The sequence below is a fragment of the Bradyrhizobium sp. Unk1 genome (genome assembly GCF_059512345.1).
Genome location: NZ_JCAMOP010000053.1, coordinates 1 through 51,575 on the forward strand (window position 1 = coordinate 1; position 51,575 = coordinate 51,575).

54 protein-coding genes are annotated in these 51,575 nt (G+C 65.1%); 14 read left to right on the forward strand and 40 right to left on the reverse strand.

The annotated features are described in order from the left end of the window. Positions 1–64: 64 nt before the first annotated feature. The 5 genes from AC5ZFO_RS41065 to AC5ZFO_RS41085 form a co-directional block, all read right to left on the reverse strand. On the reverse strand, positions 65–559 hold the full coding sequence (locus AC5ZFO_RS41065) for a DUF2852 domain-containing protein (protein WP_282523796.1): 495 nt from the start codon (positions 557–559) through the stop codon (positions 65–67). Positions 560–679: 120 nt separating this feature from the next. Next, positions 680–1,420 (reverse strand): TetR/AcrR family transcriptional regulator, encoded by a 741-nt coding sequence (locus AC5ZFO_RS41070; RefSeq protein WP_496123635.1) that lies wholly within the window; start codon positions 1,418–1,420, stop codon positions 680–682. A 173-nt stretch (positions 1,421–1,593) separates the two neighbouring features. Next, positions 1,594–1,956, reverse strand: a complete 363-nt coding sequence (locus tag AC5ZFO_RS41075; RefSeq protein WP_028152209.1) for a YciI family protein — start codon at positions 1,954–1,956, stop codon at positions 1,594–1,596. 66 nt (positions 1,957–2,022) lie between these two features. Beyond that, the gene (locus AC5ZFO_RS41080; RefSeq protein ID WP_282523794.1) at positions 2,023–2,427 is read right to left on the reverse strand and encodes a YciI family protein; all 405 of its coding nucleotides are present in this window, start codon (positions 2,425–2,427) and stop codon (positions 2,023–2,025) included. Between the two features lie 166 nt (positions 2,428–2,593). Beyond that, positions 2,594–2,959, reverse strand: a complete 366-nt coding sequence (locus AC5ZFO_RS41085; protein WP_282523793.1) for a nuclear transport factor 2 family protein — start codon at positions 2,957–2,959, stop codon at positions 2,594–2,596. A gap of 307 nt (positions 2,960–3,266) precedes the next feature. On the opposite strand from AC5ZFO_RS41085, the gene AC5ZFO_RS41090 reads away from it, so the two are divergent. Beyond that, the gene (locus tag AC5ZFO_RS41090) at positions 3,267–4,934 is read left to right on the forward strand and encodes a methyl-accepting chemotaxis protein (protein WP_282523792.1); all 1,668 of its coding nucleotides are present in this window, start codon (positions 3,267–3,269) and stop codon (positions 4,932–4,934) included. A gap of 93 nt (positions 4,935–5,027) precedes the next feature. Here the strand turns inward: AC5ZFO_RS41090 and AC5ZFO_RS41095 are convergent, their stop codons facing one another. Further along, positions 5,028–5,405 carry a cupin domain-containing protein gene (locus tag AC5ZFO_RS41095; protein WP_282523791.1) on the reverse strand — a complete coding sequence of 126 codons (378 nt, stop codon included), beginning with the start codon at positions 5,403–5,405 and terminating at the stop codon, positions 5,028–5,030. An 89-nt stretch (positions 5,406–5,494) separates the two neighbouring features. On the opposite strand from AC5ZFO_RS41095, the gene AC5ZFO_RS41100 reads away from it, so the two are divergent. The 4 genes from AC5ZFO_RS41100 (at position 5,495) to AC5ZFO_RS41115 (ending at position 8,260) form a co-directional block, all read left to right on the forward strand. Then, complete coding sequence (locus tag AC5ZFO_RS41100; RefSeq protein WP_282523790.1) at positions 5,495–6,283, forward strand: SDR family NAD(P)-dependent oxidoreductase; 789 nt, start codon at positions 5,495–5,497, stop codon at positions 6,281–6,283. Positions 6,284–6,414: 131 nt separating this feature from the next. Continuing rightward, complete coding sequence (locus tag AC5ZFO_RS41105) at positions 6,415–6,843, forward strand: hypothetical protein (RefSeq protein ID WP_404979850.1); 429 nt, start codon at positions 6,415–6,417, stop codon at positions 6,841–6,843. A 288-nt stretch (positions 6,844–7,131) separates the two neighbouring features. After that, a complete protein-coding gene (locus tag AC5ZFO_RS41110; RefSeq protein WP_282523788.1) occupies positions 7,132–7,470 on the forward strand; it encodes a hypothetical protein in 339 nt (112 codons plus the stop codon). Positions 7,471–7,897: 427 nt separating this feature from the next. After that, positions 7,898–8,260: a hypothetical protein gene (locus tag AC5ZFO_RS41115; RefSeq protein WP_282523787.1), complete on the forward strand. Its 363-nt coding sequence runs from the start codon at positions 7,898–7,900 to the stop codon at positions 8,258–8,260. A 104-nt stretch (positions 8,261–8,364) separates the two neighbouring features. Here the strand turns inward: AC5ZFO_RS41115 and AC5ZFO_RS41120 are convergent, their stop codons facing one another. From AC5ZFO_RS41120 to AC5ZFO_RS41135, 4 genes are all read right to left on the reverse strand, one after another. Then, a complete protein-coding gene (locus tag AC5ZFO_RS41120; RefSeq protein ID WP_282523786.1) occupies positions 8,365–8,778 on the reverse strand; it encodes a VOC family protein in 414 nt (137 codons plus the stop codon). 114 nt (positions 8,779–8,892) lie between these two features. Beyond that, on the reverse strand, positions 8,893–9,429 hold the full coding sequence (locus tag AC5ZFO_RS41125; RefSeq protein ID WP_282523785.1) for an SRPBCC family protein: 537 nt from the start codon (positions 9,427–9,429) through the stop codon (positions 8,893–8,895). A 79-nt stretch (positions 9,430–9,508) separates the two neighbouring features. After that, positions 9,509–10,810 carry an RNA polymerase sigma factor gene (locus AC5ZFO_RS41130; protein WP_282523784.1) on the reverse strand — a complete coding sequence of 434 codons (1,302 nt, stop codon included), beginning with the start codon at positions 10,808–10,810 and terminating at the stop codon, positions 9,509–9,511. Beyond that, complete coding sequence (locus AC5ZFO_RS41135) at positions 10,807–11,175, reverse strand: YciI family protein (protein ID WP_282523783.1); 369 nt, start codon at positions 11,173–11,175, stop codon at positions 10,807–10,809. Before AC5ZFO_RS41135 ends, AC5ZFO_RS41130 begins: the two co-directional genes overlap by 4 nt. 141 nt (positions 11,176–11,316) lie before the next feature. Between AC5ZFO_RS41135 and AC5ZFO_RS41140 the strand changes: the two genes are divergently transcribed. Further along, entirely contained in the window at positions 11,317–12,282 is a 966-nt protein-coding gene (locus tag AC5ZFO_RS41140; protein ID WP_282523782.1) for a 2-hydroxyacid dehydrogenase, read from the forward strand. Positions 12,283–12,383: 101 nt separating this feature from the next. Further along, positions 12,384–14,351, forward strand: a complete 1,968-nt coding sequence (locus AC5ZFO_RS41145) for a methyl-accepting chemotaxis protein (RefSeq protein ID WP_496123636.1) — start codon at positions 12,384–12,386, stop codon at positions 14,349–14,351. Positions 14,352–14,531: 180 nt separating this feature from the next. Here AC5ZFO_RS41145 and AC5ZFO_RS41150 read toward each other — a convergent pair whose 3' ends face one another. Continuing rightward, complete coding sequence (locus AC5ZFO_RS41150; RefSeq protein WP_282523779.1) at positions 14,532–15,176, reverse strand: TetR/AcrR family transcriptional regulator; 645 nt, start codon at positions 15,174–15,176, stop codon at positions 14,532–14,534. Between the two features lie 108 nt (positions 15,177–15,284). Here AC5ZFO_RS41150 and AC5ZFO_RS41155 point away from each other — a divergent pair, with 108 nt between their 5' ends. After that, positions 15,285–15,929, forward strand: coding sequence for a glutathione binding-like protein (locus AC5ZFO_RS41155; RefSeq protein ID WP_282523778.1), 645 nt, complete (start codon positions 15,285–15,287; stop codon positions 15,927–15,929). A 72-nt stretch (positions 15,930–16,001) separates the two neighbouring features. On the opposite strand, the gene AC5ZFO_RS41160 is transcribed toward AC5ZFO_RS41155, so the two are convergent. The 9 genes from AC5ZFO_RS41160 to AC5ZFO_RS41200 form a co-directional block, all read right to left on the reverse strand. Beyond that, positions 16,002–16,769, reverse strand: a complete 768-nt coding sequence (locus AC5ZFO_RS41160) for a substrate-binding periplasmic protein (RefSeq protein WP_282523777.1) — start codon at positions 16,767–16,769, stop codon at positions 16,002–16,004. A gap of 37 nt (positions 16,770–16,806) precedes the next feature. After that, positions 16,807–17,148, reverse strand: a complete 342-nt coding sequence (locus AC5ZFO_RS41165; protein ID WP_496123637.1) for a c-type cytochrome — start codon at positions 17,146–17,148, stop codon at positions 16,807–16,809. A gap of 89 nt (positions 17,149–17,237) precedes the next feature. Then, on the reverse strand, positions 17,238–18,953 hold the full coding sequence (locus tag AC5ZFO_RS41170) for a pyrroloquinoline quinone-dependent dehydrogenase (RefSeq protein WP_282523776.1): 1,716 nt from the start codon (positions 18,951–18,953) through the stop codon (positions 17,238–17,240). A gap of 327 nt (positions 18,954–19,280) precedes the next feature. Beyond that, positions 19,281–19,403, reverse strand: a complete 123-nt coding sequence (locus AC5ZFO_RS41175; protein ID WP_282523775.1) for a hypothetical protein — start codon at positions 19,401–19,403, stop codon at positions 19,281–19,283. A 1-nt stretch (position 19,404) separates the two neighbouring features. Then, entirely contained in the window at positions 19,405–21,063 is a 1,659-nt protein-coding gene (locus tag AC5ZFO_RS41180) for a hydantoinase B/oxoprolinase family protein (RefSeq protein WP_282523774.1), read from the reverse strand. 2 nt (positions 21,064–21,065) lie between these two features. Beyond that, positions 21,066–23,150: a hydantoinase/oxoprolinase family protein gene (locus AC5ZFO_RS41185; RefSeq protein ID WP_282523773.1), complete on the reverse strand. Its 2,085-nt coding sequence runs from the start codon at positions 23,148–23,150 to the stop codon at positions 21,066–21,068. A 133-nt stretch (positions 23,151–23,283) separates the two neighbouring features. Then, on the reverse strand, positions 23,284–24,105 hold the full coding sequence (locus AC5ZFO_RS41190) for an NAD-dependent protein deacetylase (RefSeq protein ID WP_282523772.1): 822 nt from the start codon (positions 24,103–24,105) through the stop codon (positions 23,284–23,286). Positions 24,106–24,193: 88 nt separating this feature from the next. Further along, on the reverse strand, positions 24,194–25,030 hold the full coding sequence (locus AC5ZFO_RS41195; protein WP_282523771.1) for an SDR family oxidoreductase: 837 nt from the start codon (positions 25,028–25,030) through the stop codon (positions 24,194–24,196). Between the two features lie 73 nt (positions 25,031–25,103). After that, entirely contained in the window at positions 25,104–26,423 is a 1,320-nt protein-coding gene (locus tag AC5ZFO_RS41200; RefSeq protein WP_282523770.1) for a solute carrier family 23 protein, read from the reverse strand. 178 nt (positions 26,424–26,601) lie between these two features. Between AC5ZFO_RS41200 and AC5ZFO_RS41205 the strand changes: the two genes are divergently transcribed. Beyond that, positions 26,602–27,936 carry a dicarboxylate/amino acid:cation symporter gene (locus AC5ZFO_RS41205; protein WP_166344500.1) on the forward strand — a complete coding sequence of 445 codons (1,335 nt, stop codon included), beginning with the start codon at positions 26,602–26,604 and terminating at the stop codon, positions 27,934–27,936. A gap of 65 nt (positions 27,937–28,001) precedes the next feature. On the opposite strand, the gene AC5ZFO_RS41210 is transcribed toward AC5ZFO_RS41205, so the two are convergent. Then, positions 28,002–29,597 (reverse strand): ABC-F family ATP-binding cassette domain-containing protein, encoded by a 1,596-nt coding sequence (locus tag AC5ZFO_RS41210; protein WP_282523769.1) that lies wholly within the window; start codon positions 29,595–29,597, stop codon positions 28,002–28,004. A gap of 23 nt (positions 29,598–29,620) precedes the next feature. On the opposite strand from AC5ZFO_RS41210, the gene AC5ZFO_RS41215 reads away from it, so the two are divergent. Further along, positions 29,621–29,788, forward strand: coding sequence for a hypothetical protein (locus tag AC5ZFO_RS41215; RefSeq protein WP_282523768.1), 168 nt, complete (start codon positions 29,621–29,623; stop codon positions 29,786–29,788). A 39-nt stretch (positions 29,789–29,827) separates the two neighbouring features. After that, positions 29,828–30,673 (forward strand): tetratricopeptide repeat protein, encoded by an 846-nt coding sequence (locus AC5ZFO_RS41220; RefSeq protein ID WP_085401814.1) that lies wholly within the window; start codon positions 29,828–29,830, stop codon positions 30,671–30,673. Here AC5ZFO_RS41220 and AC5ZFO_RS41225 read toward each other — a convergent pair. The 10 genes from AC5ZFO_RS41225 to AC5ZFO_RS41270 all read right to left on the reverse strand — a co-directional run bounded on the left by AC5ZFO_RS41225 (position 30,663) and on the right by AC5ZFO_RS41270 (position 39,662). Further along, positions 30,663–31,382 carry a hypothetical protein gene (locus tag AC5ZFO_RS41225; RefSeq protein WP_282523767.1) on the reverse strand — a complete coding sequence of 240 codons (720 nt, stop codon included), beginning with the start codon at positions 31,380–31,382 and terminating at the stop codon, positions 30,663–30,665. The genes AC5ZFO_RS41220 and AC5ZFO_RS41225 overlap by 11 nt on opposite strands. Before the next feature lie 135 nt (positions 31,383–31,517). Next, positions 31,518–31,865 carry a RidA family protein gene (locus AC5ZFO_RS41230; protein ID WP_282523766.1) on the reverse strand — a complete coding sequence of 116 codons (348 nt, stop codon included), beginning with the start codon at positions 31,863–31,865 and terminating at the stop codon, positions 31,518–31,520. Between the two features lie 12 nt (positions 31,866–31,877). Next, on the reverse strand, positions 31,878–32,999 hold the full coding sequence (locus AC5ZFO_RS41235; RefSeq protein WP_282523765.1) for an NAD(P)/FAD-dependent oxidoreductase: 1,122 nt from the start codon (positions 32,997–32,999) through the stop codon (positions 31,878–31,880). After that, positions 32,996–34,414, reverse strand: coding sequence for an FAD/NAD(P)-dependent oxidoreductase (locus AC5ZFO_RS41240; protein WP_282523764.1), 1,419 nt, complete (start codon positions 34,412–34,414; stop codon positions 32,996–32,998). Before AC5ZFO_RS41240 ends, AC5ZFO_RS41235 begins: the two co-directional genes overlap by 4 nt. Further along, positions 34,411–34,707 (reverse strand): (2Fe-2S)-binding protein, encoded by a 297-nt coding sequence (locus AC5ZFO_RS41245; RefSeq protein ID WP_496123638.1) that lies wholly within the window; start codon positions 34,705–34,707, stop codon positions 34,411–34,413. The genes AC5ZFO_RS41240 and AC5ZFO_RS41245 overlap by 4 nt, the downstream gene beginning before the upstream one ends. A 29-nt stretch (positions 34,708–34,736) precedes the next feature. Beyond that, positions 34,737–35,873, reverse strand: a complete 1,137-nt coding sequence (locus AC5ZFO_RS41250; RefSeq protein ID WP_282523762.1) for an NAD(P)/FAD-dependent oxidoreductase — start codon at positions 35,871–35,873, stop codon at positions 34,737–34,739. A gap of 8 nt (positions 35,874–35,881) precedes the next feature. Beyond that, entirely contained in the window at positions 35,882–36,688 is an 807-nt protein-coding gene (locus tag AC5ZFO_RS41255) for an ABC transporter permease (RefSeq protein WP_282523761.1), read from the reverse strand. Further along, positions 36,685–37,560 (reverse strand): ABC transporter permease, encoded by an 876-nt coding sequence (locus tag AC5ZFO_RS41260; RefSeq protein WP_282523760.1) that lies wholly within the window; start codon positions 37,558–37,560, stop codon positions 36,685–36,687. Before AC5ZFO_RS41260 ends, AC5ZFO_RS41255 begins: the two co-directional genes overlap by 4 nt. Continuing rightward, a complete protein-coding gene (locus AC5ZFO_RS41265; protein WP_282523759.1) occupies positions 37,557–38,597 on the reverse strand; it encodes an ABC transporter ATP-binding protein in 1,041 nt (346 codons plus the stop codon). Before AC5ZFO_RS41265 ends, AC5ZFO_RS41260 begins: the two co-directional genes overlap by 4 nt. Positions 38,598–38,624: 27 nt before the next feature. After that, positions 38,625–39,662, reverse strand: coding sequence for an ABC transporter substrate-binding protein (locus AC5ZFO_RS41270; RefSeq protein WP_282523758.1), 1,038 nt, complete (start codon positions 39,660–39,662; stop codon positions 38,625–38,627). Positions 39,663–39,935: 273 nt separating this feature from the next. Between AC5ZFO_RS41270 and AC5ZFO_RS41275 the strand changes: the two genes are divergently transcribed. Then, entirely contained in the window at positions 39,936–40,853 is a 918-nt protein-coding gene (locus AC5ZFO_RS41275; protein ID WP_282523757.1) for a LysR substrate-binding domain-containing protein, read from the forward strand. Here AC5ZFO_RS41275 and AC5ZFO_RS41280 read toward each other — a convergent pair. The 9 genes from AC5ZFO_RS41280 to AC5ZFO_RS41320 are packed head-to-tail and all read right to left on the reverse strand — an operon-like array spanning position 40,843 to position 49,635. Next, positions 40,843–42,216: an amidohydrolase family protein gene (locus AC5ZFO_RS41280; RefSeq protein ID WP_496123639.1), complete on the reverse strand. Its 1,374-nt coding sequence runs from the start codon at positions 42,214–42,216 to the stop codon at positions 40,843–40,845. The genes AC5ZFO_RS41275 and AC5ZFO_RS41280 overlap by 11 nt on opposite strands. Further along, a complete protein-coding gene (locus tag AC5ZFO_RS41285) occupies positions 42,213–43,796 on the reverse strand; it encodes an ABC transporter substrate-binding protein (RefSeq protein ID WP_282523755.1) in 1,584 nt (527 codons plus the stop codon). The genes AC5ZFO_RS41280 and AC5ZFO_RS41285 overlap by 4 nt, the downstream gene beginning before the upstream one ends. A gap of 22 nt (positions 43,797–43,818) precedes the next feature. Further along, complete coding sequence (locus AC5ZFO_RS41290; protein ID WP_496123640.1) at positions 43,819–44,475, reverse strand: aspartate/glutamate racemase family protein; 657 nt, start codon at positions 44,473–44,475, stop codon at positions 43,819–43,821. 8 nt (positions 44,476–44,483) lie between these two features. Beyond that, entirely contained in the window at positions 44,484–45,368 is an 885-nt protein-coding gene (locus AC5ZFO_RS41295; RefSeq protein WP_282523753.1) for a polysaccharide deacetylase family protein, read from the reverse strand. After that, positions 45,355–46,170 (reverse strand): ABC transporter substrate-binding protein, encoded by an 816-nt coding sequence (locus AC5ZFO_RS41300; RefSeq protein WP_282523752.1) that lies wholly within the window; start codon positions 46,168–46,170, stop codon positions 45,355–45,357. Before AC5ZFO_RS41300 ends, AC5ZFO_RS41295 begins: the two co-directional genes overlap by 14 nt. A 15-nt stretch (positions 46,171–46,185) precedes the next feature. Next, positions 46,186–46,950, reverse strand: a complete 765-nt coding sequence (locus tag AC5ZFO_RS41305) for an amino acid ABC transporter ATP-binding protein (protein ID WP_282523751.1) — start codon at positions 46,948–46,950, stop codon at positions 46,186–46,188. After that, on the reverse strand, positions 46,947–47,804 hold the full coding sequence (locus AC5ZFO_RS41310; RefSeq protein WP_014492344.1) for an amino acid ABC transporter permease: 858 nt from the start codon (positions 47,802–47,804) through the stop codon (positions 46,947–46,949). The genes AC5ZFO_RS41305 and AC5ZFO_RS41310 overlap by 4 nt, the downstream gene beginning before the upstream one ends. Next, on the reverse strand, positions 47,801–48,625 hold the full coding sequence (locus AC5ZFO_RS41315) for an ABC transporter substrate-binding protein (protein ID WP_496123641.1): 825 nt from the start codon (positions 48,623–48,625) through the stop codon (positions 47,801–47,803). Before AC5ZFO_RS41315 ends, AC5ZFO_RS41310 begins: the two co-directional genes overlap by 4 nt. A 53-nt stretch (positions 48,626–48,678) precedes the next feature. After that, a complete protein-coding gene (locus AC5ZFO_RS41320) occupies positions 48,679–49,635 on the reverse strand; it encodes an N-carbamoyl-D-amino-acid hydrolase (RefSeq protein ID WP_282523749.1) in 957 nt (318 codons plus the stop codon). Positions 49,636–49,786: 151 nt separating this feature from the next. On the opposite strand from AC5ZFO_RS41320, the gene AC5ZFO_RS41325 reads away from it, so the two are divergent. Together AC5ZFO_RS41325 and AC5ZFO_RS41330 are read left to right on the forward strand one after the other, a co-directional pair. Next, positions 49,787–50,713: a LysR family transcriptional regulator gene (locus tag AC5ZFO_RS41325; RefSeq protein ID WP_496123642.1), complete on the forward strand. Its 927-nt coding sequence runs from the start codon at positions 49,787–49,789 to the stop codon at positions 50,711–50,713. Positions 50,714–50,757: 44 nt separating this feature from the next. Next, positions 50,758–51,471, forward strand: a complete 714-nt coding sequence (locus AC5ZFO_RS41330; protein WP_282523747.1) for a type 1 glutamine amidotransferase — start codon at positions 50,758–50,760, stop codon at positions 51,469–51,471. The last annotated feature ends 104 nt before the right edge of the window (positions 51,472–51,575 follow it).

Genomic DNA, 51,575 nt, shown 5'->3' on the forward strand with positions numbered 1-51,575 from the left:
GCGGCTCGGGGCCATCAGGACTTTGGGGGCATGCGCCTGAAGGCTTTGAGAGGCAGACCCCGGATCAGCCTTGAGACTGCTGATCGGTCGGCGGCGGGGTCGGGCGCGTCTTGTGCTGCGCCATGAACTGGTCGAACTCTTCCTTGTCCTTGGCGTGACGCAGACGGTCGAGGAAGTTCTTGAACTCGACCTGCTCTTCCTCGAGCCGTTGAAGCGTCTCGGTGCGGTACTCGTCGAAGGCGCGGTTGCCGCTCGAGGGCGGACCGAAGCCGAAGCCAAAGCCCCGGCGCTCCATGCGGCCGCGCATGCGGTCCATCTTGTACTGCATCCGCTCCATCTTGTTCTGCCAGCGATCCTGGTTGCTCCAGCACGACATTCTTCTGCTCCCGAGTGTGAAAAAGAGAAGGGCAAGTCCGATCGGCCACCAGATGATGAAGCCGAGGATGGTCACGGCGATCCAGCCGGGATGCCAGGGCGTGTCGAGCATGCGCGGATGCTCGTATTGTTGGTGTTGGTCCGAGGGGCCGCGCCATCGATTGACATCAGCGGTGTAGGCCATTTCCATCTCCATCACGGCACCAGCGCCGTTGTGAATGTAAATAACATTTACATAGCTAGACCATCCCGCGATTTTGTCAAGCCGGCCGCCTGACAGGGTCGCCAAATTATTTGCGCAATTTTATTTCGGCTTGCCCCAGGGTCCGCCGGGCGGCAGGCCAGAACCGGAGGATGCCTCCGGTGGCACCGGCGGCGGCTCGGCGCTTCTCGCCGGCGGACGGCGGTCGGTCGGAAAGCCGAGGCCGCGCAGATAGATCAGCACCTCGGCTTCGAGCAGCTCGTCCGGCGACATCGGCAGTTTTCGCCGCGCGGCGTCGCCGCGCGAGAACAGCGAGGCCACGCCGTGCGCCATCGACCAGATGTGCAGCGCCATCATCATGGCTGGTGGCCGCGGCGTGCCGGGCGGCGCCAGCGCGGCAAGCCGCTCGGCGGCGGCGCGAATGATGTTGAAGGCGCGTTCACTGGCGGCCTGCAGAGCCGGATTTGAATCGACCGGCACGCCTGATTCGAACATCGCGTTGTAGAAGGCAGGCTCCTCGCGGGCAAAGACGAGATAGGCCTTGCCGACGCGCTCGAACGCCGTGACCGTATCCGGGCGCCCGTCGTCCCAGGCCGCGGTCAGGCGCTGCTCGAACTGCTCGAAGCCGCGCTGCGCGATCGAGGCCAGCAACTCGTCGCGGTCACGGAAATGCCGGTAAGGCGCCGCCGCGCTGACGCCCGCCATGCGCGCGGCATCGGCGAAGGTGAACCCGGCCGCGCCCTTCTCGGCGATCAGCCCGAGGGCGGCCTGCAACAGGGCTTCCTTCAGATTGCCGTGGTGATAGCCGCGCTCGGCGCGGCCCTGGTCCTTGCGCCAGCTCATGTGAACGAGCTTTACATGAGCCGGGCGTGAAGGTCACTAGCGCAGGCCGGACTTGATTAACCGGCCACCTCGTCATTCCGGGGGCGGCTCGACCCGGGGCTGCTCGACGAGCCGAACCCGGAATCTCGAGATTTCCGGGTTCGCGCGTGTGCGCGCCCCCGGAATGACACGGCCTAGCCGCCGGGAATCGGCAGCACCGGCATGATCTCGACGCGTTCACCGGGGAAGATCGCGAAGTGCGGGTGGTTCTCGAACATCTTGGCTGCGGCCTCATGGGACGCGGCGCGGACCACGGTGAAAGCGCCCATCTCGTTGGCGATGTCCGCGACGCCCTTGCCGTCGACCTTCTTGGTCTTGCCGAGAGGGCCGCCCATGGCCTGGATCGCGCCTTGATGCTTCTCGACCCAGCCTTTCCAGGCCGCCATGCCCTCCTGCTCCTTCGCCTTCCGCTCGGTCTCGGACATCGCGTTCCATGCGGCCCATTGCGGGCTGGTCTTGCTGCCGAGGAAAACGGCGAGATAGGTATCGGTGCTCATTGGTTCACTCCTTTGTTGATGGATGATGGATTGACGAAGCCGCGATTTGATCCGCGGCCGTCTCGGCTACGCCTTCAGATCGTCGAAGCCGGCGGCGGCTGCCTGTACCTCCGGCGAAAAGTCGGCCATCTCCTGCACCTGCCGGATCTCGATGACTTCATTGGCGGAGGCCGGGCACTTCTTCGCCCAGGCGATCGCCTCCTCGCGCGAGGCAACCTCGATCATCCAGTAGCCGCCCAGGACTTCCTTGGCTTCGGCGAAGGGGCCGTCGGTCACGATGGGCTCGCCGGTCGCGAACGAGACGCGCGCGCCCATCGACGGCGGGTGCAGGCCGTCGAGCGTGATCAGCACGCCGGCATCCTTCAGAGCCTCGTTGTAGCGCATCATCGCGGCGACGCGTTCGGGATCGAGTTGCACGTCCGGCGGCGCGGTCTCGTAGCCGAGCGGAATCATTAGCATCATGAATCGCATGAGCAGTCCTTGCTTGCTTTGCCGTTTCGGGTTTGCGCGGCGCGGCGCCACCCCCGGAAGGACGGGAGCGGCGGTCCGGGCCGCCCGCCCTTACCTCTAAGACGAACCAACCTTTACGGAACCGACAAGGTGATGAAAATTATTCCGGAGGTCATTGCGCCGGCCGCTAGCGCGGCTGTGGCAGGAAACGCCCATCCTTCCGAGCCGCGCCGAAATAGACGTCGATGCGGCGGACCTTGCCACCGCCAAAGGTGAAGAACTCCGTGTTGCGAAAGCTCCTGCCATCTTTCGCCAGACAGAGATAGGTGACGAAGGCCTCGTCGCCCCGGACGAAAATCCGCTCGATGTCGTGTCGCGCGATCCAGCCGGCGTCCCGCCAGCAGCGCTCGAAATAGGCCGCCTTGTCGAGGTCGTCGTCGAACGGACTGGTGAAGCGGAAATCGTCCGCCAATGCGTCGGCGACCCGTTGCCGGTCGTTGCCGAGATAGGCGGCGAACAGGTCTCGAATCAGGTGCTCGCGGTCGTCAGGCATCGATGGTCTCCGCTGAGAAGTTCCTCTTGAAGACAATGCACGAACGCGTGCCCCGACATTGCTCGCCGAATTTCAACAGAGACGATGCGAAAATATCGCGAGGCGGGTCCGTACGAATACGGTCCGAATATGTTCACCGCCGTGCATATAGGACGAGAATCTTCGCGCGCAGAACAACATGGCCAGCGCCGGAGACCGCGCAGCTTGCTGCAAGGGTTTACAGTTGATCAACGCGCGCATGCAACTTTTCGAGAAGGCCCATTGCAGCTCGGCCGACGCATAGTTGAAACATTACGGGGAACTTCAAGTGTTCAATTTCAACAGCAAGGCCAGGATCCAGCACGCGCTCGCGGAAGTCGACGCCCTCGATCGCTCGCAGGCCGTCATCGAATTCGATCTCGATGGCACCATCCTCGATGCCAACGAGAACCTTCTGAAAATGAGCGGCTATTCGCTCGCCGAGATCAAGGGCAAGCATCACAGCATCTTCGTCAGCCCGACTGAGCGCGAGAGCGCCCGCTACCGCGACTTCTGGGCCAGCCTGAACCGCGGCGAATTCCAGACCACGCAATACAAGCGCTTCGGCAAGAACGGCAAGGAAGTCTGGGTTCATGCCTCCTACGCCCCGCTGCTGGACAAGAACGGCAAGGTGGTCAGCTTCATCAAGTTCGCCACCGACATCACGGCGTACAAGATCAAGACCATGGAAGACTCCGGCAAGATCGCCGCGATCAACCGCGCGCAGGCCGTGATCGAGTTCAACATGGACGGCACCATCGTCACCGCCAACGAGAACTTCCTGGGCGCAATGGGCTATTCGCTCGACGAGATCAGGGGCAAGCATCACAGCATGTTCGTGACGCCCGAGGACCGCGCGAGCTCGGCCTATGCCGCGTTCTGGGCCAGGCTGAACCGCGGCGAGTTCGAGGCGGCCGAGTACAAGCGGCTCGGCAAGGGGGCTAAGGAGATCTGGATTCTCGCGACCTACAACCCGATCCTCGACGAGACCGGCAAGCCGTTCAAGGTGGTGAAGTTCGCAACCGACATCACCGCGCAGAAGATGAAGGCCGCCGACAATGACGGCCAGCTCGCAGCGATCCAGAAGTCGCAGGCGGTGATCGAGTTCAACATGGACGGCACGATCCGCACCGCCAACGAGACTTTTCTCAAGGCGGTGGGCTATTCGCTGGCCGAGATCAAGGGCCAGCACCATTCCATGTTCGTCGAGCCGAACGAGAAGCATTCGGCGGCCTACCGCCAGTTCTGGGAGACGCTCAACCGCGGCGAATACCAGGCCGCCGAATACAAGCGGATCGCCAAGGGCGGCCGCGAGATCTGGATCCAGGCATCCTACAATCCGATTCTGGATCTCAACGGAAAACCCTACAAGGTGGTGAAATACGCCACCGACATCACCGCGCAGGCGATCGGCCGCAAGAAGGCCGACAATGCGCGCGGGCTGATCGAGGCGGTCGCGGCCGGCAGCGAGCAGATGAGTGCATCGATCCGCGAGATCTCCGAGACCATGGCGAAATCGCGCGAGACCTCCAAGGTCGCGAGCAGCCGGGTCGACGCCGCCGACGGTCAGGCCCAGCGACTGAACGCGGCCGCGCAGGCCATGAGCGGCATCGTCGAGATGATTTCGGGCATCACCAGTCAGATCAACCTGCTTGCGCTCAACGCCACGATCGAATCGGCGCGGGCGGGCGAAGCGGGCCGCGGCTTTGCCGTGGTCGCCTCCGAGGTGAAGAACCTCGCCAGCCAGGCCAAGCAGGCCACCGACACGATTACCTCCGAGATCGACGCGCTGAACACCATCTCGGGTGACGTTGCGAGCTCGCTCACCGCGATCAAGGCCGCGATCGCCGGCGTCAACGAGTTCATCGCCTCCACCGCGGCCGCGGTCGAGGAGCAGAGCATCGTGACCTCAGACATGTCGTCGAACATGCAGCGCGCATCGGCGGAGCTGGCGTAAGCCCTGGCCCTATCACTATCCCCGTCGCCCTTCGAGGGCCGCTGCAGAAGCGGCCGCCCTGGGGTGACGGTGATAGAGACAGGCGCCCTTACCCTACCGCTCCCAGCGTCGCGTCGCTTCACTCGCCCCTTCCGGCAGCATCTCGAAGACCGGCGAGGCCAACACCGCATGCACGTGCAGCATGGTCGCTCCCGAATTGCGAAAGCCGTGCTTGCGGCCGGCGGGAACCAGCAGCGCCTGTCCGGCCGTCACCGTGATACGCTCGGCTTCGACCCACATCTCCGCCTCGCCCGCCCGCACGGTGAGCACCTCCTCGACCGTGTGACTGTGCGTCGGCGCGCCGGCGCCGGGATCGACCCATTGCTCGAAGATGCAGAGCGCGGTCGCGCCGTTGTGCGCGGATGCGACCATGCGGGTCTTCACACCTGGCCGCCATTCCTCGAGCGGGATCGTGCTGGGATCGATGAGCATGGCCTGGAGCCCTTCTTGCCGGGACGAAAGCGAAGTAAAAGGAGCCCGCGCTCGTGCGCGCCCCTTTCGGACACAGGACAGATTAGCAAATGCCGCAGGCCCTACAAAACGTCGCCCTCGTCACCGGAGCCGCGCGAGGCATCGGGCTGGCGACGGCCAAGAAATTCCTGGCCGAAGGGTGGCGCGTCGCGCTGCTCGATATCGAGGGGGAGCTGCAGGCAAGCGCGGCGGCGGCGCTGAAGAATCCCGATAACACGCTGGCAATCACCTGCGACGTCTCCGACGCAGCCGCCGTGGCAGCTGCAATGGCGGCGGTCATGAGCCGCTTCGGTCGGCTCGATGCTCTCGTCAACAACGCCGGCGTCGCCGTGTTCGCGCCAGTGCTGGAGACCAGCGATGCCGACTGGAACAGGATCATGGCGGTCAATCTCACCGGCCCGTTTTTGTGCACCAAGGCGGCCGCGCCGCTGATGCGCGAGCAAGGCGGCGGCGCCATCGTCAACGTCACCTCGATCTCGGCGGTGCGCGCCTCGACGCTGCGTTCGGCCTATGGCACCAGCAAGGCGGGCCTTGCGCACCTGACCAAGCAGCTCGCGGTCGAGCTCGCCTCGCTCAACATCCGCGTCAACGCGGTTGCGCCGGGGCCGGTCGACACCGCGATGGCGAAGCAGGTGCATACCAGGGAGATCCGCGCCGACTATCACGACGCCATTCCGCTCAACCGCTACGGCCTGGAGGAGGAACTCGCCGAAGCGATCTATTTCCTGTGCTCGGAACGATCGAGCTACATCACCGGCCAAATTTTGGCCGTCGATGGCGGCTTCGATGCGGCTGGCATCGGCCTGCCTACGCTGCGCGGCGAACGGCGGAACGGGTAGGCACAGGATTTGTAGGGTGGGCAAAGGCGCGAAGCGCCGTTCCCACCTTCCCTCCAGATTTGCGATGCCATTGGTGGGCTACGCTTTGCCCACCCTACGGGATCGAGCTTGTGGAGTGCTCCATGCGACGCATGTTCTTTGTTGGTGCCTGGATGCTCGCATCTGCGCTCTTTACCGCCACCCCCGCCATGGCCGAAATCCGCATCATCCAGTCGCCGGGCGGACAGGTCGGGCCGTTCCTCGACCTGTTCGAGCAGGTGCGCGAGAGCGGCGAGCGCGTAGTGATCGACGGTCCGTGCCTGTCCGCCTGCACGCTGGTGCTGAGCATCGTGCCGGGCGAGCGCATCTGCGTCACCAAACGCGCGGTGCTCGGCTTCCACGCGGCGCGTTCGGTCGACCGGCGCGGGCGCTTTTATGCCGAGCCCGAAGCCTCCGACGCGGTGCTGCAGGCCTATCCCGGCCCGGTGCGCGACTGGATCAGCCGGCACGGTGGCCTCTCGTCCAGATTGCTTTTGCTGAAGGGCCGCGACCTTGCCGCGATTTATCCACGCTGCCGCTGAGCAACAGGCGGCCGCCAGCGATGTGACCGGGTTGCATCCGCCACTGTCCGGCGATTAGGCAGTCTTGCAAAATTCCGGCGATCCGGGCACGAAATCCGCTCAACCGCTTCGCAATGCCTGCCCAATTTAGGCGGTTTGCGGCTTTTCCCGACCGTCTATGATGGTCCCGTCCAGATTGAGGCCGCTCGGGTCACGATGGCTGCAGGGCCGTCATAATCTCAGCAATGGTCGCAGACTAGGATGGTTCCGCTTTTTCGAGATTACTCATTTTCAAACCGGTCGCAGGTCGTGCAGCCCCTCGATTTTCACTACCGCCTGTCGGACCAGGGACGCATTGTCCTTGGCCAGTTGAGCTCCCAGGAAACCGTCGAATTCGAATTGCTGTCGCGGCGCGACCGCGAGGGTCTGATGGACCTGCCGTCCGAGCTGCGGCTGCTCGAGCTCTATGTGAAATATATCGGCTCGGGCGCAGAGGCTGCGCTCGCGCCGTCGGAGCCCGCATGGCAGGTGAGCGAACAGCGGCGGAGACCGCCGCGCGCGCGAACGGCACGGCCGCGCAACTACATCCTCTCGATGGTCGTGATCGCGAGCGTCAGCTTCACGCTCATCGCGTTGCTGGTGGGCTAGCAGGCAAGCGCGACGGCGAAATTGCGCCGGTCGCGCATTTCGTCGGGCCTAGTAGAGCCTCTGGATGGTCTGCGCCAATTCCAAGGTCGCGCAGATGAGCATGCCCCAAAGTGCAAAATTGATTTGTAGCGCCGCTGCCATCGGTCGCTCCCCTTCCAAGTTGCGCCCACCCCAGTTTGTAGAATTTATGAAGAAATTATTAGCGATTCTGTCGTGGAGTTCACAGCCTAATATTTCGCCAGTTGTTGTGCGATGCGATCCGCATCATTTCACGAAGCGGCCTCACTGCTCTCGCAATGTGATGCGAGAGAACGATTCCATATTGGATCTGGCGGCCACGTCGTTTCCCTTAGGTTCCATTTAACCGGCGCGATGCAAGGCTCCGCACGCGGAGTTTGCGTGTCGCGTACCGTACCAAGGGTCCGGCATGCTGCGTCACGGCTTCATCTTGCTCACTTTTTGCGCAGCGCTCCTCGGATGCGCGGCCGCGCCGGCGCAGGAGCGCCGACCGATCGCATGGGACGGCCTCGGCCGGGATCCGAACCAGGCCCATCACCGTCCCTCTGTCACAAAGCGGAGCGCAGCCAACCCGGCGCCTGCGCAGGACAATCCCAATCAGGAGCGGGAAAGAGTGCTCGGCACCTTACGCCCGTTCTCCGAGGCGTGGTGGGTGGTCCATGACGAAATCGAGGCGGAGAACGACAGGCAGCTTGGCACGAAACTCGTGATCTGCCCTCGCTGCGTCGAACCGTCCCCGCCAAGCGATGACGCGACCGGATCGATCCGGTGAGCGATCCAGCCGACCGGCCGTGTGACGCGACGACAGCATAAGCGGCCCTCTCCCGCAACTACGGGAGAGGGATCACGGCTTGCCGCATCAGGCGGTCACGCCTGTCACATTCCCTCGGCCGGGCAGTTCACCATCCAGGGAATCCCGAACTTGTCGACGCACATGCCAAAACCCTTGGCCCAGAACGTCTTGCTGTAGGGCATGGTGACGGTGCCGCCGTCGGCGAGCGCGTTGAACTTGCGCTCACCGTCCGCGGGGTCCTTGACCGTGAACGAGATCGCGAAGCCCTGCGGCTTGCTAAAGTGCTCGGGCGGCACGTCGGAAGCCATCAGCACACTGCCATCGGGCAGCGACATCCGCGCATGCATGATCATCTTCTCGCGGCCGGGCGCGGCGGGCATGTCCGGCGGCGCGTCCGATGAGCGCATCATGGCGTCGATCTTGCCGCCCAAAACCTTGGCGTAGAAGTTGAACGCCGCTTCGCAGGTGTCCTGATAGAACAGATAGGCATTGAGCATCGTTTCTCTCCTTCGCTTTCTTGTCGGTTTCTTGTCGGTTCCTTGGCAGTTCCTTACAGTTTCTTGGCGGTTTCCTGGCTGCTCCTTAGCTGCTCCTTGGGGCAGCAAGCCTTGTTACTTCTCGGTGAGCTTCTTCAGGCTGGCGAGGCCGGCCTCGAAGTCCTTGCCGATCATGTTGTCCATGTTGATGAACACCTGCATCACCTTGGACATGAACGGCGCCGGACCGTACATCGCCCATGTGACCAGTGTGGCATCGCCTTGCGGCACAAAGGTGAACTCGGCGGTGTTGTGGCCTTCGAACGGGCGCTCGAAATCGAGCTTGATGCGAAGCTTCGACGACGTGCTCGCCTCGAGGATCTCCATATGCCCGGCGCCGACATTGTTGTTGCCGTCCCAGGCATAGGTCGCGCCCTTGCCTGACGTGGTTCTGCCGAAGGTCCGCTTCATGGCGGGGTCGCGCTCCTCATAGGGCGACCAGCTCATCCAGAAATGGAAATCGGCAACGTGCGGATAAATCGCATCGGCCGGCGCCTTCACGGCGAGCGAGCGCTCGACACGGAACGTGTCGGGCTTTGTCAATGCGAAGACGAGGACCGCGGCTATGCCGACGGCGAGCACGACGGCGATGATGGCAATGGCTTTCAGCATGAGTGGGCTCCCTGGATATGGAATTAAGACGAAAGGGAACGGCGGGAGCCGACAATTGGCGGGACGAAATTTTTGGCCGTCACTTTGCCTTTGCGCCCTGCCTGGCGCCGCCATTGGCGCCCTTCGGCTGGCTGTCCCGGATCAGGCGATCGATGTGCATGCGGATATGGGCGGCTTCCGCCGAAGTATTGGCGAGTGCGATGGCGCGGTCGAAGGCGATGCGGGCTTCGTCGTTGCGGCCGAGCTGCATCAGGAAGGCACCACGCACGCCGTGGAAATGAAAGTAGTTGGCGAGTTTCGGCGCCAGCGGCTCGATCAGCTCGAGCGCCGCTTGCGGCCCGCGCACCTTGGAGACCGCAACCGCGCGGTTGAGCGTCACCACCGGCGAAGGCTGCATCACTTCGAGCGCGCCGTAGAGCAGGTCGATCTGCGTCCAGTCGGTTTCCTCGGGCGTCGACGCGCGCGCATGCAGCGCGGCGATCGCGGCCTGGACCTGATAGGGGCCGCTGCGGCGATGGCGCATCGCCTTGTCGATCAGCGCCAGGCCTTCCGCGATCATGGTGCCGTTCCACAGTTTACGATCCTGGTCGTCGAGCAGGATCACCGCGCCGTCCGCGGCAAAGCGCGCGGCGCTGCGCGCATGCTGCAACAGCAGCAGCGCCGCGAGCCCCATGATCTCCGGCTCGCTCTGGAACAGCCGCAACAGCAACCGCGCCAGCCGGATCGCCTCCTCGCACAGCGGCTTTCGGATCTCCGCGGTGTCGCCGCTGGCCGAATAGCCTTCGTTGAAGATCAGGTAGATCATTGCGGCAACGCCGGCGAGCCGCTCGGAGCGCTCGACCGCGCCGGGCGTTTCGAACGGCGTCCCCGCTTCCGCAACCTTCGCCTTGGCACGGGTGATGCGCTGCTCCATCGCCGCTTCCGAGACCAGGAAGGCGCGCGCGATCTGCTTCACGGTGAGACCGGAGACGATGCGCAGCGCCAGCGCGATCTGCTGGGTCGCCGGCAGCTGCGGGTGGCAGCAGATGAACATCAGGCGCAGGATGTCGTCGCGGTAGTGCGAGCCGTCGAGCCGCTCGGCGAGCGCACCCTCGGCATCGTCGAGATCGGAGATGGCCTGGTCGTCCTCGGGCAGCGGCTGCTGCTTGCGGGCGCGGCGGACCTCGTCGATGGCGACGTTGCGGCCGACCATGATCAGCCAGGCCGCGGGATCGCGCGGCGGCCCGTTCTGCGGCCAGGTCTTGAGCGCGCGCAGGCAGGCGTTCTGGAAGGCCTCTTCGGCGGTGTCGAGATCGCGGAAATAGCGCAGCAGCGCGCCGACCGCCTGGGGTCGCGCCGAGGTCAGCGCGGTCTCGATCCAGGCGGTGTCGGCCTCGCTCACGTCAGATTTCCTCCGGGCCGGAATACGCCCACGGGCCGCACCTCATAGGCACCGCCTGGATTGGCCGAGCCGAGGTCGCGCGCAACGTCGAGCGCTTCGTCGAGGTTCTTGCAGTCGACGATGTAGAAGCCGAGCAATTGCTCCTTGGTCTCGGCATAGGGGCCGTCGAGCACCAGCGGCGGGTCTTCCTTGCGCAGCGTCGCCGCCGCGGTGGTCGGCAGCAGCCGCGCCACCGGACCGAGCCGGCCCTGCTGTGTGAGCTTGTCCTGCACCACGGCGAGCTTCTTCATCACGGCCTCGTCCTGGTCCTTGCTCCAGGAGCCGACGAAGTCCTCGTCGTGATAGCAGAGGATCGCATAAAGCATGGGCAGCACCTTCCTGAACGCTTGTTTTTAAGACGATCCAATATGCCCCGCCCCGACAGGGCTGCGGAAAAAATTTGCGAGAAAAATCCGTCGGATCGTGCCAAGGAGGGTTTTCAAAGCGGAACCGACGAGGCACTTCGAATGAGCATGGGCACACTGGCCGTCCTGATCAACAGCACGCAGCAGAACTGGCTGCCGGAGCGCTGGAAGGCCCGGTTCGACGCGGTCTGCGACGGCCGCCGCGTGGTGCTGCTGCCCGACGCCTCCCTCGATCCGGCCGAGGTGCACTATGCCGCGGTGTGGAAGCCGGTGCCGGGCGACCTCGGCGCTTTCCCCAATCTGCGTGCGATCTTCAATCTGGGCGCGGGCGTCGATGCGCTGATGGCCGACAAGAGCCTGCCCGACGTACCGCTGGTGCGCGTCGCCGTGCCTGATCTCACCAATCGCATGACCGAGTATGTCGTGCTGCACGTGCTGATGCACCACCGCCAGGAGCTGTACTTGCGGGACTCGCAGCGCGCAAAACGCTGGGAGCCGCAATATCAGTGGCCGGCGAGCGCCGTCACCGTCGGCGTGATGGGGCTTGGCACGCTGGGTGCCGATGCCGCCGACGTGCTGCGCCGGCTCGGCTTCCGCGTTGCCGGCTGGAGCCGCAGCCCGCGCACGATCGCGGGCGTCGAATGCTTCCATGGCGCCGCGCAGATCGATGCATTCCTGCGCAAGACCGACATCCTGGTCTGCCTGTTGCCGCTGACGCCTGATACGCACGGCATCCTCAACCGCGACGTCTTCACCAAGCTCAACCGCAACAGCCCGCTCGGCGCGCCCGTGCTGATCAATGCGGGTCGCGGCGGCTTGCAGAACGAGGCCGACATCCTGGCCTGCCTCGACGACGGTACGCTTGGCGGGGCCTCGCTCGACGTTTTCGTGCAGGAGCCGCAGCCTGCGGACAGCCGGTTCTGGACCCACCCCAAGGTGCTGCTGACCCCGCACAACGCGGCCGACACCGACGCCGATGCAATCTCGGCCTATGTCGCCGAGCAAATCGCAAAGTTCGAGGCCGGCGGTGCGCTGGAGAACGTGGTGGATCGGTCGCGGGGGTATTAGGGCTCTTCAGACACCCTCGGTTGTCGTCCCGCCCTCGTTCACCCTCTCTTAGCGAGAAGTTGATAGGCGTTGTTAACCAACGCTCAAACAACGAGTCGGACATGCGGGCAACGCTCGGCCTCAGGATGCGGATCACGGTTGCGCTGGCGGTGACTGCGGCGGCGACCGCGCTGTTTGCAGTGCTCGGGGCGATGTGGATCATCGCCGGGATCATCGACCGGGCCGACCAGCGGGAGCTGCGCAGCCATTACGATGCCTTGCAGTCGCGCATCGCCGAGGAATCGCAGCGCGCCGCCGCGATGAGCGCCGTGGTGGCGGCCATGCCGGCGACCCAGGAGGCGATGGCAAAGCAGGACCGGGAGGCGCTGGTGCGCCTGTTCGGGCCGGTGTTCGCCGCCATCAAATCCGACTACGGCGTCGATCAATTCCAGTTTCACGTGCCGCCGGCGACCTCCTACCTGCGCGTCCACCAGCCGGCCAAGTTCGGTGACGACCTCTCGGGCTTCCGCAAGACCGTCGTCGTCGCCAACCAGGACCACAAGGTCGTGGTCGGTCTGGAAGGTGGCGTGGCCGGGCTCGGCATCCGCGGCGTGGTGCCGATCGCGCAAGGCGGCAAACATCTCGGCACGGTCGAATTCGGTCTGACCTTCGGCCAGCCCTTCCTCGACGACTTCAAGGCCAGCCGCCATGTCGACGTCGCCTTCCATCTCGCCGACGGCTCGGGCTTCAAGCTGTTCGGCGGCACGCTGAAGGGCAAGAGCTTCTTCGACGCGGCCGACTACGGCCGCGCCGCCGGCGACGGATTCACGGTGCGGCAGGCCAGGCTCGACAACACGCCGGTCGCCGCGCTGCTCGGACCGATCAAGGACTTTTCCGGAAAGCCGTTGGGCGCGGTCGAACTGGTGATGGACAACGCCGATTACGAGGCCTCCGCCGACCGCGCCTGGTTGCTGGCGATCGGAATTGCCGCGCTCGGCCTCGTGCTGGCGGCGCTCGTCGGCTATCTCATCGCCCGCAGCATCTCGCGCCCGATTCTCTCGATCACATCGGTGATGCGCGAACTCGCCGACGGCCGGCTCGACGTCGCCGTTCCCGCCATCAAGGCGAATGACGAGGTCGGCGCTATGGTGAGGGCGGTGGCGGTGTTCCGCGACAATGCGGTCAACTTCAACAAGCTTCAGGCGGAGCAAGCCGACATCCAGGCGCGGTCCGAAGCGGAGAAGCGCCGCGCCTTCGCCGCGCTGGCCGACAATTTCGAGGCCAGCATCCGCGAGGTCGTCACCACGGTGTCCGCGGCCGCGGTCGAGATGGAGCACACCGCGCGCTCGATGTCCGGCATCGTCGAACAGTCGCGGCAGCAGACCCGCGCGGTGTCGTCGGCCTCGGCACTGGCCTCGGAGAACGTGCAGACGGTCGCGGCCGCCGCGGAAGAATTGTCCTCGTCGATGACCGAGATCAGCCGCCGCCTCGCCCACGCGACCGAAGTCGTCGGCAAGGCCGCAAGCGACGGCCGGCAGTCGAACGCACGGGTCCAGAGCCTCGCGGACGCCGCGCAGAAGATCGGCGACGTCGTCTCCTTCATCAATGGCATCGCGGGGCAAACCAATCTGCTCGCGCTCAACGCGACGATCGAGGCGGCGCGCGCCGGCGAAGCCGGTCGCGGCTTTGCGGTGGTTGCTTCCGAGGTGAAGGCGCTCGCAACCCAGACCGCGAAGGCGACCGAGGAAATCGGCGCGCAGGTGACGGCGGTGCAAGGCGAGACATCAGGCGCAGTGGACGGCATCCAGTCGATCTGCGCGACGATCCAGCAGGTCGACGAGATTTCGGCTGCGATCGCCGCAGCCGTCGGCCAGCAGGGCACCGCGACGCAGGAAATCGCACAGAACGTCCAGCAGGCGGCAGCCCGCACCGGCGAGGTCTCGCAAAACATCTCCGGCGTCACCGCCGGCATCGCCGCGACCGGCACGGCGGCCGAGGAAGTGCTGGGCTCGGCGGTCGAGCTGTCGAAGCAGTCGCAGCGGCTGCGGGACGAGGTGGATCGCTTCCTCGCACATATTCGCGCGGCGTAGCGAGGCCACGATCTCGCCCCATCCCCGGTGTCGTCCTCGCGAACGCAGGGACCCATACCGCGTGATCTATCGATAGCGCACGGTCGGCGTACCGAAGACCCTTCAACTCCGAATTTTCGCCAAACCACTCCCTGTGGTTATGGGTCCCGGGCTCTTGCTGCGCGCGCCCCGGGACGACGGCTAGGGCCTGGGCCCCACCATCACGTCGATCGCTCCCTTCACGATCGCCTCGAGCTCTTTGCGCGACACGCGGGCGCGGGAGCGGATAGCGATTGAATGCACGGTTGCGGACGCGACCTGCGCAAGCACGGCCGGGTCGGCGCTCGCGGGCAACTCGCCCTTCTCCTTGGCGCGTCGGAAACAACTGGCAAAGGCCTTGTCGAGCTCGGTCAGTCCATCCAGCACCATGGCACGGATCTCGGGATCGCCGACGGCTTCGGACGCCGCGGTCACCACCGTGAAGCAGCCGCGCGGACCGGTCTCGCCGGAGAGATAGATGTTCAGCGCGGACGCGAAGACGCGCTCGAGCCGCTGGCGCACCGGCATCTCCTGGCGAAAGATCTCGACCATCGAGGCGCGCGCGTCCTCGCGGTAGCGCTGGTAGCTCTTGATGTAGAGCTCGCGCTTGTCGCCGAAGGCGCCGTAGAGGCTCGGCCGGTTCATGCCGGTCGCTTCGCTGAGATCGTCCAGCGACGTCGCCGCAAAGCCCTGCCGGCGGAACAGGTCGAGCGCCTTGCCGAGCGCGACCTCTGGCTCGTAGGCACGCGGACGGCCACGGCGCTTCGGCTCATTGGCAGCAGCTGGCGGCTTCGATTTTTGTACCATTTCGCAAATTAATCCTTGACCGCCGCCATATTATACAAGATGGTACAAAAATCAATCTGGCCAGGTTGAGCGACACTGACAACGAGGAATTGCCCAAGGAGGCCCAAGATGGATCTTTATTTCTCGCCGCTCGCCTGTTCGATGGCGACGCGCGTCGCGCTGTACGAAGCCGGCGCCGAAGCGAATTATCTCGAAGTCGATCCGCCGACCAAGACAGTGCTGAACGACGGCACCGACTTCCGGACCGTCAACCCGATCGGCCTCGTGCCGACGCTGCGCACCGACGAGGGCGTGGTGCTGACCGAGAACGCCGCGATCCTGCAATATGTCGCGGATCGGTTCCCGCAATCCGGCCTCGGTGCGGCCCAGGGCATCGATCGCACCCGGCTGCATCAATGGCTCTGCTTCATCGGCACCGAGCTGCATAAGGGCCTCTTCATCCCCGTGCTCGACCGCAAGGCGCCGCAGGAGATGAAGGCCTATGTGCTGGAGAAGAACCTGTCGCGGCTCGACTATCTCGACAATTACCTGAAGGGGCGCGAGTTCCTGCTCGACCAGTTCAGCGTGGCCGACGCCTATCTCGTCACGGTCATCAACTGGACCATGGCGACCCCGCCGATCGAGCTCGCCAAATGGCCGAACGTGAAGGCGTATCACGACCGCCTGCGCCAGCGGCCGTCGGTCGCGAAGGCGATCGCCGAAGAGTTCGAGCTGTACAAGGCCGAGCAGGCGCGGAAGAAAGCTGCGGCGTAAGACCAAAGCGAGATCTTCATAGCGACGTCGTCCTGGCCAAACCGGGACGGCGTCGTTCTCTCGGCAATTCAGCTACCTCGGCGCTTGCAGCACGATCCCATAGCGACCGTATATCCGATCGATCGTGCCGTCGTTGCGCAGCCGTTCCAGCGCTCCGTCGATCGCCTCGCGCAACGCATCATCCGGGCGGACCATGCCGACGGCGACATTCCAGTTGAGGTCGGCCACGCCCTCGTCGCGATCCAGGATCCGGAGTGCCTTGTCAGGATGCGTCAGATTGAAATAGCTCGCCGCGGTGGGCGTGACCGCAGCCGCATCGATCTCATGGTTTGAAACAGCATCGAGGCTGTCGGTCTCGAAGCCGAAGGTCGATATGGGCACGCGCCGTTGACCGATGATCATGGCGGCGACAGAGCCGACCTGCACTCCCACCTTGGTATGCTCGCTGAGGCTCTTGAACGATGTGAGCGCACTGGATGACGGCACCGCGAGCGCGACGCCCGTGCGGTAGTATGGTTTCGAGAGCCTCAAACGGGTTTCGCCTTGCGCTTCGCGATCGGCGATGACATCCAGAAGAATGTCGCAATTGGCGCTGCGCATTTGATACTGCGTGATGATCCAGTCGAGCCGTAGCGGGACACCGAGCTCGCGTGCCAGCACCTGTCCCAACTCGACCTGAAAGCCGGGCGGATCGCCGCTCTTGCGCGCAAAAGGAAGCGAGTTGGGATGCGCGCATAGTCCGAGCGCGCCACTCGCGCGGATCGCGTCGAGGGTTCGCGCCTGCGCCGGTCCGCACAGCCCGATGGCGGCACCGACGATAACCAGGACAATTGCCTTCATGCCGCGTCCTCATCTGGATGGATCAGGTTCCGGAGGGTCAACCCTCGCGCGGCTTCAAGGCGCGGATATATTTGACGATCTGGTCGATCTGCGCGTCACTGAAGCTCTCGCCGAATGCCGGCATCGCACCTTGCTTGCCGATCTTGATACGGTTGTGCAGAAATTCGTTGTCTCGTTGCGAATTCATCAGTTGCGGTCCCCTGCCAGCAGCCCGGCCGCCGTCGGAGTGGCAAAAGCCGCAGGTCCCCGCGAACAATTGCTCGACGTCCAACGACCCGTTGTCCGGCGCCGGCGTGGCAGATTGAGCTCGAGCCACCACAACGCACAGCAACGAAGCGCCCAGCACCGCCGGAAGCGACTTCAAATGCAGTTTCAACACGTCCGCTCCATTCCTGAATCACGCGCGGCCGCTGCAATCGACCGAGAAGCGGGCTTGCACCCGCTTCTCGGCAGATCGCTTGAGGCAGACTACTTCAAGCTGTAGACGATGAGCGCGCCGTCGTCGCGCGGCATGCTCTTGTAGACACCGCCGAAGGTCGGCGCGTAGTCATCCGAAGCCATGCCGCCGAAGCCGGCGACGACCGCGACGTACTGCTTGCCATTCACGGAATAGCTGATGATGCCGCCCTGATGGCCGGTACCGTCGCCGTGGCTCCACAGCTCGGCACCGGAGTCGGCATCGTAGGCATGAACCGTGCCCCGCGAATCCGGCACGAACACCAGATTGCCTCCGGTCGACAATACGCTTCCGAGCGGTGGCTCAGGGAAGCGGACTTCCCACTTCTTGGCGCCGGTGATGGGGTCGCGCGCGTCGAGATGGCCATAGATCTCACCGCTAGGCGGCGGCGCGATCTTGAAGTCGGCGCCGATGTTGAGCTGAGCCTGAGGAGCAACGATCGGAGTCGTCTTCTGAACTTCGAGCGTCATGCACCATTCCTGGCCGAGCTTGTAGTAGAGCCCCGTCTTCGGGTTGTACGACCCGGCGTTCCAGCTCACCCCACCGGAAATGTGCGGGCACAACGGTTCGGAAACCTTGCCGGCGGAGAAGTCGCGACGGCCGATCAGTTCGCCCGTCTTGGGATCAATGTCCTTGACGAAATTGCTGTTCTGCGTGATCCGCCAGACGTTCTTGACGCCGAGGTTGCGGTCATAGACGAAGATGTATCCGCTCTTGTTCGGATGCACGACGTACTTCTGGCCGTCGCGATCGAGCATCACGAACTCGCCGACCGCGCTGTCGAAGTCCCAGGCGTCATGAGGCAGCTCTTGGTGATAGGATTTCAGCTTGCCGGTATCGATATCGAGCGCGATCACCGAGGTGGTGTAGAGATTGTCTCCCGGACGCGCGCCCTGCGTCTTGTAATCGGCTCCCGACCAGTCGTAGAGCGGCGCCGGGTTGGCAGTGCCCCACAGGACGGTGTTGTTCTCAGCATCGTAGGTGCCCGGCATCCATCCGCCGCCGCCGCCAGTCCGCCAGGAGTCATTGCCCCAGGTCTTCACGGCCTCGTCCGTGCCGGCAACCGTCAGGAATTCCCATTTCTTCTTGCCGGTGGTGGCATCTACACCGAAGATCGGACCCCGGCCCGGCCATTCGCCGCCCTGCGAGCCGATCACCACCGTGCCTTTGGCGTAAAGCGGCGCTCCGGTGAACCCAACGGTCAGCTTCTGGGAATCAATCAGCTTGGTGTCCCACATGACCTTTCCGGTCTTCATGTCGAGCGCGATGAGATGGCCATCCATTGTCCCGACATAGACCTTTCCCTCGCCGAGGGCAGCACCGCGATTGTAGGGCGAATGGGTCTGCCGCGCGACCAAGGCTTCATCCAGCTCGGGGAAGTAGGACCAGATCACCTCGCCGGTAGCGCCGTTCAGCGCAAAGGTGCGGCTATAGGAGCCGGTGTAGTAGAGCACGCCATCGGCCGCGAGCGGCATCGATTGCAGCCCCCGGGTCGAACGTCCGGGGATGTGGATCCACGCGACACCCAGATTGCTCACATTACCGGTATTGATCTGTGAGAGGGGACTGTAGTGATACGACTTGTATGAGCCGTGATAGGTGAGCCAATCGTTCTGACCGCCGGCCTCGATCCGGGCAGTATCCACGGCTTGGGCCCATGCCGATGACGCGATCAGCGTCGCGCCTGCAACAAGAGGTAGGCCAAACTTACACCAACGCTTCTTCATCCGTTCCTCCCGCTTTTGTGTTTTGTTGAACTCGCGTCTCGCAGACGCGGCGAGGGATGTTTGCAGCTCGCTAAGTGTCGGTTCTTCTCCATCGCATATGAGCTGCCAACAGCTCTCGATCTCTCTCGGCGGACATCGCCAAAAGGAGCTACGTTTCCTGGACTGGTTGCTGTTGCACTCCTGCTCGCTCTCACAGAGTACGCCGGATGAGGGAGAGCGCAAAGATGGAATGCGCGAGCGGCGCGAATTTGACGCGCAGCACGAATTTGAAACGGCAGTGGCGCTGACCGTTTCGTCCCAGCCGACAGATCTTCGGACTGAAGCGGGTTATCCGAACGGCACGCGCGGTTGCACCGTGACGATCCCGCGCCAGAGCGTCAGCGGCCGTACGAAGCCGATCGTGATAACGAGGTCGGACAGCGTGACGCGCGCGATAGCGGAGCCCGTCACCTCACCTCGCGCGTCCATAGATCGCAACCGCATTGTCGGCAGACACCAGGCCGCTTGCGACATCGTCGTTGACCGCCACGCGATCGCGCTCGCGCGGATCGCCGATGCCGGCACCGCCCGGCGTCATCACCACCAGCCGGTCATCCGGCGGCACGGTCTGAAAACCCTTGCCGCGCATCTTCTGGCCGGACTTCAGGCCGACATATCCGGCCTCGCCATTCTGGCCGCCATCGCGTCCGCGCGGCGGATGATCGATGCGGTCGAACGCAGCCAGGATATCGAACGGTGCATCGATGCCGCTGCCGACCTCGATGATCTGGCCGAGACCGCCGCGGGTGCGCCCGGCACCGCCGGAATCCGGGCGAAGCTCCTTGCGCCAGAAGATCAGCGGCGTTTGCGTCTCCGCGATCTCGACCGGCGTGCCGCGCACGCCGCTGGGATAGGCGGTCGCCGACAGCCCGTCCTTCGCAAAGCGCGCACCGGTGCCGCCGTTCGAAGTCACCGCCATCGAGAACCCGTAATTGCCGCCGACGCCGCTTCGCGTCTGGCCGCGGACATTGAGATTCCACAGGCACGAGGTGCCTTCCGCCGGCACTCGTTCGGGAATGATCTGGCGCAGGCAGCCGAACACCACGTCGGGCAGCATCTGGCCGATGATGTGGCGCGAGGCGACCGACGCGGGCTTTGGTGCGTTCAGGATCGCGCCAGGGGGAGCCGACACCGTCAGCGGCGAGAGCGAGCCGGCATTGTTCGGGATCTGCGAGGCGACGACGCAGCCGAGGCCGAATACGGTGTAGGCCGTGGTGTAGGACAGGGGCACGTTGATGCCGAACTTCGAAGCGGCCGAGGTGCCGTCGAAATCGACGTGGATACCCTCATCCGAGATCGTCAGCGTCGCGGCGAGCGTGACCGGCGCATCATAGCCATCGACGACCATGGTGTTGTGCCAGCTTCCCTTCGGCAGTTTTGCGATCTCGGCCAGCACGGCCTCGCGCGAGCGGTCGCAGATGTAGTCGCCGAGCTCGTCGAGCGTGTCGATCTCGAACTCGGTCATCATCTCGACCAGGCGTTCGCAGCCGACGTCGTTGCAGCCGGCGAGCGAATAGGTGTCGCCCTCGGTGTCGATCGGCAGCCGCGTGTTGGTGCGGATCATCGCCATCAGCGTCTCGTTGACGACGCCCTGGTCGATCAGCTTGAGCATGGGGATGTAGAGCCCCTCCATGAACACGTCGGTGGCGTCAGGGCCGAACCCGATGCCGCCGATGTCCATGAGATGGCTGGTGCAGGAGAACAGCGCGACCGGCTTGCCGTCCTTGAAGCAGGGCGTGGTGACGACGAAGTCGTTGAGATGACCTGTGCCCATCCAGGGATCGTTGGTGATGTAGGCGTCGCCTTCCTTCATCGTCTCGATCGGGAAATGCGCGATGAAGTGCTTGACCGATTCCGCCATCGAGTTGACGTGGCCTGGCGTGCCGGTCACCGCCTGCGCCAGCATCCGCCCCCTGAGGTCGAACACGCCGGCGGAGAGGTCGCCGCATTCACGCACGATCGGGCTGAAGGCGGTGCGGAGCAGCACCTGCGCCTGCTCCTCGACCACGGCGATCAGCCGGTGCCACATGATCTGAAGATCGATCAGGCTCGCGCCATTTGCCTTGCTCATGATCAGGCCGCCTTTCGTTCCATGACGATGCTGCCGGCACCGTCGATATGGGCGTCAAAACTGTTGGAGACGAAGGTGGACGTCTCGTCCTCGGCGATCACGGCGGGGCCGGCAATGGTCGCGCCCGGTGCCATGTCCTCGCGGCGATAGAGCGGGATCTCGATCACCTCCCCCGCCCGTCCGTCGAAGAATTTGCGGCTGCCCGAGGCCTTGCCGGCGGGCTTGCGCGCAACGGAAGCGACGACAGAAGGATTATGCGCATCGGTGGTCGCGAGCACCGACCAGCTCAGGACCTCGATTGCGGCGCCTGGGATCGGACGCTCGAACATCGCCGAATAGTCGGCCTCGAACTTCTGGCGCAGCCCGGCGAGATCGGCCGATGTCAGCCGCCGGTTCGGCAGCTCGACCGGGATCTCGTGGCCCTGGCCGACATAGCGCATGAAGGCCGCGCGGCGTTCGCGCACCGGCGCACCGGCCGCGCCCGGCTCCACCAGCGCGCGCGCCTCGGTCACCATTTCCTGGAGCAGCTCCGAGACCCCCTCCGTGTCGAAATCATCGAGGCGGACATGGCGGCTGCGCACCAGCTCATAGGCAATGGGAGCAGCCAGGAAGCCGACGGCCGAGCCGACGCCGGCATTCGAGGGCACGATGACCCTGGAGACGCCGATCTTCTCGGCGACGCGCGCCGCATGCAGCGGCGCCGCGCCACCGAAGGCGATCAGCGTGTGCTGGCCGACGATCTCGCCGCGCTCGACCGCATGCACGCGCGCCGCGCTCGCCATGTTCTCGCAGACGACCTCGTGCACGGCATAGGCCGCGGTTTCCGCCGACAGCCCCAGCGGCTCACCGACGGCGCGCAACAGCGCCGCCTTCGAAAGCTCCGGGCTGAGCTTGATCGTGCCGCCCGCGAAGGCATCAGGATCGATCATACCGAGGGCTACGTCCGCATCCGTCACGGCCGGACGCTGGCCGCCGCGGCCGTAGCAGGCAGGGCCCGGCTCCGACGAGGCGCTCTCGGGGCCGACGGTGACGCGCTTCATCGCATCGACATGCGCGATCGAGCCGCCGCCGGCGCCGATCTCGACCATCTCGATCACGGGGATGCGCACCGGCAGGCCGGAGCCCTTCAGGAAGCGCGCCGCACGATCGACCTCGAACACGCGCGAGGTCTCGGGCTGGTATTTTTCGATCAGGCAGATTTTTGCGGTCGTGCCGCCCATGTCGAACGACAGCACCTTGCTCTCGCCAAGCCGCGCCGCGATCTGCGCCGCGAAGATCGCGCCGCCGGCGGGACCGGATTCGACGAGGCGCACCGGAAAGCGCCGCGCCGTCTCGATCGAGGTGACGCCGCCGCCGGAGGTGACGAGATAGATCGCGCCGCGGAACTGCTCGACCTGCAAGGCATCCGCCATGCGGGCGAGATAACCGTCGATCAGGGGTTGCACATAGGCGTTGGCAACTGCGGTCGACGTGCGCTCGTATTCGCGGATCTCCGGACACACCGCGGAGGACACGGTCACGGAGATGCCGGGCATCTCCTCGCCGAGGATCGCGGCCGTGCGGCGCTCGTGCTCGGGATTGGCATAGGAGTGCAGAAAGGCGATTGCGACGCTCTCGACGCTCAGCGCGCGCAATTTTGGCGCGAGTGCGCGGACCGCTGCTTCGTCCAACGGGAGACGAACGGCGCCGTGCGCGTCGATCCGCTCAGGCACGGTGAAGCGGAGCGACCGCGGCGCCAGCGGCCTCGGCTTGTCGATGCTGAGATCGTACTGGTCATAGCGGCTCTCGGTGCCGATATCGAGCACGTCGCGAAAGCCGTCGGTCGCAATCAGCGCGGTCTTGGCGCCGCGGCGCTCGATGATCGCATTGGTCGCGAGCGTCGTGCCGTGAATGAAGACGTCGATGTCGCTGATATGCGCGCGCGCGTCAGTGAGAATGAGACGCATGCCGTCCAGCACCGCCTGCTCGGGCCGCTGCGGCGTCGTCAGCACCTTGCGCGTCTTGCGATCATGCCCCACGTCCAGCACGATGTCGGTGAACGTGCCACCGATATCAACGGCAAGCCGCACCTCGGCTCCCTCAAGCATTCCAAATTCTCCGTGCTGACCGATAAACTGCGCGAAAACCGCAGCAATTTTCATACCAGCGACAACGCCCGGGGTGAAGCGTCCGAGCCGTTTTGCGTGGCACCTATGCGGTAGAAGGGTGCGGCCCGCGCGCTCAGAGCAGGAATGCAAGCGCCGCCTCGCAGCGCTCCTCGACCTTGAGCGTGAGGAGATCGTCGGCGCGGGTGCGTCCGAGATTGACCGCGGCGATGGGAATTTGCCGGTTTGCGGCCGCCCGCACGAAGCGGAAACCGGAATAGACCATCAGCGAGGAGCCGACGATCAGCATGGCGTCGGCCTGCGCCAGATGATCCTGCGCGGTGGCCACCACGTCGCGCGGAACGTTCTCGCCGAAGAACACCACGTCGGGCTTGAGGATGCCGCCGCAGGCTTCGCAGGCCGGCACCTTGAACGACGAGAAATCCGCATGCTCGAGATCGGCGTCACCATCAGGCGCATCCGCGGCGTCGAGCGTCAGCCATTCCGCATTGGCACGGCCGAGCCTGTCCTGGAATTCGTTGCGCGGGGTCTTCGCCCCGCAGCCCATGCAGCGGACCAGATCGAGCCGGCCATGCAAATCGATCACCTGCCGGTGGCCGGCGGACTGATGCAGCCGGTCGACGTTCTGGGTCAGCAGCATCTCGCAGCGCCCGCTCGCCTCGAGCCGGGCCAGCGCATGATGCGCATCGTTCGGCCTCGCCTGGCCGAACCGCCGCCAGCCGATCAGGCTGCGCGCCCAATAGCGCTGGCGCGTAGGCTCCTCCGACATGAAGGCCTGGAAATTGACCGGCTGGGTCCGCTTCCAATTGCCATGGCTGTCGCGGTAATCGGGAATGCCCGAATTGGTGCTGCAGCCGGCGCCGGTCAGCACGAACAGACGTTCGTGCCGACCGACGAAATCCTCGAGCGAACGGTTTGCCTGCGGAGGTTTTGCCATGGCGCAGATGTAGTCTGCGCCGTGTCGTTTTGCCAGATGTCCGCCGCCGCAACGTGCGCCAGCCCCCCGCAGTCGAAGCTGATCAAATCTAGCTCGCCCAATTGTCCCGAAACTCCGGGAACAGCGTCAGGCCTCCGCAGGCATAGATGGTCTGGCCCGTGATGTAGCTCGCTTCATCCGAGGCGAGGAAGGCGAACACGGCGGCGATCTCTTCCGGCGTGCCGACCCGTCCCAGCGGAATGTGACTGGTGACGACGCCGCGCTTGGCGGGATCACCCGTCCACGCCGCGTTGATCGGCGTGTCGATCGCGCCGGGGCCGACCGCATTGACACGAATGCCGCGGCCGGCGAATTCGAGCGCCAGCGTACGCGTCAGATTGGCGATGCCGCCCTTGCTGATCGAATAAGCGAGATAGCCAGGCTTCGGAATGATCTGGTGGACGCTGGAGCAGTTGATGATGCTGCCGCCTGCCCCGCGCGCGACGAAATGGGCGAGCGCCTTCTGCGCGCAGAGCACGGCGCCGTTGAGGTTGACGTCGATGATGCGGCGGTAGGTGTCGATGTCGAGCGCCTCGCTCGGCGACTCCCGCTGGAAGCCGGCGTTGTTGACGAGACAGTCGAGCCGCTTCCAGCGCGAAAGCACCGTCTCGAACATCGCACCGACCTCCTGCTCATTGCTGACATCGGCCTTGACAACGACATGATCGAGCTTGCCGTGGCCGCGGTCAGCCGATCCTGTCCTTGCAAGCGCAAGTGTTTCCTCGGCCCTCTCGGGATGATCGACATAGTTGATGGCGACGGTCGCGCCCTCCTGCGCGAGCCGGATGGCGACGGCGCGGCCGATGCCCTGGGAGGCACCGGTCACCAGCGCGTATTGGCCGACGAGGCGCGAGGAAAAGGTGGTTGAGCGATCGGTCTGTGGCATGAGCTTTCTCCAGAATGAATCATCATGGATGGAACCGGCGTTTTGTTCCATCCCGCTGGCGCATCGCAGGGATTCAGTCGGCGGGGCGTGCGAGCGGCGAGGTCAGGATCTGGTAGAGGATGATGGCGCCGAAGGTCGCCGTGCCGATCCCGCCGATCGTGAACGCGCCGAATTTGAGCGTGAGGTCACCCGCGCCCGCGGTCAGCGCCACGGCGACGGTGATCAGGTTGGCGGGATTGGCGAAGTCGACCTTGTTCTCGACCCAGATCCGTCCGGCCATCGCGGCGATCAATCCGAACAGCACGATCGACAGGCCGCCGATGACGGGACCGGGAATCGACAGGATCAGTGCGCCGAATTTCGGCGAGAAGCCGAGCAGGATCGAGACCGTCGCAGCAAACGCGAACAGCAAGGTTGAATAGACCTTCGTCGCCGCCATGACGCCGATGTTCTCGGCATAGGTGGTGACGCCGGTGCCGCCGCCGCTGGCCGCCACGATGGTCGCGAGGCTGTCGGCGAACAGCGCGCGGCCGAGATAGCCATCGAGGCTCCGGCCCGTCATGGCGCCGACGGCCTTGATGTGACCGAGGTTCTCGGCGACCAGAATGACCGCCACCGGCGCAATCAGAAAGATTGCATCGGCGTGGAACGTCGGTGTGGTGAAGCTCGGCATGCCAAGCCACGGCGCGGCCGAAAGCTGGGCGAAGTCGATCGGCTTGCCGAAGCCGAGGCCGTTCGCGAACAGCAGGTACAGGAGATATCCACCCACCGCACCGAGGATGATCGGCAGGCGGCGCCACAGGCCCGGAGCGGCAACGGCCACCACACCGATGATCAGAACGGTCGCGAGCCCGATCCAGGTGTCGAACGCGCCTGCGCTCACCGCCTTGACCGCCACGGGCGCGAGATTGAGGCCGATCGCGGCGACCACGGCGCCGGTAACGGCCGGCGGCATCAGGCGCTCGACCCAGCCGACGCCCGACCACATCACGATCAGCGCGATTACGCCGTAGAGCACGCCGGCACCAACGATGCCGCCGAGCGCGACGGAGAGATTTGGATTCGGCCCCTGCCCGGCATAGCCGGTGGCGGCGATGACGACGGCGATGAACGCGAAGCTCGAGCCGAGATAGCTCGGCACGCGCCCCGCGACGATGACGAAGAAGATCAGCGTGCCGATGCCGGAGAACAGGACCGCAACATTGGGATCGAACCCCATCAGCAGCGGCGCGATGATCGTCGAGCCCGACATTGCGATGCAATGCTGGAGACCGGAGATGATGGTCTGGCCCCATGACAGCCGCTCCTCCGGCATGATCACGCCCGAGGCCTTGAATTTCCAGCGCGGAAAATAGCTCTGCGGCTGCTCGTCCGAGCCCATCGTGGTTGTCATATTCCCCCCGTTGCGGTGCAGCGACCGATCTTCGTGCGATCCGACAAAAATGTGATTGTCGCTTCTGCGGCGACCATCACATGATGCGAGTCATGCAAGATTCAAAACTTGCAAGATTCAAAGTTTGCAGAATCCAGATCTTGCAGAATCAAAATCAATGCGTTCCGGGGCACACACTATGACACAAGTCGCGATCCAGCCAGCCATCCATCGCCGGCATCAGCCCTGGTACAAGATCCTCTACATCCAGGTGCTGATCGCGATCGCGCTCGGGGTGCTCATCGGCTATTTCTATCCCGATCTCGGCAAGGAGCTGAAGCCGCTCGGCGACGGCTTCATCGCGCTGATCAAGATGATGATCGCGCCCGTGATCTTCTGCACCGTGGTGCACGGCATTTCCTCGATGGGCGACCTCAAGCGCGTCGGCCGGGTCGGGCTGAAGTCGCTGATCTATTTCGAGACGGTCTCGACCGTCGCGCTCGCCATCGGCCTGCTGGTCGGCGAGATTCTCCAGCCGGGCCACGGCTTCAACATCGATCCCGCCACGATCGATCCGAAATCGGTCGCGACCTACGTCACCAAGGCCAAGGAAGAGGGCATCGTCGCCCATCTGATGGCGATCATTCCCGACAGCTATGTCGGCGCGATCGCGCGGGGCGACCTGCTACAGGTGCTGCTGATCTCGATCCTGTCGGGCTTCGCCATCGCCTTCCTCGGCAAGGCCGGCGAGCCGATCGCGGAGGCGATCGACAAGGCCGCGAAAATGTTCTTCGGCATCATCCGCATCATCGTGCGCGTGGCGCCGATCGGCGCGTTCGGCGCGATGGCCTTCACCGTCGGCGCCTACGGCCTCGGCTCGCTGCTCAACCTCGCCGCCCTGATCGGCACGTTCTATCTCACCAGCATCCTGTTCGTGCTGATCGTGCTGGGCTCGATCGCGCGGCTCTCCGGCTTCTCGATCCTGCGCTTCATCGCCTACATCAAGGACGAACTCTTGATCGTGCTCGGCACCTCCTCGTCGGAAACGGTGCTGCCGCAGATGATCCAGAAGATGGAGCATCTCGGCGCCTCGCGCTCGGTGGTCGGCCTCGTCATTCCGACCGGCTACAGCTTCAACCTCGACGGCACCAACATCTACATGACGCTGGCGACGCTGTTCCTGGCGCAGGCGACCAACACCCATTTGACGATCTGGCAGGAGCTCGGCATTCTCGGCATCGCCATGATCACCTCGAAGGGCGCCTCGGGCGTGACCGGCGCCGGGTTCATCACGCTTGCCGCGACGCTCTCGATCGTTCCTGACATCCCGATCCAGTCGATCGCGATCCTGGTCGGGATCGACAAGTTCATGAGCGAGTGCCGCGCGCTGACCAACCTGATCGGCAACGGTATCGCCTGCGTCGTCATCAGCATCTCCGAAGGCGAGCTCGATCGCGAGGCGCTGCACGAGACCATGGCTCATCCGCTGGAGATGGGCGAGGCGCTGGAACCGGGCGGCAGCGCGGCCTCGTAGGCCGCGCCAGGCAGCTTTCCATGCGACGCGCAGGGCGTCGGGTTTTTGTTGTCGACCAATGAGGCTTAGAGAGCCGAGCTGGCGACCAGCACGACCCTGCGCGTGATATCGATCTCCTGCAGGAACGCCTCGTCGTGACTGACCACGAGCAGCGCGCCGTCATAGGCCCTCAAGCCTGCCTCGACGGCTTCGATGGAGTCGATGTCGAGATGATTGGTCGGCTCGTCCAGGATGAGCAGGGACGGCGGTGTCGCCCCGCCCAGAACGCAGGCGAGGCCCGCACGAAACAGCTGTCCGCCGCTCAGGCTCCCCACGATCTGCGAGGCGGCAGCAGCGCGAAACGCGAACCGGGCCAGGGCCGCATGGCACTCGTTCGCGCCCGCTTTCGGATTGAGACGCCCGAAATTGTCCAGGATGGAGATCGCGGGATCGAGCAGGCCGACCTGCTGGTCGAACAGCGCGAAATCCGGCCTGACCCGCACGGCGCCCGAGACAGGGCGGATCTCGCCTGCGACGAGCTTGAGCAACGTTGTCTTGCCTGAACCGTTCGGCCCGACGACCGCAACGCGTTCCGGACCAACGATGGTGAGCGAGAGATCGCGCAAGACCGGCTGCTCCGGCTGATAGCCGGCGCTGACGCGATCGAGCCAAACCACCTCCCTGCCCGCCGGCAGGCCGGTCGGGGGCAGCTTCACCGACAGCGGCTGACGAATCTCGACGCGCCGGCGTGCCGCGGCGACGGCATCGATCGCCTCCGCGCGCCGCCGCTCGGCGATTTGCGCGGTCTTTCCGCCGCTGTCCTCGCTGCGGTCCTTGCGTGCACCGGCGAGAATGCGCGGCATGTCGCCCTTGGCGCGCTTCTTCCTGCCGCCGCTGTCCTTGCGCGCCTTCCGTTCGGCTGCCTCCTGCGCCTTGCCGTCAATCTCGGAGAGGCGCCTTTCGGCATGCGCAAGGTCGTGCCTGACGGCAGCGAGCTCGATGGCCTTCTGCTCGCGGTAACTGCTCCAATTGCCGCCGTACCGTCTTGCCCCCAGCGATGTCATCTCGACGATGGCGTCCATGGTCTCGAGCAGGTCGCGGTCGTGACTGACGACGATCGCCCCGCCCCGCCAGCCTGCGAGCAGGTCGACCACTGACTTACGTCCATCCCGATCGAGATTGTTGGTGGGCTCATCGAGCAGCAGGAAGTCCGGCTCGGCGAAGACCGGCGCGGCCAGACGGATCCGCGTGATCTGCCCGCCCGACAAACGATCCAGCTCCGTGTCGGTATCAGGATCGAACCCGACACGCGCGAGCGCGGACGCAAGCCGCGCTTCAAGCGTCCAGTCGACGTCGGTGACTTCGTCGGCGAATGCATCGCCCCGCTCGGCACGGCGAAGCAGCTCCAGCGCTGCGCGCGCGCCGAACAGATCGATCACCGCGGCGCCCGCAGGAAGCTGGACGTCCTGGCGGAGCATTCCCACGGTTCCGCTCACGAGAACGCGTCCCGCTTGGGGAATGTGCTCTCCGGTGATCGCAGCAAGCAGCGTTGTCTTGCCGACGCCGTTGCGGCCGACGAGACCAGCCCGTTCGGCACCAAATGTCAGGTTGAGGTCGGAAAGGAGAGGACGGCCGTCAGGCGTGGACAGCGAGAGGTTCGACAGAATGATCGATGCAGGCATGGAATTCCCCGTGAGCAAGGCGGATGGGCGTTGCGGTCGGGGTGAAATCCATGGATGCGAAACTCCTGATTGATGTCTCGCTGATAATCCCGCCGGGCGCCGAGATCAAGGCGCATTCCGTGCAACGCGTCCGGGCCAATCAGCAAAGCATCACGAAGCTGTTGATGGACGCTGCATGGGGCATGCGGTAAGGGGCAAAAAACAACGTGTCTCAACCAAGAGGCCATCTCTTGAGCGGCAAGCCGAATAGCCCCCTCGCCCAACTGCTTCAGCAAGCCTTTCTGGCGCTACGTGCAAAGCAGTTCGACATTGCAAGGCAGCTTGCGACCGAAGCCCTGAAATCAAATCGCACCGACCGGAATGCCGTGCTGATCCTCGCCCATGCCCTGCTCGGCCAGGAGCGTGCGGAGGAGGCGATTGCGCCGCTGGAGAAAGCCGCGAAGCGCAATAGCGATCCCGAAATCGAGACGCTGCTCGGCCATGTGCTGTGTGCCGCGCGGCGCAGAAGCGATGGACTGGCGCAACTGCGGCGAACCGCAGCGCGCCGTCCGCCCTATCTGCCCGCGTTCCAGGAGCTTGCGGGCCAGCTTGCGAACGCCGGCGAGGTTGGCGAGGCGGTCGGGATGATCGAGCAAGCCCTCGCGCTCGCCCCGGCCAGCGTCGATCTGCAACTCGACCTTGGCCGCATGCATGTCCGGAATAACAATCGCGCCAAAGCGCGTACCGTGCTGACCGCGGCGCGCGCGATCGGGCCGGGACGCACCGATATCCTGACCGAACTTGCCTGGGCCGAGCTTCTCGACGGCGCCTATGCGGAGGCCGCCGACACCTACCGTCACGCGCTCGGGCTTCGCCCGGACGACGCTCTCTCCCGCGCCAATCTCGCGATCTGCCTGATGGAGATGGGCGAACGCGATGGCGGCGAGGCGGCGCTGCGGTCCGTGTATGGCGGACGGCCGCAGATGCTCAGCCGCGCCGCCCTCACACTCGCCGCCTCGTCGCACGGCCGCTTCTTCTTCCGCCCGAGCGCCGCGGCGAAATTCCTGGGAGCCAGGCCCGAGCGGGCTACGCCCTGAATTTCCGCCGGTACAGACCCGGCTCGCGCTTCAGCGCGGCGCGCAGGGCGTGGACCTTCTGCGCTTCATCCTCGGTGAAGGCCGAGGTCTGCCGCGTCCAATCCTCACGCTTGACCGGAATGCATTGCGCGATCGGTGTGCCCTTGGGCAGCACGCCGCGAAAGCCCGTATTGTGCCAATGCGCCGGAAAGTGGATCCAGCTGTCGCGATAGCGATCGCAATCGACGAGGCCGCTCAGCGTGATGAACGGCAGGTCGAAGCGATTGACCGGATGGGTGAAGAACAGCGAATAGCCTTCCGGCGCCTCGATGGTCCAGAGATTGTGAAACTTGATGACGAAGCGATCGGTCTCGAACAGCGGCGAGCCGGTGAGCTGGCCCTGATCGTGAAAGCTGATCGGCGAGCGCGGAAAATCGATCTCACCGCCGGGCGGGATGTCGTTGTCCCAGCTGATCTCGCCATCCTCGACCCTGATATCGCAGATTAGCGGGATCAGAAAACCGCATGTCATCGCGTCGATGAACGGCGGGCAGCGCTTGACCGTCTCGTCATCCTGCTGATTGAGGGCACTGAAGGCCGTGGTCGGCATCGCCCTGAGCCAGTCGGGAACGCCGAGATTCGCCGGCACCGGCTGCGGCAGCAGGCCTTCGAGTTCTCCGGGGCAGCGAAATTTGATCGCGAGCTTGTTGTTATTATTCTGCGAGGACATTGGGCATTCCAGCCGAGTCCCCTACTGATAAACGGAAACTGCGGCGCGTCAAAGCGCCGCAGCTAATCCAGACCATTACATCTTCGTCATGTTCGGATCGACGGCTCTCTTCACGAGCCCGTGAGAAGAGCGCAATCAGCCCTTGAGTGCGGTCACCACCACCTCGATCAGTGCACCGCCGCCGAGATCGGCGACGCCGACGGTGGCGCGCGTCGGCAAATTGTCACCGAAGAACTCGGTCCAGACCGCGTCCATCTCCTTCTTCTTGGAAAGATCCGTGACGAAGATCGAGGTGCTGACGATTCGCGACTTGTCGGTGCCTGCTTCCTTCAGATAGCCGGCGATCTTGCCGAGGATGTTGCGGGTCTGCTCGCCCATCGAGACCGAGGTGTCGTCGGCGATGGTGCCACCGATGAAGACGAAGCCGTTGGCCTCGACGGCGCGGTGCATGATGGGCGTGCGGATGCTGCGGGTGATGCTCATGATGTCCTCTTCTTAGAGCGTGGAAGGATGGAAACGGTCGATGCCGAGATCGCCTACGCGGGTCTGGGTGCCGCCGTTGACGATCAGCTCGGCCATCACGGCGCCGGCGCCGGGGCCGAGCTGGAAGCCGTGCAGCGAGAACCCGAACTGGTGATAGAGACCCTTGTGGCGGCTGCTCGGTCCGAACACGGGGATGTCGTCCTTCATCTTCGCCTCGATGCCGGCCCAGGCGCGGACGATCGTCGCGCTGCGCATCACCGGGAACAGCTCGAACACGGTGCGCGCGCTGATCGCGAGGCTCTTCCAGTCCAGCACGGTCTCGTTGCGATCCTGATAGGGCGTCGCCAGATGGCCGCCGCCGATCAGCACGGTGCCGTTGGAGAATTGCTTGAAGGACAGTTTGCGCCCGCGCAGGATCACGACGGGGTCGATGAAGTGCGGCACGCGCGAGGTGATCATCAGCATCGGCGCCACGGTCTCGACCGGAACGGGCTCGCCCAGCGCTGCGGCGATGTTTCCGGCCCAGGCGCCGGCGGCATTGACGAGCACCGGCGCGGCAAAGGTTTCAGTGCCGACATCGACGTGCCAGAGGCCGCCGCTCTGACGGATGTTGCCGGCCGCCACGCCCTCGCGCACGGTCGCGCCGAGCTGCTCGGCCTTGCGCCGGAATGCCGTCGTCGTCTGTGCCGGATTGGCGGCACCATCGCGACGCGACACCACGCCGCCCGGACATGTCTCAGCCACCGCCGGCACCAGCCGCCGCAATTCAGTCGCGTCGATCAGCTCCTCATGGGTGAAGCCGAGCGCGTTCAGCTCAGCGACGCGCGCGCGGCAGACGGCGAGCTCCTCCTCGTTTTCCGCGACGAGAACCTGACCGTAACTCTCGAAGCTGCAATCGTCGTCGAGGAGATCGGTGATCTTCTCCCAGATCCCCATCGAGCGGATCGAGAGCGGGATTTCGGGCACGTGCCGCGCGAGCTGGCGGACGCCGCCGGCATTGACGCCGGAAGCATGGCGGCCGGCGTAGTCTTTCTCGATCAGCACCGGCTTCATGCCGGCGAGGCACAGATGCAGCGCGGTCGAGCATCCGTGGATGCCGCCGCCGACGACGATCGCATCCACGTTTTGGCTCATCCGCGCACCACCGCCTTGACGTCGGCCTCGCTCTTCGGAACGGCGGCGAGCTCGGCGAGCGTGATCGGCTTGACCGGTGCGCGCAGCCGGTAATAGCCGATCTCCTGTGCCGTCTTGCCCCGCGCCTGCGCCATCAGCTCGGTCACGGTAAGGCCGCAGAGCCGGCCCTGGCACGGCCCCATGCCGGTGCGGCGATAGGCCTTGAGCTGGTTCGGGCCGGTCGCGCCGATGGCGACGGCATCGAGAACGTCCTTCGCGGTGACCTCCTCGCAGCGGCAGACGATGGTGTCGCCCGTGGGGATGCGGAACTGCGGCGCGGGGCGGAACAGCGTGTCGAGGAAGACGCGGCCGCGCTCGGCCTTGGCGAGATCGGCGCGGAGGGTCGCCATCGGCGCAAGTTTTGTCGCAACCGCAGGCGCCAATGCCTCCACCGCCGCGCGCGCCGCGATGCGGCCACGGACCACAGCGGCATTGGCACCACCGATGCCGGCCCCGTCACCAGCGATGGCGATGCCAGCGACCGATGAATTGCCGCTCGCGTCCAGCACTGGCGACCAGCACAGTTGCAGATCGTCCCAGCGATGCTCGATACCGGCGGCCATCGCCAGATTGACGTTGGGCACGACGCCCTGATGCAGCAGCAACAGGTCCGCCGGAATCGTCTCACGCTTGCCGCCCGCGACATAGCTCACGTTCGCAAGCTGGCCATCACCGGATGCTGAGAGCTCGGTGACGCCGGAGACGACCTGCACTTTGGCCTTCACCTCGCGCATCATTGACAGGCCCTTGGTGAAATAGGGCGAGGTCAGGAAGGCGAAGGCATGCGGGAGTGCTGCGAAGTAGTTGCCGCGCTCGGTGGTGTCGAGGATGCGGTCGATGCGGCCGCCGAGCCGCAAGATCTGCGCGGCGAGCAGCCAGAGCAGAGGCCCCTGCCCCGCGATCACCGTGCGTCCGTCAGGCACCAGAGCCGATGATTTCAGCATCGTCTGCGCCGCGCCCGCGGTCATCACGCCAGGCAAGGTCCAGCCGGGAATCGGGAACGGCCGCTCCAGCGCGCCGGTCGCGAGGATCACGCGCTGCGCCTTGAGGAAAGCGGACGCACCGCCGATCGAGACGGCGATCTCGAGATTGCGGTCGAGGCTCCAGACGGTGGCGCGATGGATAATCTCGGCGCGGCTCGCGCGGAGCGACTGAACGAGGTCGGCACCGACCCAATAGTCGGCGCCAAGCTGGTTGCGGTCGGTCACGGGCGTGGACGAGATGGCACGAAACACCTGGCCGCCCGGGCCGATGTTCTCGTCGAGCAACAGCGTCGACAGGCCGGCTTCGGCGGACGTCGCAGCGGCCGCGAGGCCGGCGGGCCCGGCCCCGATCACCACGACGTCGTAGGCTTCGCGCTTGGGAGCCACAGTCATTTTCCGATCTCCCGCTTGCCCTTCTGGATCTCGATCTGCATGCCCTCGGCGACGGGCACCAGACAGCCCTGGCGGTTACCGACGCCGTCGATGGTGACGAGGCAGTCGAAGCACACGCCCATCATGCAATAGGGCAGACGCGGCGCGCCGCTCACTGCGGTGGAGCGCCGTGCATCACAGCCGGAGGCCAGCAGCGCGGCGGAGACGGTGTCGCCCTGGCGCGCCGCGACGGTTGTGCCATCCACGAAAATCTGGACCTGCGGTCGCTTGTCCTGTTCGGATCGTCTAAACATGGGATGCCTCTTGGCTCCTTTAGATATCTCTAATAGCCGCTGTTGTTCGCAGCACCGGCGGCGCCGAAACGGCTGGCCGAGAACGCGCCGACCAGCTCCGGCTCGAGCGCGCCAGCTGCGACCATGCGCGCGATCTCGAAAGCGTGGTTGGAGGCGAGCGTCACGCCGGAATGGCAGCAGGCGACGAAGGCACCGGGATGCGTCTCCGACTGGTCGTAGATCGGAAAGCCGTCCTGCGGCATGACGCGGATGCCGGCCCAGCTCCTGACCACGTTGAGCCGCGACAGATGCGGAAACATCCTTTGCGCGCGATCGGCCATCACGGCACTGACCGAATGCTTCAGCGCGCGATCGTCGAGCTCGTCCTCCTTGCTGTCGCCGATCATCACCGTGCCCTCGTCGGTCTGGCGGATCGTGGTCAGCGGATGCGGCAGGAACGGCATGGTGCGCTCGGTCACCACGATCTGGCCGCGGGTCGGGCCCATCGGCGCGTAGAGGCCGACCATCGGCGCCAATGTCTGGTTGGCATTGCCGGCGGCGAGCACGATCTTGGCGGCGCGCAGCTCGCCCTTCGGCGTCGTCAGGCGGAATTCGCCGCCGCTTTTGCTGATCGCCGAGACCGGGCGCTCCGGAAAATAGTCGATGCCGAACGCCCTGAAGCCGGTGTGGAAGGCGCGGAACGTCCGCAGCGAATTGACGTGGCCGTCGAGCGGGCAATAGCTGCCGCCGGACACTTCCGGCCCGATCAGCGGCAACGACTTCTTCACCTCGGATGCCGAGAGCATCTCCATCTTGTAGTCAGCAGCGCCGGTCTGATTATGCATGCGCTTGACCAGCTCGGTGCGCTGGCCGAATTCGTCGTCGCCGAGCGTCAGATGGAAGCCACCGTTCTGCTGGAGCGAGACGTCGAGCCCGGTCTGCTGCTTCAGCTCCGACGCAAGCCGGCCCCACGCTTGCGACGCCTGCACGGTCCAGACAGTATAGGCCGGCATGCCGAGGCCCTTGCTCTGCACCCAGACCAGCGCAAAATTCGCACGCGAGGCGCGCTTGGTGATGTCGCCTTCGTCGAGCACGGCCACGCGCTTGCCAAGCCGGCCGAGGCCCCAGGCAATCGCGGAGCCGAGCAATCCGCCGCCGACGACGGCGACGTCATAGTCCCTGGACATGGGTTCTCCTATCGTCCCGTATCGCCCTTGCCGGCGAGCACGCGGTCGAGCCCGTAGAAGCGGTCGAGCAGAATGAGGGCGGTCATGGTAACAGCGATCACGCAGGCCGAGACCGACGTCACCAGCGGATCGATGTTGTCCTGGATATAAAGGAACATGCGCACCGGCAACGTCTCGGTGCCGGGTGCCGCGAGGAAGACGGTCATGGTGAGATCGTCGAAGGACTGGATGAAGGCGAGCGCCCAGCCGCTGATGACGCCGGGCAGGATCAACGGCAGCGTCACGCGGCGAAACAGCGTCCAGCCGTTGGCGCCGAGCGAGACCGCCGCCATCTCGACCGAGAGGTCCATGCCGGTCGCCGCCGCCAGCGTCAGCCGCAGCGCGAACGGAAACACGATGATGACATGCGCGATGATCAGCGCGGCAAAGCTGCCGCCGAGGCCAGCCGAGGTGAAGAAGCGCAGGAAGGCGATGCCGAGCACGACATGCGGGATCATCAGCGGCGACAGGAACAGCGCCGCGAGCGCATCGCGGCCGCGGAAGCGATAACGCGCGATCGCGAGCGCTGCCGGCACCGCGAACAGCAGCGCCACGAAGGATGAGAGCGCACCGAGCCCCAGGCTGACCCAGAAGGCATGGATGAACTCGGGGTAGTTGGTGATCGCCCTGAACCAGCGCAGCGAAAAACCGTTGGTCGGCAGCGACAGAAAGCCTTCGGGCGTGAAGGCAACGAGGCAGACCACCAGGATCGGGGCGACCATGACGATGACGAAGATGGTGTGGAAGATCAGCGCGAGCGGGCCGTTCCGGCTCATCGGAACACCTCCGCGTAGCGGCGCTCGATCAGCGCGTTGCTGCCGACGACGATCAGCACCAGCGCGACCAGCAGCAGCGTTGCGACCGCTGCACCGAGCGGCCAGTTCAGCGTGTTGAGGAATTCGTCATAGGCCAGCGTCGCCGCGACCTTGAGCCGACGGCCGCCGATGATCGCGGGCGTCGCGAAGGCACTGGCCGAGAGCGAGAACACGATGATCGCCCCCGACAGCACGCCCGGCACGATCTGCGGCATGATGATGCGGCGGATGATGGTCACGGGCCCCGCGCCGAGCGACATCGCGGCGTTCTCGATCTGCGGGTTGAGCCGCTGCAGCGCGGCCCACACCGACAGCACCATGAACGGCATCATCACATGGGCGAGCGCAACCACCATCCCCGTCTCGGTGAACATGAAGGGAATGGGCGAGCGGATCACGCCTGCCGACATCAGGAGCTTGTTGACGAGGCCGTTGTTGCCGCCGAACAGCAACGCCCAGCCGAGCGTCCGCGCCACCACGGAGATCAAGAGCGGCCCGAGGATGATCAGCAGGAAAAAGCTCTTCCAGCGGCCGCTCATGCGGTTGAGGATGTAGGCTTCGGGCGCGCCGAGCAACGCGGTGAGCAGCGTTGTCAGGATCGCGATGCGAAACGTCCGCCAGAACATCTCGGCGTAATAGGGATCGGTCGCGATCTCGTGCCAGTTCTTCAGGATGAAGACCGGCTCGATGCCCTTGTACTGACCCCAGTCGTGGAACGACAACATCACCGTCATCGCCAGCGGGATCAGCAGCACGCCGACGAACAGCATCAAGGCGGGCGCCGTCAGCGCCCATGGCGCGCGCGCGTTGCGCTCGTCGGCGGCCGTGCTCATGCGCCGGCCCTCGCGCGCACGCTCATGTCCTCGGGTCGCCAGACGAGGCGAACCGCATCGCCCTCAGCCGGCGGCGCCGTCCCGTCATTCTGGCGGATCACGATCGCGGGCCCGCATTCGCTATCGCACTGGAACAGCCAGTGATTGCCCTGGAAGATACGCGTGACGATCTTTGCGCCGAGCCCCACATCGCCAAAGCCGATCCGTTCAGGGCGAATGCTGACAGTGACAGGGCCGCTGAGCCCGGCCGGCGCCGGCGCGTTCCAGGAGCCGGCCACCAGCCGCACCGGCGTCGCGGTCCGATCAATCGTCGCCGCAAAGTCGTTGGTCTTGCCGAGGAACTGCGAGACGAAGGCCGAGGCCGGCTTCTCATAGGTCTCCTGCGGCGAGCCGATCTGCTCGATGCGGCCCTGGCTCATCACCACGATGCGGTCGGACAGCGACATCGCCTCGTTCTGGTCGTGGGTGACGAGAATCGTGGTGGTGCCGATGGTGCGCTGGATCTGGCGCAGCTCGATCTGCATCTCCTCGCGCAGTTTGGCGTCGAGATTGGACAGCGGCTCGTCGAGCAAGAGCACGCTCGGCTTGATCACCAGCGCGCGCGCCAGCGCCACGCGCTGCTGCTGACCGCCGGACATGCGGCGCGGATGACGGTCCTCGTAGCCGGCGAGGCCAACCATCGCGAGCGCGGCGCGGACGCGCTCGGCTCTTTCGGCGCGCGGCACGTTGCGCATCTCGAGGCCGAACGCGACGTTCTCCGCCGCCGTCATGTGCGGAAACAGCGCGTAGCTCTGGAACACGATACCGAGCCCGCGTTTGGCCGGATGGATCGCGGTCAGGTCCTTGCCCTCCAGGCGGATCGCGCCGCGTGTGGGATCGAGGAAGCCCGCGATCATCTGCAGGGTCGTGGTCTTGCCGCAGCCGGACGGGCCGAGGAAGGAGATGAACTCCCCCTTGCCCACCGACAGACTGAAGTCGTCAACCACAGTCTGCGCGCCGAATTGCTTTGCGACCCGATCAAGCTCGAGATAGGCCATGCGCTGTCTCCGCTACGAACGATCAGATCAACGCTCGACCTCGCGATTCCAGCGCTTGGTCCACTCCTCGCGCTTCTCGTTGATGACCGTCCAGTCCGGATTATAGAGCTTTGCCGCGCGCTCGCCGATCGGCGCCATCTTGCCGAGCTCCGGCGGGACCACCAGTGATTTCAGCACCGGGCCGTAGCCATAGTCCTTCAGCATCACGAGCTGGATCTTTGGATCGAGCAGCATCTTGACGAAGTTTGAGGCCAGCGGCGAGGCATTCGGCTTGGTGATCGGACACGCCGTCGTCAGCAGCGTCGCCGCGCCCTCCTTCGGATAGACGAAGTCGACGGGGAAGCCGGTGTTGGCGAAGCTCTGCACGCGGCCGGTGCCCCACACCGCGATCACGGCCTGGCCGGACTGGAACAGCTCGGTCATCTTGCCCGGCGACGGCTCGTAGGCGAGCACGTTCGGATTGATCTGCTCCTTGAAAATCTTGAAGCCGGAATCGACATTGGTCTCGCCGCCGCCGTTCATCTTCGACAGCATCACCAGCGCTTCGAGGCCGTAGGTGTTGTTGATCGGCGGGATCACCAGCTGCTTGGCGTATTTCGTGTCCTTCAGATCGTTCCACGAGGTCGGCGGCGCCCAGCCTTTCTCGGCGAACACCTTGGTGTTGTACATCAGGCCGGTCGCGACGATGCCGATCGCAACAGCGCGATCGTCCTTGAAGCGGGCGGTGTCATAGAGATCGGCGGCCGGTAAGCCTTCGAGCTTGCCGCAGAAGCCGAGCTGGATCGCCTGGTACATCGGGCCGTCGTCGACGATGGCGACGTCGATCTGCTGGTTGCCCTTCTGCGCCTGGAGCTTGGCCAGCGTGTCCGTGGAGTTGCCGGCGACGTACTCGACCTTGACGCCGTTCTGCTTCTCGAAGGCCGGGATCACCTCATCGCGGATGGTCTTCTCGAACGAGCCGCCGTAACCGGCGACATAGAGCGTTTTCTGCTGGGCCGAGGCGGCCGACGGGACGGCGATGAGCGCTGCGATGCTGACCGCGGTCAGAAGGCTGAGAGTCTTCATATGGACCGATCTCCAATACCGGGATGAGGTGACGTGCCGAAAAATCTCTGACTGAGGCGCCTTCCGCATTTCCTTCCGCGCCGACCCTCTGCGGACAGGGCTCCGGCCCCTGTTCGGTGGGTTTTGGCGCGATTCGGAGGTTTGAACCCCTCCAATCTGCCGAAAAAGCGGGCTGACTCCAGTCCTGATGAAAAAGATCGCAAACCCTGGCTTCCATCGTCCAATGAATAATGGCACCCTCTGCATGCCTAAATGTTATGGATGGAAATTGGGATGGCCCGGATCAATTCGCGGCAGGTGGAGGCCTTCCGCGCGACGATGTTGACCGGCAGCGTGACTGAGGCGGCAGCGCTGATGACCGTGACGCAGCCGGCGGTCAGCCGGTTGCTCCGCGACCTCCAGGCGCTGCTGAAAATGGAGCTGTTCGAGCGGCGCGGTACTGGCCTCGTGCCGACCGCCGCGGCGATGGCGCTCTATACCGAAGTGGAGCGCTCCTTCGTCGGCCTCGAACGCATCACGGCGGCCGCCGAGGAAATCCGTGGCCGCCGCACCGGCTCGCTGCGAATCGCGGCACTGCCGGCGCTGTCGAACGGCTATCTGCCGCGGCTCGCCGGACATTTCCTGAAAGAGCGGCCCAACCTCAACCTCGCCTTCTTCGGCGTGATCTCGCCGATCGTGGTCGATTGGGTGCTCAACAATCAATGCGACATCGGCTTTGCCGAGGTGCCGATCGCCCATTCCGGCCTGCCGAGCCAGCGGCTGCCCGCGCTGGCGCGCGTCGCGGTGCTGCCGACCGGCCATCGCCTTGCAGAGAAGGACGTGCTGGAGCCGCGCGATTTCGAGGGCGAGACATTCATCTCGCTGTCGGCGGGGTCGTCGAGCCGTCATCTCGTCGACCAGGTCTTCCATCGCCATGATGTCCGCCGCGTGCTCAGGGTCGAGACCACGCTGTCGGAGATCATGTGCGGCATGGTGTCATCAGGGCTCGGCGTCGCGATCTGCGATCCGTTCACCGCGCAGGAATTCTCCACCCGCGGCATCGTCGTGCGCCGCTTCCTGCCGCGCATCGATTTCGAATTCTCCGCGGTCTTTCCGGCGCAGCGCAGCCCCTCGCCGGTGGCGCTCGATCTGGTCGAGACCATGCGCAAGGCGCTGGTGGAATTCGAGGACGACGCAACGCTCAGCCGTTGAACGCGGCCTGCGCCTCCGGCAAATCCCAGATCTTGCCGATCGCTGCCGTACCCGCCGCCGTGATCGCCGCTTCGTCGGCGCCGAGATAGCGGCCGTCATCGACCAGCATGCGGCCGTCGACCATGACCTGATCGATGTTGGCGCGGTTGGCGAGCGCGATCAGCGCGCGGCGCGGATCGAACAGCGGTTGAAGATGCGGATGGGTGAGATCGACGACGGTGAGATCGGCGGTGGCGCCCGGCTCGATCCGGCCGAGATCAGGCCGCTTGATGACGTCGGCGGCGACTGCCGTGTTAGCCTCGATCAGCTCCGGCGAGTTCGCGACGTCGGCGCGGGCCGAGGTGACCTTGGAGATCAGCGACGCCGCATTGAGCTCGCCGAGCAGGTCCATGTTGTAGCCATCGGTGCCGACCACGGTGCGCACGCCATGCTCCGCGAAGCGGCTGAACGCCGCGGTGACGCCGGCGCGCGCGAATACGCGCGGGCAATTGAGCACGGTCATGCCGCGTGCGGCCATCAGCTTGAGATCGTCGTCGGTGCTGAACATGCAGTGCGCCGCCATGAGGTCAGGCGCGAGCAGGCCGAGCCAGTCCAGGTACTCTGCCGGCGTGCGGCCGCCATAGCGCTTGCCGATGGTCTCGACCTCGGCGCGGCTCTGCGCCATGTGCGTCGTGATGGGCACGCCAAGCTCGCGCGCCCGGGTGGCGCAGGCTTTCAGCAGATCGGGGCAGCAGGTGTCCGTGGCGTGCGGGCTCATGGCGAGCGAGATGCGGCCGTCGCCGCGATTATTCCAGCGCTGATAGAGCGCGTCCCAGGTTGCCATGTCGGCGGTGCCGTCATCGCCGGAATAGCAGACGACGCCATCAGGGCCCGCCTTGGCGTCGGACGTCGAGAACAGATAGGGCGCGCCGTAGAAGCGGATGCCCATCTCCTCGGCCGCATCGAACATCTCCGGGATCGAATTCCGGAACGGCTCCATCACGGTGGTGGCGCCGCCCTTGAGGAGCTGGAGGATGCCGAGCCGCGCGACCGCGAGGCGCTCTTCCGCCGACAAGATGTCGGCGCCGCGCTTGGTCAGCGGCAGCAGCACCGTATAGACGATGCTCTGGTTGTTCTTGCGGCCGTTGCCGTCCTCGCTGTGGCTGCGCGCCACCGCTTCCGAGAAGCAATGATTGTGCAGGTTCAAAAGACCGGGCAGCACGAAGCGGCCGGGACGATCGTGGACCTCGTCCGCGCTGGGCTTGTCGCGCGTGATTGCCGCAATCTTTTTGCCTTCGACCAGGACCCAATGGTCGCGCAAAACATCCTGCGCGCCGTCCTTGCGTGACAGCACATAGCTGCCGAAGATTGCCGTGGTGCTCATGCGGGGCGTACGTTCCAGAAGACGGCGGTGCCGTCGAGAATACCGGTGATGGCTTTGCGATAGGCGGTCGGCTGCTTGTACAGGCCGATCGGAATATAGGGGATTTCCTCGAACGCGACCGCCTGGATCTCGCGGCAGATGCGCTGCTGCTCGGCAAGCTGGGACGCCGCCAGCCACTGGCTGCGCAAGGGTCCCATCTTCTCGCTCGCGTACCAGCCGGCGACCTTGCCCTCGCCGCGGATGTTGGTGTTGCCGGCCGGATTGAGCCAGTCGATGCCCTGCCAGTTGCCGACGGCCGCGCTCCAGCCGCCCTGCCCAATCGGGTCTTTCTTCAGCTGGCGCTGCAGCACGACGGCGAAATCGAGCCCGGCATATTCGACGTTCATGCCGGCCTTGCGCAAGCTGTCGACCGCGATCTCGCCGAGCGGTTTTTGCGCCAGCGAATTGGTGGGGACGAGCAGCACGATCTTCTCCCCGTTGTAACCGGCGGCCTTCAGCTCGGCCTTGACCTTGGCGTAGTCGCGCGGACCGCGGAACACATTGAGGCCGACCTCGCTCGCCATCGGGGTATCCGGCGCGAAATAGCCGATCGGCGACACCTGGAACGCCGGATCGGTGCCGGCGACCGCCGTCATGAAGGCGGATTGATCGATCGCACCCAGCAGCGCGCGGCGGATGGCGGGATTGTCGAACGGCGGCTGCAGATGATTGAGTCGCAGCATGCAGGCGTAGCCTCTGGGGTCGAGGATGCGCGTCTCGATATCGCCGGCGGCCTTGATGATCGGCAACAGATCGTGCGGCGTGGTCTCCTGCCAGTCCTGCTCGCCGGTCTGGAGCGCGGCGACGCCGGTGCCGGCGTCGGGCGTGGTGGTCCAGACCACGCGATCGTAATGCACGATCTTCGGACCCGCGGTCCAATCCGGCTTGCCGTCGGTGCGAGGCTGGTAGCGGTCGAACTTGGCATAGGCGTTGCGCGCACCCTGCACGCGCTCGTCGGCAAGATAGCGGAACGGGCCGCTGCCGATCACCTCGGTCAGCGGCTTGAACGGGTCCTGGCTCGCCAGCCGCTCCGGCATCATGAAGCAGGGATTGATCGCGGCCTTGCCAAGCGCCTGCGGCAGCAGCGGGAACGGGCGCTTGAGGCGGAAACGAATGGTGCGGTCATCGGCAGCCGAAAGCTCGGCGGTCGCCTCGATCAGCTCGCCGCCAAAGCCGTCGCGCGCCGCCCAGCGGCGGATGCTGGCGACGCAGTCGCGCGCCAGCACACGTTCGCCATCGTGCCAGAACAGGCCATCGCGCAAGCCGAGGTCCCATTGCAGCAAGTCAGCGGAGATGGCGTGGCCCGACAGCATCTGCGGCGAGACCTGGAGCGAGGAGCTCATGCCGTAGAGCGTGTCGTAGACCATGAAGCCGTGGTTTCGCGACACCTGCGCGGTCGAATAGATGGGGTCGACGAAGGCGAGGTCGATGACGGGAATGAAACGCAAGGTGCTCTGCGCTTCGGCGCGGACGATGCCCGGCAGCGACAGCGCCGGCACTGTTGCGGCAGCCTTGAGGAGCGAGCGGCGGGAGATCGGCATGACAAAAGGCTCCTGAAGGATCTTACGTGTTCAACAAGACCGCGTCGATCGCGGCGGCCACGGCCTGCTGCGCCGGCTCGATCACGGGCACGCCGATCGCATCCGCGATCGCCGCGCGGTGCGAGGCCATGCCGGCACAGCCCATCACCACGACATCGGCGCGGCATTGGGTGACCAGCGCCCGGCCGGCGTCGATCAAGCGGCCGCGGATATCGGCGCCTGCCGTTTCCGCCGCACTCGCGCCGACCGACCAGCTTCCGGCGTAACGGCTATCGACGCCCATCACCCGCGCCATGCGCTGCTGGCGGCGGATGCTCGACGGCGACAGCGCGATGATGCCGAAGCGTTCGCCCAGCATCAGCGCGCGAAAGATGCCGCATTCGGCGATGCCCAGCACCGGGCGGCCGCCTGCCGCCTCGCGCACCGCATGCAGGCCGGGATCGCTGAAGCAGGCCAGCACGAACGCATCGGCATCATCGCGCGCGACGCGATTGACCAGCGGCATGACGACGCTGTCGGCATCGCGTTGCGAGCTGATGCCCGGCGGTCCCTCGGCGAGGCCAACCACCTCGATGTCAGGGCCGCCGCCAATGCGCAGCGGCGCAACCGCCTCGTCGATCGCCGCCGTCACCGACGCCGAGGAGTTGGGGTTGATGACGAGGATGCGACGACGGGTCATGGCACTGCTCAGCGGTTACCGGCTTCGTGGCGCAGGAAGTTTTCCGCGATCCTCTCGCCGGTCGTGATCCAGACGTCCGGGCACGACTTTGCGTAGGTCAGGAACTCGCGCAGCAGGCGCAAACGCATCGGTCGGCCGCTGCATTGCGGATGCAGCACGGTCGTCACCATCGCGCCCCAGTCCCTGGTTTCGTCGAGCTCGTCCTTCCAGATCGAGAGCACATGCTCCTTGGGGAAGATCGAGCGCGGGCTGAAGCGGGCCGAGAGGCCGTGCATCCAGTCGTCATAGCTCGCGGTCACCGGCAGCTCGATCGTGCCGGGCTTGCCGTCGGCGAGACGATGGCGGTAGGGCCGCACGTCGTCGCGGAACGAGGACGTGTAGACGATGCCGCGACGTACCAGTGCTGCGCGCAGCTCCTCGGTGAACTCGCCATAGGGCGCGCGATAGCCGGTCGGCCTGACGCCAAGCCGGCGCTTCAGCGCCTCAAAACCGCGCTCCAGCTCCTCCTCGATCCAGGGATCGCCGGGATCGGGCAGCAGATGGTGATATCCGTGATGCCCGATCTCATGGCCGGCCTTGAGGATGGATTCCGCCATCGCCGGATGCGCGTCGACCGACCATCCCGTGACGAAGAAGGTCGCCTTGAGATCGAGCTGGTCGAGCAGCTCCAACAGCTTCGGCGTGCCGACGCGCGCCTCATAGCCGCCATAGCTCATGGTGATGAGCCGCTGCGCGTGCACCGCGTCCTTGCTGGTCCACGCACTCTCCGCGTCCACATCGAAGGAGAGGAACATCGCCGAAGTGTACGGCTTCGGCCAGGGATATTCGGGCGCGGGATCGGCGGTGTTGGCCGGAACGAGCGGGATGCTCTTGAGTGCCTTACTGTCCAGCATTGATGGTCGCCTTCTCTAATCCGTTGTCGTTCAGTTTCCACTTGGCAAGCAGGGTCTTGTAGGTGCCGTCGGCGATCAGCGCATCGACCGCTTCGAGAATGGCCTGCTGAAGTGCCTTTTCCTTGACCGGCAGGGCAATGCCGGTGAATTGCTGCGCGATGGGCTCGCCCACAGGCGCATAGGCACCGGGCTCGAGGTCCATGATGTAGGGCAGCGTCTCGTTGCCCTGGGCGGCGGCATCGATGCGGCCCTGCCTGAGCTGGGTGCGCGCGTCGGCCGAGCCGTCGGTGCCGACGAACTGGATCGGATTGCTGCCGCAATTCTTCTCGCTCCACGCCGCGATCTGCGCCGGGAACATGGTGCGGCGGCTGGCGCCGACCTTCTTGCCGCAGAGCGATGCCGCGTCCTTGAACTCCGCCTTGCGCGACTGCTGCACGAAGAACTGCGGGCCGCTCCTGAGATAATCGACAAAGGACGCGATGTCGTGACGGCTGGCGTAGTCCGTGAAGCCGGACAGGATGGCGTCCACACGCCCGGTCGAGATCGACGGCATGAACTCGGCAAAGCTCGTCTCCTGCCATTCGATCTTGACGCCGAGCTTGCGGCCGATGGCTTCGCCGAGATCGATGTCGAAGCCGGACAGCGCGTTGGTGGCGGGATCGCGGAATTCCATCGGCGGATAGTTCGGCACCAGCGCCACCTTGAGCCTGCCGCGCTTGGCGATCTCCGCCGGCAGCTCGATGGACAAGGCCGAAACGGTCATGGCGCCGAGCAGCGCCGCCGCAACCCAAAGTCTCTTCATCAACACGTCCCCATTTCAGATCACTGCCGAAAGAAATGCCTTGGTGCGCTCCTCGCGCGGCGCACCCAATACGTCCGAGGCGCGCCCCTGCTCGACGATCGCGCCCTGATCCATGTAGACGACGCGGTCGGCGACCTCGCGCGCGAAGCCGAGCTCGTGCGTCACCACCAACATGGTCATGCCGCTCCGTGCCAGCTCTTTCATCACCGCAAGCACCTCGCCGACGAGCTCGGGATCGAGCGCGCTGGTCGGCTCGTCGAACAGCATCAGCATCGGCTTCATGGCGAGCGCGCGCGCGATCGCCACGCGCTGCTGCTGGCCGCCGGACAGCTGCGCGGGATACCAGTCCGCCTTGGCGGACAATCCGACGCGCCGGAGCAGTTCGAGCGCCTCCGCGCGCACCTCGTCGGACTTGCGCCCCTGCACCTGAAGCGGACCTTCGGTGACATTCTCCAGCGCGGTCTTGTGCGGAAACAGGTTGAAGCGCTGGAACACCATGCCGGTCTTCAGCCGCTGCCGCCCGATCTCCCGCTCGCTGAGGCGATAGAGCCGCCCGTTTTGCTCGCGCACGCCGAGCAGCTCGCCGTCGAGCCAGATACCGCCGGAATCGATCGCGGCAAGCTGGTTGATGCAGCGGAGCAGCGTGGTCTTGCCGGAGCCGGAGGCGCCGATCAGACACATCACCTCGCCGGGCCAGACGTCGAGCGAGACGCTTCTGAGAGCCTGGAACTCGCCAAAGCTCTTGCTGACGGAACGGATCGCGACGAGGGGTTTTGTCATCGCGCCAGCCGTAATGTGCCGCGGGCAAAGCGGCGTTCGAGCAGCATCTGGAGCGGCGTCAGGATCGAGACCACGAGCAGGTACCAGAGCCCGGCAACGATCAGCAGCTCGATCACGCGCGAATTGGCGTAGTAGATGTTTTCGGCGTTGTGCAGCAATTCCGGATACTGGATGACGCTCGCGAGCGAAGTCGCCTTCACCATGCCGATGAACTCGTTGCCGAGCGGCGGGATCACCACCCGCATCGCCTGCGGCAGGATGATCCGACGCAGCGCGCGCAGCCGTCCCATGCCGATCGCCTGCGCCGCCTCGTATTGCCCGATGTCGACCGACAGCATGCCGGCGCGCATCACCTCGGACGTATAAGCGCCCTGGTTGATGCCGAGCCCGAGCAGCGCGGCGAGGAATGGCGTCATGACGTCGACGGCGCGCGCAGACCATAGGCCGGGAATGCCGATGGTCGGAAACACCAGCGCGAGATTGAACCACAACAGCAATTGCAGGATCAGCGGCGTGCCGCGGAACAGCCAGGTATAGCCGGCCGCGACCGTCTTCAGCACCGGATTGGGCGACAGCCGCATGACCGCGACGACGACGCCGAGGACAATGCCGAGCGCCATCGCCAGCACCGCCATCACCATGGTGTTGACGATGCCTTCGAGAATGACTTTTGCGGTCAGGAAGCGACTGACATAGGACCATTCGATCTGACCGCCGGCGAAGGCGCGCACGATCGCCGCCAGCACGAGGACGATCAGGGCCGCGCTGAGCCAGCGAAACCAGTGCGGCTCGCGCGCAATCCGCATCCCCGACAAGTCAGGGAAACCTTCCGCGAGTGCCGGCACCGGCTTCATTGCGGTGCCGCGTTCAGCATGGGCTGGGCCACCGCGTTGGCCCCTAGGCCCCATTTGTCGAGAACGGCCTTGTAGGCGCCGTCGGCGATCATCGCCGTGAGCTTCTCCGTCACGACCTCGCGCAACGCCGCATCGTCCTTGCGGAACATGATGCCCTGGTAGCCTTTGGCGAAGGGCTCGCCGACGACGCGATATTTGCCGGACTCCTGCGTCTGCGCGTAAGGCAGCGTCTCGCTGCCCTGCACTGCGGCGTCGATGCGGCCTTGCTTGAGCTGGTTGCGGACGTCGATCGAGTTCTCGCCGGGGACGTACTGAATGGCCGGCTTGCCGGCCGGCTCGCAGTTCTGCTTGCTCCACTTCTCGATCTCGACCGGGAAGCTGGTGCTGCGGGTGGTGCCGACCTTCTTGCCGCAGAGATCCGTCGCGTCCTTGGCCGCATTGTCCGCCATCACGAAGAACTGCGGGCCGGTCGCGAGGTAGTCGACGAAATCGGCGGTCTCGCGCCGCGAGGCGCGGTCGGAGATGCCGGAGATGATGAAGTCCGCGCGCCTGGTCTGGAGCGACGGGATCAACTCCGCAAACGGCGTCTCGCTCCAGACGATCTTGACGCCAAGCCGCTTCGCAAGCTCGTTGGCCAGATCGACGTCGAGCCCGACGAGCTCGTTGGTCGCGGGATCGCGGTACTCCATCGGCGCGTAGGTGGAGTTGACCGTGAGCTTCAACGTGCCCGCCTGCTTGATCTCCGCCGGAAGCTCCGCCGCTTGCGCTGACGTTACGGCAGCCAGTACTGCGAGACCGAGAGTGAGCGAGAGGCGTATCATGTCAGCTCCTTTGCCAACGTTTTGCTTTGATTCCTTTGCCAGCGCCGTGCCAGTCAGTCCGCGTCGAGAACGGCCGGCTCGATGACGCCGGCGCGTTCGGTGATCACCCTGTATTGCTCCGGCCGCCGGTGGGCGGCGAAATTGAACATCTTGTCCTTGCCCTGGCGGCAGAGATCGAGATCGATGTCGGCGACGATCACCTCGTCGGCCAAAGTCTGGGCTTGCGCGACGATGCGCCCGTTGGGATCGACGATGCAGGAGCCGCCGATCAGGCCCGAGCCGTCCTCTTCGCCCGCCTTCGCCACCGAGATCGCCCAGGTCGCGTTCATGTAGGCGTTGGCCTGCGTCACCAGCGTCGAGTGGAAGGTGCGCAAGGACGCGTCTTCGGTGACGCCGCCATTGGGATCGTAGGCGGCCGAATTGTAGCCGATGCAAACCAGCTCGACGCCTTGCAGGCCGAGCACGCGCCAGGATTCCGGCCAGCGGCGGTCGTTGCAGATCATCATGCCCATGATGGCGTGGGCCCAGGCCGAGCCGGCGCGGAAAGCGGGAAAGCCGAGGTCGCCATATTCGAAATAGCGCTTCTCGAGCTGCTGGTAGCGCGCGCCTTCGCGCGGCTCGACCGAGCCCGGCAGATGCACCTTGCGATAGCGGCCGAGGATCTCGCCGTCGCGATCGACCAGGATCGCGCAATTGTAGCGGCGGCCGTCCGGCGTCAGCTCGGCATAGCCGACATAGAAGCCGACGCGCAGCGCGCGCGCACGGTCGAACAGCTTTGCCACCCCCGGGTTCGGCATGCCGCGCTCGAAATAGTGATCGAGCGCGGCGCCTTCGAGCAGCCAGCGCGGGAAGAAGGTGGTGAAGGCAAGCTCGGGAAACACCACGAGGCTGGCGCCGCGGCCGGCGGCCTCCTCCAGCATGTCGAGCATTCGCGCCAGCGTATGCTCGCGCGTATCGGCTTTTTGCGTCGGCCCCATCTGTGCGGCGGCGGCGCGAAGGACACGAACCAAGATTGCCTCCAATATGTGCGCAGTGCTGCCTCAATGGGCGAATGAACCCTTTGATGCGACGTGCAAATCCGCCGCCATTACGCGGAAGCGGGGCTGCAAAATCAATTCGTTCTGCTATGATGTTTTGGCCCAGAGTATAATTGGCAGTGATATGAACCTGCGTCAGCTCGAGATCCTGCGTGCCGTCATCCGCCATCGCACCACGGTGGCGGCGGCGGACGAACTGGCGCTGTCGCAGCCCGCGGTCAGCAACGCGCTGAAGACGATGGAGGCGCAGGCGGGCTTTGCGCTGTTCGAGCGCGTCAACAACCGGCTGTTTCCGACCGCGGAGGCGATGGCGCTCTACAAGGAGAGCGAAGCGATCTTCGCGCTGCACGCCAAGCTCGAGAACCGTGTCCGCGATCTACGCGAGAACCGCTCCGGGCATCTTTCCATCGTCGCGACGCCGCCGCTGGCCTACAGCATCATCCCTTCCGCACTATCCGGCTTCCTGCGCCGCCGCCCGGAGACGCGCGTGTTCTTCGACGTGCGGCGCTACGAGGGCATCATCGAGGGGGTGCTCAGCCGCGTTGCCGAGCTCGGCTTCGCGCTCGGGCTGACGCATCATCCTGGTATCGCGCATGAGGTGGTGCATACCGGCGAGATGGTGTGCGTGCTGCCGCCGCAGCACCCACTCGCCGACAAGCCGGTGATCTCGGCCGCCGATCTCTCCGGCATGCCCTTCATCGGGCTCGAGCGGGGCACGCGCCTCGGCGAAGCCGTGCGCGACAGCTTTGCCCGCGCCGGCGCGCCGTTCCAGCCGACGGTCGAGGTGCGCTACTGCAACACGGCCTGCGTGCTCGCCACCGCCGGCGTCGGCGCCGCCGTGGTCGATCCCTTCTCGCCGCGGCAGAACGGCGGCAGCGGCCTTGTGGTGCGGCCGTTCACGCCCACGACGCATGCGGTGGCCTATATGCTATGGTCGGAAGCCGAGCCGCTGTCGCGCCTGGCCAAGGCGTTTCTCAACGAGGTCCGGAAAGAGAGCACACTTCTGGAGCGCACAGCGCCACACCAGCAACATGGGACAGAAAGCGACTGAGCTTCGCAATCTTTTGACTTTGTCCTTTTGACCTTTGGGGGCACATGGCACGCATCACCATCATCGAGACCGGACAGGTCCCGCAGAAATACCGCGAGCAGCACGGCTCGTTTCCCGACATGTTCGAGCGCATGGTCCGCGCCGAGGATCCGACCGCCACGGTGGACGTGGTCAGCATCCCCAATGGCGACGCGCTGCCCGATCCGAGCAAGCTCGAGGCCGTGCTGATCACCGGTGCTGCCGCCGGCGTCTATGACGGGCTCGACTGGATCGCGCCGCTGGAAGATTTCGTGCGCACGGCTTACGCCAACAAGACGCCGATGGTCGGCGTCTGCTTCGGCCATCAGCTGATCGCGCAGGCGCTCGGCGGCACCGTGCAGAAGTCGGAGAAGGGCTGGGGCATCGGCCGGCACGTCTATCAGGTGCTGCCGGAGAACGGTGTCGTCGGCGGCGAAGCGGTTGCGATCGCCGCCTCGCATCAGGACCAGGTGGTCGAGCCGCCCATCGATGCGCTGACGATCCTCTCGTCCGAATTCACCCCGCATGCCGGCCTGCTCTACGCCAACGGCACCACGCTGACCGTGCAGCCGCATCCGGAATTCGACCTGGAGTTTGCGCAAGTGTGCTGCGAGCTGCGCGACGGCAAGGCGCCGGACGATGTCGTTGCAACGGCACGGGAGTCTCTCGCGCAGCCGATGGATAACGCGAAACTGGGTGGGGCAATCACGCGGTTTTTGGCGCGGCGCGCGGCTCCGTAGTCCGCGGCGCTCACCGCGCGGACTCTTCCCTTCTCCCCTTGTGGGCCTGTTGCGTAATTCGTCAATTGTGATTCCCTCGGGCAAAGCCTTGGAGGGTAGCGATG

Coding starts and splice junctions, on each gene's coding strand:
- AC5ZFO_RS41325 (WP_496123642.1), top strand. CDS start 49,787: ATGAACCTGCGTCAGCTCGAGATCCTGCGTGCCGTCATCCGCCATCGC.
- AC5ZFO_RS41145 (WP_496123636.1), top strand. CDS start 12,384: ATGCGGGCAACGCTCGGCCTCAGGATGCGGATCACGGTTGCGCTGGCG.
- AC5ZFO_RS41305 (WP_282523751.1), bottom strand. CDS start 46,950: ATGACAAAACCCCTCGTCGCGATCCGTTCCGTCAGCAAGAGCTTTGGC.
- AC5ZFO_RS41195 (WP_282523771.1), bottom strand. CDS start 25,030: ATGCCACAGACCGATCGCTCAACCACCTTTTCCTCGCGCCTCGTCGGC.
- AC5ZFO_RS41330 (WP_282523747.1), top strand. CDS start 50,758: ATGGCACGCATCACCATCATCGAGACCGGACAGGTCCCGCAGAAATAC.
- AC5ZFO_RS41150 (WP_282523779.1), bottom strand. CDS start 15,176: ATGGTACAAAAATCGAAGCCGCCAGCTGCTGCCAATGAGCCGAAGCGC.
- AC5ZFO_RS41280 (WP_496123639.1), bottom strand. CDS start 42,216: ATGAGCACCACGGCAATCTTCGGCAGCTATGTGCTGTCACGCAAGGAC.
- AC5ZFO_RS41170 (WP_282523776.1), bottom strand. CDS start 18,953: ATGAAGAAGCGTTGGTGTAAGTTTGGCCTACCTCTTGTTGCAGGCGCG.
- AC5ZFO_RS41070 (WP_496123635.1), bottom strand. CDS start 1,420: ATGAGCTGGCGCAAGGACCAGGGCCGCGCCGAGCGCGGCTATCACCAC.
- AC5ZFO_RS41275 (WP_282523757.1), top strand. CDS start 39,936: ATGGCCCGGATCAATTCGCGGCAGGTGGAGGCCTTCCGCGCGACGATG.
- AC5ZFO_RS41185 (WP_282523773.1), bottom strand. CDS start 23,150: ATGCTTGAGGGAGCCGAGGTGCGGCTTGCCGTTGATATCGGTGGCACG.
- AC5ZFO_RS41075 (WP_028152209.1), bottom strand. CDS start 1,956: ATGAGCACCGATACCTATCTCGCCGTTTTCCTCGGCAGCAAGACCAGC.
- AC5ZFO_RS41065 (WP_282523796.1), bottom strand. CDS start 559: ATGGCCTACACCGCTGATGTCAATCGATGGCGCGGCCCCTCGGACCAA.
- AC5ZFO_RS41285 (WP_282523755.1), bottom strand. CDS start 43,796: ATGCCGATCTCCCGCCGCTCGCTCCTCAAGGCTGCCGCAACAGTGCCG.
- AC5ZFO_RS41315 (WP_496123641.1), bottom strand. CDS start 48,625: ATGATACGCCTCTCGCTCACTCTCGGTCTCGCAGTACTGGCTGCCGTA.
- AC5ZFO_RS41080 (WP_282523794.1), bottom strand. CDS start 2,427: ATGCGATTCATGATGCTAATGATTCCGCTCGGCTACGAGACCGCGCCG.
- AC5ZFO_RS41100 (WP_282523790.1), top strand. CDS start 5,495: ATGCCGCAGGCCCTACAAAACGTCGCCCTCGTCACCGGAGCCGCGCGA.
- AC5ZFO_RS41260 (WP_282523760.1), bottom strand. CDS start 37,560: ATGAGCACGGCCGCCGACGAGCGCAACGCGCGCGCGCCATGGGCGCTG.
- AC5ZFO_RS41085 (WP_282523793.1), bottom strand. CDS start 2,959: ATGCCTGACGACCGCGAGCACCTGATTCGAGACCTGTTCGCCGCCTAT.
- AC5ZFO_RS41265 (WP_282523759.1), bottom strand. CDS start 38,597: ATGGCCTATCTCGAGCTTGATCGGGTCGCAAAGCAATTCGGCGCGCAG.
- AC5ZFO_RS41140 (WP_282523782.1), top strand. CDS start 11,317: ATGAGCATGGGCACACTGGCCGTCCTGATCAACAGCACGCAGCAGAAC.
- AC5ZFO_RS41200 (WP_282523770.1), bottom strand. CDS start 26,423: ATGACAACCACGATGGGCTCGGACGAGCAGCCGCAGAGCTATTTTCCG.
- AC5ZFO_RS41125 (WP_282523785.1), bottom strand. CDS start 9,429: ATGCTGAAAGCCATTGCCATCATCGCCGTCGTGCTCGCCGTCGGCATA.
- AC5ZFO_RS41250 (WP_282523762.1), bottom strand. CDS start 35,873: ATGTCCAGGGACTATGACGTCGCCGTCGTCGGCGGCGGATTGCTCGGC.
- AC5ZFO_RS41190 (WP_282523772.1), bottom strand. CDS start 24,105: ATGGCAAAACCTCCGCAGGCAAACCGTTCGCTCGAGGATTTCGTCGGT.
- AC5ZFO_RS41290 (WP_496123640.1), bottom strand. CDS start 44,475: ATGACCCGTCGTCGCATCCTCGTCATCAACCCCAACTCCTCGGCGTCG.
- AC5ZFO_RS41180 (WP_282523774.1), bottom strand. CDS start 21,063: ATGAGCAAGGCAAATGGCGCGAGCCTGATCGATCTTCAGATCATGTGG.
- AC5ZFO_RS41240 (WP_282523764.1), bottom strand. CDS start 34,414: ATGACTGTGGCTCCCAAGCGCGAAGCCTACGACGTCGTGGTGATCGGG.
- AC5ZFO_RS41235 (WP_282523765.1), bottom strand. CDS start 32,999: ATGAGCCAAAACGTGGATGCGATCGTCGTCGGCGGCGGCATCCACGGA.
- AC5ZFO_RS41135 (WP_282523783.1), bottom strand. CDS start 11,175: ATGCTTTATGCGATCCTCTGCTATCACGACGAGGACTTCGTCGGCTCC.
- AC5ZFO_RS41105 (WP_404979850.1), top strand. CDS start 6,415: ATGTTCTTTGTTGGTGCCTGGATGCTCGCATCTGCGCTCTTTACCGCC.
- AC5ZFO_RS41230 (WP_282523766.1), bottom strand. CDS start 31,865: ATGAGCATCACCCGCAGCATCCGCACGCCCATCATGCACCGCGCCGTC.
- AC5ZFO_RS41225 (WP_282523767.1), bottom strand. CDS start 31,382: ATGTCCTCGCAGAATAATAACAACAAGCTCGCGATCAAATTTCGCTGC.
- AC5ZFO_RS41300 (WP_282523752.1), bottom strand. CDS start 46,170: ATGAAGAGACTTTGGGTTGCGGCGGCGCTGCTCGGCGCCATGACCGTT.
- AC5ZFO_RS41205 (WP_166344500.1), top strand. CDS start 26,602: ATGACACAAGTCGCGATCCAGCCAGCCATCCATCGCCGGCATCAGCCC.
- AC5ZFO_RS41310 (WP_014492344.1), bottom strand. CDS start 47,804: ATGAAGCCGGTGCCGGCACTCGCGGAAGGTTTCCCTGACTTGTCGGGG.
- AC5ZFO_RS41270 (WP_282523758.1), bottom strand. CDS start 39,662: ATGAAGACTCTCAGCCTTCTGACCGCGGTCAGCATCGCAGCGCTCATC.
- AC5ZFO_RS41245 (WP_496123638.1), bottom strand. CDS start 34,707: ATGTTTAGACGATCCGAACAGGACAAGCGACCGCAGGTCCAGATTTTC.
- AC5ZFO_RS41160 (WP_282523777.1), bottom strand. CDS start 16,769: ATGAAGGCAATTGTCCTGGTTATCGTCGGTGCCGCCATCGGGCTGTGC.
- AC5ZFO_RS41155 (WP_282523778.1), top strand. CDS start 15,285: ATGGATCTTTATTTCTCGCCGCTCGCCTGTTCGATGGCGACGCGCGTC.
- AC5ZFO_RS41295 (WP_282523753.1), bottom strand. CDS start 45,368: ATGCTGGACAGTAAGGCACTCAAGAGCATCCCGCTCGTTCCGGCCAAC.
- AC5ZFO_RS41120 (WP_282523786.1), bottom strand. CDS start 8,778: ATGCTCAATGCCTATCTGTTCTATCAGGACACCTGCGAAGCGGCGTTC.
- AC5ZFO_RS41095 (WP_282523791.1), bottom strand. CDS start 5,405: ATGCTCATCGATCCCAGCACGATCCCGCTCGAGGAATGGCGGCCAGGT.
- AC5ZFO_RS41215 (WP_282523768.1), top strand. CDS start 29,621: ATGGGCGTTGCGGTCGGGGTGAAATCCATGGATGCGAAACTCCTGATT.
- AC5ZFO_RS41210 (WP_282523769.1), bottom strand. CDS start 29,597: ATGCCTGCATCGATCATTCTGTCGAACCTCTCGCTGTCCACGCCTGAC.
- AC5ZFO_RS41115 (WP_282523787.1), top strand. CDS start 7,898: ATGCTGCGTCACGGCTTCATCTTGCTCACTTTTTGCGCAGCGCTCCTC.
- AC5ZFO_RS41255 (WP_282523761.1), bottom strand. CDS start 36,688: ATGAGCCGGAACGGCCCGCTCGCGCTGATCTTCCACACCATCTTCGTC.